The 48171-nt window shown below is 53.2% G+C and carries 48 protein-coding genes and 1 pseudogene; 40 read left to right on the forward strand and 9 right to left on the reverse strand.

Going from position 1 to position 48171, the window contains the following annotated elements; all coding sequences use genetic code 11:
• Window positions 1-66: 66 nt before the first annotated feature.
• The 3 genes from ADICEAN_RS05345 (at window position 67) to ADICEAN_RS05355 (ending at window position 2754) form a co-directional block, all read left to right on the forward strand.
• The gene (locus tag ADICEAN_RS05345; RefSeq protein WP_009194520.1) at window positions 67-768 is read left to right on the forward strand and encodes an acylneuraminate cytidylyltransferase family protein; all 702 of its coding nucleotides are present in this window, start codon (window positions 67-69) and stop codon (window positions 766-768) included.
• A gap of 73 nt (window positions 769-841) precedes the next feature.
• Window positions 842-1708 (forward strand): class I SAM-dependent methyltransferase, encoded by an 867-nt coding sequence (locus ADICEAN_RS05350; RefSeq protein ID WP_201766016.1) that lies wholly within the window; start codon window positions 842-844, stop codon window positions 1706-1708.
• A gap of 56 nt (window positions 1709-1764) precedes the next feature.
• On the forward strand, window positions 1765-2754 hold the full coding sequence (locus tag ADICEAN_RS05355) for an NAD-dependent 4,6-dehydratase LegB (RefSeq protein WP_009194522.1): 990 nt from the start codon (window positions 1765-1767) through the stop codon (window positions 2752-2754).
• Between the two features lie 58 nt (window positions 2755-2812).
• Here the strand turns inward: ADICEAN_RS05355 and ADICEAN_RS05360 are convergent, their stop codons facing one another.
• Window positions 2813-3121 (reverse strand): hypothetical protein, encoded by a 309-nt coding sequence (locus ADICEAN_RS05360; RefSeq protein WP_009194523.1) that lies wholly within the window; start codon window positions 3119-3121, stop codon window positions 2813-2815.
• 160 nt (window positions 3122-3281) lie between these two features.
• Between ADICEAN_RS05360 and ADICEAN_RS05365 the strand changes: the two genes are divergently transcribed.
• The 17 genes from ADICEAN_RS05365 to ADICEAN_RS05435 all read left to right on the forward strand — a co-directional run bounded on the left by ADICEAN_RS05365 (window position 3282) and on the right by ADICEAN_RS05435 (window position 19200).
• The gene (locus ADICEAN_RS05365) at window positions 3282-4109 is read left to right on the forward strand and encodes an ABC transporter permease (protein WP_009194524.1); all 828 of its coding nucleotides are present in this window, start codon (window positions 3282-3284) and stop codon (window positions 4107-4109) included.
• 2 nt (window positions 4110-4111) lie between these two features.
• Window positions 4112-5338, forward strand: a complete 1227-nt coding sequence (locus tag ADICEAN_RS05370; RefSeq protein ID WP_009194525.1) for an ABC transporter ATP-binding protein — start codon at window positions 4112-4114, stop codon at window positions 5336-5338.
• The gene (locus tag ADICEAN_RS20960; RefSeq protein WP_009194526.1) at window positions 5325-5981 is read left to right on the forward strand and encodes an FkbM family methyltransferase; all 657 of its coding nucleotides are present in this window, start codon (window positions 5325-5327) and stop codon (window positions 5979-5981) included. The genes ADICEAN_RS05370 and ADICEAN_RS20960 overlap by 14 nt, the downstream gene beginning before the upstream one ends.
• Before the next feature lie 26 nt (window positions 5982-6007).
• Window positions 6008-6370: a hypothetical protein gene (locus ADICEAN_RS22275; RefSeq protein WP_152426322.1), complete on the forward strand. Its 363-nt coding sequence runs from the start codon at window positions 6008-6010 to the stop codon at window positions 6368-6370.
• On the forward strand, window positions 6333-6629 hold the full coding sequence (locus ADICEAN_RS23840; protein ID WP_394330744.1) for a glycosyltransferase family 10 domain-containing protein: 297 nt from the start codon (window positions 6333-6335) through the stop codon (window positions 6627-6629). The genes ADICEAN_RS22275 and ADICEAN_RS23840 overlap by 38 nt, the downstream gene beginning before the upstream one ends.
• Window positions 6630-6637: 8 nt before the next feature.
• Window positions 6638-6964, forward strand: a complete 327-nt coding sequence (locus ADICEAN_RS05380; RefSeq protein WP_040396320.1) for a hypothetical protein — start codon at window positions 6638-6640, stop codon at window positions 6962-6964.
• 13 nt (window positions 6965-6977) lie between these two features.
• On the forward strand, window positions 6978-7922 hold the full coding sequence (locus ADICEAN_RS20965) for a glycosyltransferase family 2 protein (protein WP_009194527.1): 945 nt from the start codon (window positions 6978-6980) through the stop codon (window positions 7920-7922).
• Between the two features lie 218 nt (window positions 7923-8140).
• Window positions 8141-8773, forward strand: coding sequence for a hypothetical protein (locus ADICEAN_RS05390; protein ID WP_009194528.1), 633 nt, complete (start codon window positions 8141-8143; stop codon window positions 8771-8773).
• A gap of 57 nt (window positions 8774-8830) precedes the next feature.
• Window positions 8831-9748, forward strand: a complete 918-nt coding sequence (locus ADICEAN_RS05395) for a hypothetical protein (RefSeq protein WP_009194529.1) — start codon at window positions 8831-8833, stop codon at window positions 9746-9748.
• Window positions 9745-10551, forward strand: a complete 807-nt coding sequence (locus ADICEAN_RS05400) for a glycosyltransferase family 2 protein (protein WP_009194530.1) — start codon at window positions 9745-9747, stop codon at window positions 10549-10551. Before ADICEAN_RS05395 ends, ADICEAN_RS05400 begins: the two co-directional genes overlap by 4 nt.
• A gap of 14 nt (window positions 10552-10565) precedes the next feature.
• A complete protein-coding gene (locus tag ADICEAN_RS21715) occupies window positions 10566-11441 on the forward strand; it encodes a glycosyltransferase family 2 protein (protein WP_161622664.1) in 876 nt (291 codons plus the stop codon).
• Window positions 11442-11444: 3 nt separating this feature from the next.
• Window positions 11445-12572 (forward strand): glycosyltransferase family 4 protein, encoded by a 1128-nt coding sequence (locus ADICEAN_RS05410; protein WP_009194532.1) that lies wholly within the window; start codon window positions 11445-11447, stop codon window positions 12570-12572.
• Window positions 12573-12595: 23 nt separating this feature from the next.
• The gene (locus ADICEAN_RS05415; RefSeq protein WP_009194533.1) at window positions 12596-13489 is read left to right on the forward strand and encodes a glycosyltransferase family 2 protein; all 894 of its coding nucleotides are present in this window, start codon (window positions 12596-12598) and stop codon (window positions 13487-13489) included.
• A complete protein-coding gene (locus tag ADICEAN_RS05420) occupies window positions 13486-14946 on the forward strand; it encodes a lipopolysaccharide biosynthesis protein (protein ID WP_009194534.1) in 1461 nt (486 codons plus the stop codon). Before ADICEAN_RS05415 ends, ADICEAN_RS05420 begins: the two co-directional genes overlap by 4 nt.
• Before the next feature lie 110 nt (window positions 14947-15056).
• Window positions 15057-16112 carry a glycosyltransferase gene (locus ADICEAN_RS05425; RefSeq protein WP_009194535.1) on the forward strand — a complete coding sequence of 352 codons (1056 nt, stop codon included), beginning with the start codon at window positions 15057-15059 and terminating at the stop codon, window positions 16110-16112.
• Between the two features lie 3 nt (window positions 16113-16115).
• Window positions 16116-17969, forward strand: a complete 1854-nt coding sequence (asnB, locus tag ADICEAN_RS05430) for an asparagine synthase (glutamine-hydrolyzing) (protein ID WP_009194536.1) — start codon at window positions 16116-16118, stop codon at window positions 17967-17969.
• Entirely contained in the window at window positions 17956-19200 is a 1245-nt protein-coding gene (locus ADICEAN_RS05435) for a glycosyltransferase (RefSeq protein ID WP_009194537.1), read from the forward strand. Before asnB ends, ADICEAN_RS05435 begins: the two co-directional genes overlap by 14 nt.
• Window positions 19201-19219: 19 nt before the next feature.
• Here the strand turns inward: ADICEAN_RS05435 and ADICEAN_RS05440 are convergent, their stop codons facing one another.
• Both ADICEAN_RS05440 and ADICEAN_RS05445 read right to left on the reverse strand, forming a co-directional pair.
• A complete protein-coding gene (locus ADICEAN_RS05440) occupies window positions 19220-20098 on the reverse strand; it encodes an FkbM family methyltransferase (protein WP_009194538.1) in 879 nt (292 codons plus the stop codon).
• Between the two features lie 24 nt (window positions 20099-20122).
• On the reverse strand, window positions 20123-21217 hold the full coding sequence (locus ADICEAN_RS05445) for a DegT/DnrJ/EryC1/StrS family aminotransferase (RefSeq protein WP_009194539.1): 1095 nt from the start codon (window positions 21215-21217) through the stop codon (window positions 20123-20125).
• A gap of 411 nt (window positions 21218-21628) precedes the next feature.
• Between ADICEAN_RS05445 and ADICEAN_RS05450 the strand changes: the two genes are divergently transcribed.
• The 7 genes from ADICEAN_RS05450 (at window position 21629) to ADICEAN_RS05480 (ending at window position 29764) form a co-directional block, all read left to right on the forward strand.
• Entirely contained in the window at window positions 21629-22099 is a 471-nt protein-coding gene (locus ADICEAN_RS05450) for an Lrp/AsnC family transcriptional regulator (RefSeq protein WP_009194540.1), read from the forward strand.
• A gap of 139 nt (window positions 22100-22238) precedes the next feature.
• On the forward strand, window positions 22239-22967 hold the full coding sequence (locus ADICEAN_RS05455) for a glycosyltransferase family 2 protein (protein ID WP_009194541.1): 729 nt from the start codon (window positions 22239-22241) through the stop codon (window positions 22965-22967).
• Window positions 22968-22998: 31 nt separating this feature from the next.
• On the forward strand, window positions 22999-24330 hold the full coding sequence (locus tag ADICEAN_RS05460; protein WP_051068798.1) for an ArnT family glycosyltransferase: 1332 nt from the start codon (window positions 22999-23001) through the stop codon (window positions 24328-24330).
• Between the two features lie 132 nt (window positions 24331-24462).
• Entirely contained in the window at window positions 24463-24957 is a 495-nt protein-coding gene (locus ADICEAN_RS05465) for a phosphoribosyltransferase family protein (RefSeq protein ID WP_009194543.1), read from the forward strand.
• A 409-nt stretch (window positions 24958-25366) separates the two neighbouring features.
• Complete coding sequence (locus ADICEAN_RS05470) at window positions 25367-26428, forward strand: sensor histidine kinase (RefSeq protein ID WP_009194545.1); 1062 nt, start codon at window positions 25367-25369, stop codon at window positions 26426-26428.
• 94 nt (window positions 26429-26522) lie between these two features.
• A complete protein-coding gene (gene panB, locus ADICEAN_RS05475; protein ID WP_009194546.1) occupies window positions 26523-27341 on the forward strand; it encodes a 3-methyl-2-oxobutanoate hydroxymethyltransferase in 819 nt (272 codons plus the stop codon).
• 197 nt (window positions 27342-27538) lie between these two features.
• The gene (locus ADICEAN_RS05480; RefSeq protein ID WP_009194547.1) at window positions 27539-29764 is read left to right on the forward strand and encodes an NADP-dependent isocitrate dehydrogenase; all 2226 of its coding nucleotides are present in this window, start codon (window positions 27539-27541) and stop codon (window positions 29762-29764) included.
• 465 nt (window positions 29765-30229) lie between these two features.
• Here the strand turns inward: ADICEAN_RS05480 and ADICEAN_RS05485 are convergent, their stop codons facing one another.
• Window positions 30230-30604 carry an endonuclease domain-containing protein gene (locus ADICEAN_RS05485; protein ID WP_009194550.1) on the reverse strand — a complete coding sequence of 125 codons (375 nt, stop codon included), beginning with the start codon at window positions 30602-30604 and terminating at the stop codon, window positions 30230-30232.
• A gap of 657 nt (window positions 30605-31261) precedes the next feature.
• Here ADICEAN_RS05485 and ADICEAN_RS05490 point away from each other — a divergent pair.
• The 8 genes from ADICEAN_RS05490 (at window position 31262) to ADICEAN_RS05525 (ending at window position 38086) form a co-directional block, all read left to right on the forward strand.
• Window positions 31262-31729 carry a hypothetical protein gene (locus tag ADICEAN_RS05490; RefSeq protein ID WP_040396324.1) on the forward strand — a complete coding sequence of 156 codons (468 nt, stop codon included), beginning with the start codon at window positions 31262-31264 and terminating at the stop codon, window positions 31727-31729.
• A gap of 62 nt (window positions 31730-31791) precedes the next feature.
• On the forward strand, window positions 31792-32277 hold the full coding sequence (locus tag ADICEAN_RS05495) for an NADH-quinone oxidoreductase subunit A (RefSeq protein WP_040396326.1): 486 nt from the start codon (window positions 31792-31794) through the stop codon (window positions 32275-32277).
• Window positions 32278-32376: 99 nt separating this feature from the next.
• Window positions 32377-32907, forward strand: coding sequence for an NADH-quinone oxidoreductase subunit NuoB (nuoB, locus tag ADICEAN_RS05500; RefSeq protein WP_009194553.1), 531 nt, complete (start codon window positions 32377-32379; stop codon window positions 32905-32907).
• Complete coding sequence (locus tag ADICEAN_RS05505; protein WP_009194554.1) at window positions 32904-33434, forward strand: NADH-quinone oxidoreductase subunit C; 531 nt, start codon at window positions 32904-32906, stop codon at window positions 33432-33434. Before nuoB ends, ADICEAN_RS05505 begins: the two co-directional genes overlap by 4 nt.
• Window positions 33435-33825: 391 nt before the next feature.
• Window positions 33826-34161, forward strand: coding sequence for a hypothetical protein (locus tag ADICEAN_RS05510; RefSeq protein ID WP_009194555.1), 336 nt, complete (start codon window positions 33826-33828; stop codon window positions 34159-34161).
• Window positions 34162-34246: 85 nt separating this feature from the next.
• The gene (locus ADICEAN_RS05515) at window positions 34247-34855 is read left to right on the forward strand and encodes a zinc ribbon domain-containing protein (RefSeq protein ID WP_009194556.1); all 609 of its coding nucleotides are present in this window, start codon (window positions 34247-34249) and stop codon (window positions 34853-34855) included.
• Between the two features lie 339 nt (window positions 34856-35194).
• The gene (locus ADICEAN_RS05520) at window positions 35195-36412 is read left to right on the forward strand and encodes an NADH-quinone oxidoreductase subunit D (protein WP_040396333.1); all 1218 of its coding nucleotides are present in this window, start codon (window positions 35195-35197) and stop codon (window positions 36410-36412) included.
• A 135-nt stretch (window positions 36413-36547) separates the two neighbouring features.
• Window positions 36548-38086, forward strand: a complete 1539-nt coding sequence (locus ADICEAN_RS05525) for a bifunctional ADP-dependent NAD(P)H-hydrate dehydratase/NAD(P)H-hydrate epimerase (protein WP_009194558.1) — start codon at window positions 36548-36550, stop codon at window positions 38084-38086.
• Here ADICEAN_RS05525 and ADICEAN_RS05530 read toward each other — a convergent pair.
• Window positions 38067-39377 carry a M28 family metallopeptidase gene (locus ADICEAN_RS05530; protein WP_009194559.1) on the reverse strand — a complete coding sequence of 437 codons (1311 nt, stop codon included), beginning with the start codon at window positions 39375-39377 and terminating at the stop codon, window positions 38067-38069. The two genes, ADICEAN_RS05525 and ADICEAN_RS05530, sit on opposite strands and share 20 nt — an antisense overlap.
• A gap of 77 nt (window positions 39378-39454) precedes the next feature.
• On the reverse strand, window positions 39455-40333 hold the full coding sequence (locus ADICEAN_RS05535) for an ion transporter (protein ID WP_009194560.1): 879 nt from the start codon (window positions 40331-40333) through the stop codon (window positions 39455-39457).
• Window positions 40334-40920: 587 nt separating this feature from the next.
• Here ADICEAN_RS05535 and ADICEAN_RS05540 point away from each other — a divergent pair.
• A complete protein-coding gene (locus ADICEAN_RS05540; RefSeq protein WP_009194561.1) occupies window positions 40921-41688 on the forward strand; it encodes a helix-turn-helix domain-containing protein in 768 nt (255 codons plus the stop codon).
• A gap of 93 nt (window positions 41689-41781) precedes the next feature.
• Entirely contained in the window at window positions 41782-43458 is a 1677-nt protein-coding gene (locus ADICEAN_RS05545) for a VRR-NUC domain-containing protein (protein ID WP_009194562.1), read from the forward strand.
• A gap of 132 nt (window positions 43459-43590) precedes the next feature.
• On the opposite strand, the gene ADICEAN_RS05550 is transcribed toward ADICEAN_RS05545, so the two are convergent.
• From ADICEAN_RS05550 to ADICEAN_RS05560, 3 genes are all read right to left on the reverse strand, one after another.
• Window positions 43591-44280: a head GIN domain-containing protein gene (locus ADICEAN_RS05550; RefSeq protein WP_009194563.1), complete on the reverse strand. Its 690-nt coding sequence runs from the start codon at window positions 44278-44280 to the stop codon at window positions 43591-43593.
• A 161-nt stretch (window positions 44281-44441) separates the two neighbouring features.
• A complete protein-coding gene (locus tag ADICEAN_RS05555; protein WP_009194564.1) occupies window positions 44442-44945 on the reverse strand; it encodes an Mpo1 family 2-hydroxy fatty acid dioxygenase in 504 nt (167 codons plus the stop codon).
• Between the two features lie 11 nt (window positions 44946-44956).
• Complete coding sequence (locus ADICEAN_RS05560) at window positions 44957-45487, reverse strand: DUF4442 domain-containing protein (RefSeq protein WP_009194565.1); 531 nt, start codon at window positions 45485-45487, stop codon at window positions 44957-44959.
• A 124-nt stretch (window positions 45488-45611) separates the two neighbouring features.
• On the opposite strand from ADICEAN_RS05560, the gene ADICEAN_RS05565 reads away from it, so the two are divergent.
• The 3 genes and pseudogenes from ADICEAN_RS05565 to ADICEAN_RS05575 form a co-directional block, all read left to right on the forward strand.
• On the forward strand, window positions 45612-46748 hold the full coding sequence (locus ADICEAN_RS05565) for an NAD(P)/FAD-dependent oxidoreductase (protein ID WP_009194566.1): 1137 nt from the start codon (window positions 45612-45614) through the stop codon (window positions 46746-46748).
• Window positions 46749-46818: 70 nt separating this feature from the next.
• Window positions 46819-47187, forward strand: a complete 369-nt coding sequence (locus ADICEAN_RS05570; protein WP_009194567.1) for a phage holin family protein — start codon at window positions 46819-46821, stop codon at window positions 47185-47187.
• A 216-nt stretch (window positions 47188-47403) separates the two neighbouring features.
• Window positions 47404-48171 (forward strand): annotated as a pseudogene (locus tag ADICEAN_RS05575) (Na+/H+ antiporter NhaC family protein); the annotation flags it as partial.

The raw sequence follows: 48171 nt of genomic DNA on the forward strand, positions 1-48171 counted from the left end.
AATGGCATGAAGCAGCAGGCCAAATTCAGACCAACCGCCACCCCATAACAACCTTACCCGACAAAAATGAAAACACTCTACCTCATCCCCGCCCGGGGGGGGTCCAAGGGCATCCCCGGCAAGAACCTGAAGCCCTTTTTCGGCAAGCCGCTGATCGGATATGCAATCGAAACGGCCCTGGCCTGCTCCGGGAGCCCGGCGGATATTTGCCTTTCAACGGATGATGCGGCCATTGCGGAAGTAGGGGAAAAGTGGGGGCTCGAGGTGCCTTTTCTGCGCCCGGCCGAGCTGGCCACCGACGAGGCCGGTACCTATCCTGTGCTGCTGCATGCCCTGGAGCAGATGGAGCAGCTGCGGGGCTGCCACTATGAAGTGTTGGTGCTGCTGCAGCCCACCTCGCCTTTCCGCACTGCCCGGCATGTTCAGGAAGCCCTGGCCCTGTATGGGCCCGGTTTGGACGGAGTCGTATCGGTGCAGGAGGCCGAAAGCAACCCCTATTTCACCCTTTTTGAAGAAACTAGCGAAGGCTGGCTCCAGAAAAGTAAAAAAGGTATCTTTGTCCGGCGGCAGGACTGCCCCAGGGTCTGGGAGCTCAACGGAGCGGTCTATGTGCTCAAGGCCGAGTCCCTCCGGAAGTATCAGAGCCTGGCCGAGTTCCAAAAGCTGCGTCCCTATGAAATGAGCCGCCTGGAATCCGCCGACCTGGATACCCCTCTGGACTGGAAATGGGCCAAGCTGCTGGTGCAGGAAGGGCTGGTAAGCCTTTAATTGTTCGTTTGCTTTAGATATGAAAGAAATGCATGCCCTGAGATATTACTTCGAGGACATAGCCCGCTGTGCCATGTGTGGGGATGAAACCAGTGGTCATAAAGTGCTGGGGCAGCGCATGAATAAGTCGCAGGGGCTCAACCCGAAAGCAAATTCCGGCATTACTACCTCGGTTCTGCAGTGCACCAACTGCAAACTCATCTACAGCAATCCTCAGCCCATACCCTTCGATATCCAGGACCATTACGGAGTGCCTCCGGAAGCTTATTGGAAAGAAGAGTATTTTACCCACCATCCGGAGTATTTTGCTTCTGAGATTGCGATTGCCAAACGCTTGCTTCCCGAGCAGCAGGGACTCAAAGCCCTTGATATTGGTGCCGGATTGGGCAAATGCATGCTTTCGCTTCAGAATGCCGGCTTCGATGTCTGGGGGTTGGAACCCTCCATCCCCTTTCGGGAAAAAGCCATTGACAAGATGGGCATCCGTGCAGAAAGGCTTTCTCAGGGCATGATGGAAGAGCTGGACTATCCGGCTTCCTTTTTCGATTTCATCACTTTTGGCGCAGTGCTGGAGCATCTTTACCAGCCGGCAGCCAGCATCGAGCGGGCGCTTGGCTGGCTGAAGCCGGGCGGCATCATTCAGATAGAAGTGCCATCTTCAGAACATTTTATGCCCAGCCTGCTCAATTTCTATTACCGGCTCAAAGGAACCAACTATGTGACAAATCTCAGTCCCATGCATGAGCCTTTTCATCTCTACGAATTCAGCCTGCGCTCTTTTCAGGAGCTAGCCAAAAAACTTCCTTTCGAGATTGCATTCCACGAGTATCATGTGTGCGATATCTTCCACATCCCCAAAGTCCTGCACCCGCTCTTCAGCTGGTATATGGCCAAAACCAATAAAGGAATGCAGCTATCGGTTTGGCTGCGAAAGAAATAAGCACAGGGGGTTGCACACAGATACAAGCGTAAAGAGAATGACCAGTTGCCGCTAAAATGAAAAAAACAGTACTCGTCACCGGCGCCGATGGCTTTATTGGCAGCCACCTCACCGAATACCTGGTCGCCCAGGGCTATAAAGTACGTGCCTTCGTCTACTACAACTCCTTCAACTCCCGGGGCTGGCTGGATACGATCGACGAGAAGGTAAAAGCCGAGATCGAGTTCTTTGCCGGCGATATCCGGGACCCCAATGGCGTGCGTACCGCTATGGAGGGTATCGAGGAGGTATACCACCTGGCCGCCCTCATTGCTATCCCCTATTCCTACCACTCGCCCGACAGCTATGTGGACACCAACATCAAAGGCACACTCAACGTGCTGCAGGCCGCCCGCCAGCTAAACACGCAGCGGGTGCTGGTCACCTCCACTTCGGAGGTCTATGGCACGGCCCAGTATGTGCCCATCGACGAGAAGCACCCCTTCCAGGGCCAGTCGCCCTACAGCGCTACCAAGATCGGCGCCGACCGCCTGGCCGAGTCCTTTTACCGTTCCTTCGATCTACCCGTTACCATCGTGCGGCCCTTCAATACCTACGGCCCCCGGCAATCGGCCCGGGCCATCATCCCCACCATCATCAGCCAGCTGCTGGCCGGGGTGGAGGAGATCAGGCTGGGCGATCTGCGGCCCACGCGGGACCTGGTGTATGTTCAGGATACCGTACGGGGCTTTCATGCCATTGCCAAGTCAGCCAAAACGATTGGAGAGGAGATCAATATCGCCACCCAGCAGGAGATCTCCATGGGCGAGCTGGCACAACAGCTTATTCAGCTCATCAACCCCCAGGCCCGCATTGTGCAGGAGCAGGAGCGGCTGAGGCCCGAAAAGAGTGAGGTATTTCGCCTGCTGGGGGCCAATGAAAAAATCAAGCAGCTAACGGGCTGGCAGCCGGAGTGGGGGTTGGAGAAGGGGTTGGAGGAAACGGTGGGCTGGTTTCGGGAAAAGGGGAAGGGGAGTGGATACCGGGCCGATCAGTTTGTGGTGTAAAAAGACTGGCTTTTCAATTTGTTAAGGGCTGGTCCCCCAGGAGGTCTTATTATGCCTCCTAAAAAGTAAGCTTGCTGATCCGCTCCTTGTATTCTTCCTCCGAAATCAGGCCTGAGGTCTTCAAGAGCTGCAGCTTCTGGGCTTCTTCCAGCTGCTTGTCGGGCAGGGGCATAGCCACATCCTCCTGCGGTTTGTAAAAAAGCAACATGAGCAGGCCTATGGCAGGGGTCGCCAGCAAACAAATCAAAAAGGTAAGCCGTACATGCCCGCCCCGCTCTCCAATAGCCGATGCAATCAGCCAGCAGCCCAGGAGATAAAGCCCAAAAAATAGGAGCATAAAGCCGGTGTCCAGTAAAAATGCATGCATAGGAGCAATGAATTAATGTAGTTATAAAGATAATTAATTGTTTTTAAAATACTATTTATTGCCTGCTATTTGTAAAGTGTTTCTCTCATCTGGGCTGTGTGATATATTAAGGATAAAGTAGTAAATTTGAGATTCGAGGATACTGCTTCTTAAATTTGCTATGCAAAGAACTGTTGTTGATGCCGGAAAGGGGAAGCTCTCGCTGAACCTGCGGGAGCTGCTGCATTACAGGGACTTATTCTGGGTACTGGCCTACCGTGATCTGCGGGTACGCTATGCGCAGACCTTTCTGGGCCTGTTCTGGGCCTTTATTCAACCGGCCGCTACGCTACTTATCTTTACCGTGGTTTTTGGCATGGCTGTGCAGGTAGATACGGGAGGTATACCTTATCCTGTATTTGCCATTGCGGGCATGTCGGCCTGGGCCTACTTTGCCTTTGTGCTCAATCAGTCGGGCAATTCCATCATTGGCGCCCAGGAAATGGTGAAAAAGATCTATTTTCCCCGCCTGGTGATCCCCCTTTCCAAGGCGGTTGTAGGCTTTGTGGACTTTGTTGTTGCCCTCCTGTTTATGGCCGTGCTGATGCTGATCTATGGGGTGACGCCTTCAGTCAACATTGTTTATTTGCCCTTCTTTATCCTGCTTACCATCATATCGGCGCTGGCCGTAGGCATTTGGCTCAGTGCCCTTACCATCCGCTACCGCGACTTTCAGCATGTGGTGCCCTTTTTGGTACAGTTTGGCCTCTATGCTACCCCCATTGCCTATCCGGCCAAGACCATCATTGCCAGCCTGCCTGAGTGGGCAGTTGTTCTCTATTACCTTAACCCCATGGCAGGGGTAGTGGAGGGCTTTCGTTGGTCGGTCCTGGGAGTAGATGCCCTTTCAGTCTATTCATATATCTCGTTTGGCCTGATCGCTCTGCTTTTTGTGAGTGCGCTCTTTTATTTCAGAAAAGTTGAACGGGTAATGGCCGACATTGTCTAAACATGAGTGATATAGCCATACGTGTAGAAAACCTGGGGAAGCGCTACCAGATAGGCCAGGCGAAGAGCGGCGACCTACGGAGCAGTTTCTCCGGCTGGATTAACAGGCTCACCGGAAATAGGAATGGCCCGCTGGAGGCGCAGACAGAAAAGGAATTCTGGGCGCTCAGGGACATTAATTTTGAGATCAGGCGGGGAGAGGCCGTCGGCATCATTGGCCGAAACGGAGCGGGCAAGAGTACCTTATTGAAAATCCTCAGCCGCATTACCGAGCCTACCACCGGGCGCTATGAGATTAATGGCCGGGTGTCCTCTCTGCTGGAAGTGGGTACCGGTTTTCATCCGGAATTAAGCGGCCGGGAAAACATTTATTTGAACGGCACAATCCTGGGCATGAAGCGGCGGGAGGTAAAAGCCAAATTCGATGAGATAGTAGCTTTTAGCGGAGTAGAGAAATTTATAGATACTCCGGTAAAGCACTATAGCTCGGGGATGAAGGTGAGGTTGGCCTTTTCTGTAGCAGCGCACTTGGAACCAGAGATCTTGATTATTGATGAAGTGCTGGCCGTGGGGGATGCTGAATTTCAGAGAAAATGTCTTGGGAAGATGGATGAAGTGAGTAGGGAAGAGGGGAGAACCATTGTTTTTGTTAGCCATAATATGAACGCTGTTCAAAATATTTGTTCCAAAGGGGTGTTTTTGCATAATGGTTTGATTGAATATAAAGGAACAGCATTAGAAACCATTACAAATTACCTTAAAAAAGATTCAAATATTAGCTATAATAACAAATTCAATTATCAGCTGAATGAGTATTGCTCGTTAAATAAATTTACTTTTAGCGATGAAAATGTAGAGTTATTTGGGAATATACTCTTTAATATAGTTTTAGAAAGTAAAGTAATTAATCCTATTTCTAGCGTAGCTCTTCTTTTTTATAATCAATACCAAGAAAGAATTGCCATTATTGACCTTAGAGATAGTCGATTACACAAAATAACTACTGATGGAAGTCTTGTTAATATTTCAGGAGAAATAGAGAGTGTGCCATTTGTTGAAGGAGAATATAGTATTGGTTTATATATAGCATCTAATTTGTGCGTAGGTAACTTTACAGATTTACTAAAAATACATATAGTTGGTGCAAAAAGCTCAATGGCTCCATATCCAGTCAATGTAAGAGGAATTGTAGAATTGAAATCAAAGTTTGAAGTAGATGACAAAGCATAAATTTTATTCTCAATACGGACAAGATCAATACATATACCAGAAATTTTTCAAAGGTCAAGAATCTGGATTTTTTATTGAGATTGGAGCTAATGATGGCATAACTTATAGTAATACTTATTTCTTTGAGAAAGAATGTGGATGGAATGGATTATGTATTGAACCACACCCCTCGGCTTATGCTAAGTTGGAACAAAATAGGAATTGTTTAACTATGAACATCTGTGTTTCGAATAAGGTAGGCATAAACGAATTTTTAAAAATTGAAGGTTATGCTGAGATGCTAAGTGGGCTGAATGAAAAATATGACGACGCACATATTGAGCGAATAAATAATAGCATCCAAATTCACGGAGGAAAAAAAGATATTATAGAAATTCCATGTAAACGCCTTGATCAAATTTTGGATGAAAACAATATATCGAAAGTAGATTTTTGTTCGATTGATACAGAAGGCGGTGAATTAGAAATAATTGAATCTGCTGATTTACATTATCGAGATATAAATGTATTTACTATTGAGAATAATTATTTTGGGGATGATCTGAAAAAGATGATGGCTAAATATGGTTATAAACAAGTAAATAAGCTTGTCTGTGATGAAATATATGTGAGAAAGAGAAAAAGATTCTGGTTCTTTATTTGATCAGTTAGTGGCTAGGAAATATCAATATGAGAGTTTTGGTAGTAAAGAGTTGGGGGTATCCTAATATTAAGCAGCAGACTCCATTAGGTGATGGGATATGGCGAGATATGGAGTTTATTTTTGTAAATAAGAATGATGAAATACCTGATTTGGAATATGATTACCTAGTAGTATTAAGTTTTCCAGTAAGAGATCTAGCATTAAATATTAACAAGAAAAATACTCTTTTATTAACACAAGAACCTCCATATGATGCATTCATGTGGTTTGAAGAAAGATTTAAGTGTTTCAATACGGTATTAACTCAATTTCCCGTAACAAGTAGTAATATAATCTCAAGCCATCCCCTGTGTGCCTTGGTGGGTAGGGAAAGATTATTCATATCTTAAGTCTTTGAATTACAAGGATGTTTTTAAAACCGATAGTATCTCATGGATTACTAGTAATAAAAGATTTGTTCCAGGGCATGATAAGCGGTTGAATTTTTTAGAGTACTTAAGAAATAGGTTAACTTTTGACCTATATGGTAAGGGGTTTAAATCTATTGACACCAAGTGGGATGGATTGGTTAATTATGAGTACTCAATTGCAGTTGAAAATGGGGTATTTGGAAATTATTGGACTGAGAAGGTAGCGGATTGTTTTTGAGTTTTACAATGCCGATTTATTATGGGTGTCCTAATCTGGCAGATTATTTTCCTAAAGAAGCATATATAGAAATAGATATAGAAAAACCTGATGAGGCATTAAGTATTATTTTAGAAGCAGTAGCAAATAAGAGATGGAAAAAAAATATAGATGCTATTGTACACGCTCGAGAATTACTCCTTGAGGAATATCAGTTCTTTCCGTTTTTGTCAAACTATATTAAAAAAAATAAATCTAATGGGCCTAAAGAACTATATTCAGTTAAAGCTTTACACTGGCCAGCTAATACTATCAAACAATCTTTTGTAAGAAGAATTTTAAACAAATTCATGTGATAGACACTATATTATGAGTGTTCAGCCTTTAGTTTCTATTCTTATACCTGTATATAACACGGAGATGTTTGTTGAAGATGCAATCAGATCTGTCTTAAACCAAACATTCAGGAACTTTGAACTTATTATACTGGATGATGCATCTACAGATAAAACATATGAGATATGTAATTTGTATGCCAATAGTGACCCAAGAATTAAACTTTATAGGAATAATGTGAATATTGGCATGATGCCAAATTGGAATAAAGGGCTAAAATTCTGCTCTGGGTTATATTTTGCAAAATTAGATGCTGATGATGTCTGGGAGCCCACAGTTTTAGAGCATTGTATAAGGATTTTAGATAGTGAGAAGAATGTAGGAGTTGTTACTGGTAATTATATTCTTATTAATGAAAAAAATGTACCAATAAACGTTCTCTTGGACAAAGCTCCAGCCTTTGCACTTAACAATGCTTTTAGATGCATAGATTTGGTTAAGCTTGGGCCAGATGGTATATTTCAATATAATATATTAAAGCAGGGCATTGGGTTGATCCGTAAAGAATTAATAGACAGGTATGGTGAATTTTCTCTTCATGATTCCGGAGACATTGAAATGTGGTATAGATTAGGGTGCCATTGCGAAATCTTTCATATTGATACTCTTTTTCTAAAACATAGGAAATGGCAAGGGAACTTCACAAAAACTGAAGTGGTTGAGAAAAATAAGTTTGAAAAAAATTTGTTTGAATTAAGACTCTTAATCTTCAGTTATTATAAGGAGCAAGGGGAACTAGATTCTTTTTTGCTTAAAAAGTTCTTGAATAGAAGTAAATTACTCTATAACTGGCACTTGCAATATAAATATAGATCTGAATATAAACCATTCCACTCGTTGTATGTATTGATCGAGAGTTTGATGCTAGATTATAAAAGTACAATTCGATTGATTTATGACAGGGTGAAAACGATGTGAGTTACTTTTAATATTAGTCTTCCCTTTGTCATTCACAGGTAATGCAGCATATACATGCAGTACTAAAAAAGAAGAAAAAATACCCTGAAATACATTTAAGTCAGTCTTATATGGAGTTGATTTTTTATACTATTTTACTCGTAAGCATCTTAGACCAGAACCTAGCATAGAATGAAGTCTGTTCTTTTTATCACATTTATTTAGTAAATTCTTGGAAAATGATAACTAAGGAATTACTTCAGGAAGTGCCTCAAGATGAAATTGTTATTAATGTTTCCTTTGACTTGAGAAAATTATACTTGATCCCTTTTGCTTATATTTATCTAAAAATAAATTATCCTAAAATTGTTAAAATCTTTATAACTCAGAACAATTCTAATTACGGTGAAATTTTAGGACTTGAAAAATTTAGAAGTAGAATTGATTTGTCAAGATATAATGTGCTTACATATATACATAGTAAAGGTGTGACAAAGCCTAATTCAAAGCCTGTTAGTGATTGGAGAGCGCTCATGCGATATTTTATTATGCATAAATATGATGATGCTATAAAGGTTTTTGCAAGGGGCTATGAATTATATGGAGTAAATTTGTTTAGGGAAGATGAAAATCCAGCCAATAAAAATATGTACGCTTTTAGGCATTCTAAATATATTTATAGAGGTAATTTTATTATTCTAAATCTTGATAAACTTAGAAGCAAGCTTTGTACTGTTACAATTGATAGGGATTACTATTCTGTGGAAGGCTTATGGGGAAAGCTGACCACTATTGATAAAGCTTACAACGCTCATTCTTCAAGTATCAGTCATTATAATTATGAATATCCTTCGGAAAAATATATTTTGTAGATAATTTTAGCTTTTGAATCCTTAGTATTATCTCCTTTGTGTAAAGCTTATTATGTAATGTCTGATTCGTTAATAATAAAAGTTGGGTTTTGTGTTGCTTATGACTGGGAGTTATTAAAAACTTCACTGCCCTTGGTCTATCCTTATGCTGACAGGATTTGTTTGTCCTTAGATAAGGATCGTAAATCTTGGGCCGGGAATCATTTTGAGTTTAATGAGCACAAATTCAATGGTTTTTTAAAGGAGATTGATAAGGATAATAAAATCTTGCTTATTGAAAAAGACTTTTCTGATACCTGCAGGACTACAAGAGAAAATTGTAATCTTCAAAGAACTGCAATGGCTGAAGCACTTGGTACGGGAGGCTGGCATATCCAAATCGATGCTGATGAATATTTTTTAGATTTTGAGAATTTTGTTAACTACTTAAAAAAACTTCACCCATGTCCTACGGGTAAAGAGAAGCCGTTTAATGTTCTGGCAAATTATGTGCCTTTGATAAAACAGGTGAATGGTGGTTTTTTATATGTTGATTTTCTGAATAGTATTCCCGAATCAGCCCCTTTTGCTACGACAAGTCCCAAGTATGAGAGGGCAAGACATAACGGTTACTTCAATATGATTTCACCCTTTTATGTTGTCCATGAGACTTGGGCACGAAATGAGGATGATTTATGGTTTAAAATCAATAACTGGGGGCATTCTTCTGAGGAGCTGCATGAAGTAAAAAAAAGGAAAAGTTATTTTGATTTATGGAAAGCGCTAGATGAAAATAACTACTTCTATGTGAGGAATTTTCATCCTGCAGTTCCTGTTGCTTGGCCAGCCTTGGATTTTCAAATGGGTACAACTGCTGCAGAGTTTATTGATAATTTTAAGGTTCCTAAATTTCCTGTATCTGATTTTCAGATTAGTCTTAGAAATAGTAGGAATATTGCTAGGCTTAAAATGCTCTATTATAAAATGAAGTCATGAGCATTGCTATCTCAATAATTGTTGTAAACTATAATACTTATAAGCTTACCAGCGCCTGTATTTACAGCATACTAGAACATACTAAGGGAGTAGATTATGAAGTAGTTCTGGTAGATAATAATTCTACCGAGTGTGAACCTGAGCAATTTCTTTTAGATTTTCCCTCTGTCAGATTAATTAAAACAAAAGCTAATTTAGGATTTGCCAAAGGAAATAACCTGGGTATTAAATATGCGAAGGGTGAGGTAATACTACTCGTTAATAGTGATGCCGAATTAACTAATAATGCCGTTAAGATTCTGGCGGACTATCTCACTGCACATACTGATGTGGGAGTTGTAACTGGGAAGTTACGTTATCCAGATGGTAGGCTTCAGCATAACTGTCAGCGTTTCCCAAACTGGAAAGTATCGCTTTTTGAACTCCTGAGACTTCAGAAGGTTTTTAGAAGGTGGGGACAGCGGTGTCTGTTAGGCCCGTTCTTTAGCTATGATCGGTTGCAGGAGGTGGATTGGGTTTGGGGAACGGTTTTTATGTTCAGGAAATCCGATCTGGAAAACTTTCCCAATCAGCAATTACCAGATGATTTCTTTATGTATGGCGAGGACATCCAGTGGTGCATGGAGTTTCGAAAGCGAAACAGGAAAGTTGTTTTTGTGCCACAGGCTGAGATCCTTCACCATATGGGAGGCAGCAGCGCAAATAGCAAAAAATTGATTTTACAGAATACCGACTTGTTTCTACAAAAGTATTATCATCCCCTACACCTTAGAGTGCTGCGGGTTCTCAACAGTCTTCTCTAGCTGTGAAGATATCTGTGATCATACCCACTTTCAATGGCGCACACAAAATACTGACTGTGCTCCATGCGCTTGAGCGCCAAAGCTATCAATGTTTTGAAACGATAATTGTGGTGGACGGATCGACTGACCATACGGTTGCATTGCTGGAAACTGCCAGTGTTGCTCTATCTCCATTTCGGATAGTTGTGCAGGAGAATAAGGGAAGGGCCGCCGTTCGCAATCGGGGAGCCCGGGAGGCAAACGGAGAGTTACTGATCTTTTTTGACGATGATATGCGGCCGGAACCAGATTGTGTCAAGCAACATCTGCTCCATCATGAGCAAGTACCCAATAGCATTGGGGTGGGCATAACGCCTGAAGATCCTGCTCGCTGTATAACAGACGTTCACAGGTATAAGGCTCATCTTTCCTATAAATGGACACGCCCGCTGGTAAATGTTCAGGGCCCCTTGCCTGAACCCCTGGTGTTTTTAGCGGCTGCTAATTTTTCGGTACCAAATAAGCTCTTTCTTGAGTTAGGAGGCTTTAATGAACAGTTGCGCGATGCCGAAGATCAGGATCTAGCCTTGCGGGCAGTGCAGGCGAATGTACCCGTTTATTTCTTAGAGCAGGCTCTGAGCTGGCATGATGATTTCTTTACCCTGGGGCGCTTTATTTACCGCCAAAGAGAATACCAGGCAAACCATAGGCTGCTGGCTCAACTCAATCCAGCATATGCACCACCACCTGCTACAACGCCAGGCAAGGGAAAGCAGGCCCTGCTGGCGCTATTCCGTCACCCCTGGTGGATAAAGGCTATCGACGGTGCAAACCCCTTTAGCCTGCTGCCAAAAAAGCTTCGCTACAAGCTGTATGATGTGGTGGTGTATGCCAATACCCTAAAGTCCTGAGCCGTGGAGAAGCCGGGACTGGTCTATATTATCTCGAATATTGATAAGGCGCTGGCCTTTGAGTGGCTGGCCTGCTCGGAGGCGCTTCGCAGCAGCTATGCCCTACAGTTCATCTTACTGGGTCCCGCGCCTGGCTATCTGCATACGTTTCTTTGCCGGAACCACATCCCTGTGCTCTATCTCCCCTACAAGGGGAAAGGGGCCCTTCCGGTAGTGATCTGGACAATATGGCGGTACCTCAGAAAACAGCGCCCACATATAGTCCACACCCATTTATTCGATGCCAACCTCGCTGGTCTGCTGGCTGCCAGACTCGCCGGCGTTCCCAAACGCATCTATACCCGCCATCATGCTACCCTTCATCATGTCTATTTTCCACGGGCGGTATACTACGATAAAGCGATCAACCGCCTAGCCACCGCTATTGTAGCCATCAGTGGAAACGTAGCGGAGGTGCTGGAGAAACAGGAGGGGGTGTCTCCGGAGAAGCTGCGCCTGATCCATCATGGGTTTAAGCTGGATCAGCTTTCAGCCCCGGATCACCAACGGCTGGAGGCCGTTCGTAGCCGGCACCAGATTCCGTTAACAGCTTCTCCTGTAATAGGTGTAATTGCCCGCTATACCCATTGGAAAGGAATTCAGCACATTATTCCGGCTTTTCAGAAATTGCGAAGCCTATATCCGGAGGCACATCTCCTGCTGGCCAATGCCAAAGGAGATGGGGCTGGCGCCATAAAAGCCCAACTGGCCCAATTGCCCGCTCATGCCTATACCGAGATTGCATTTGAAAAGGATATTCCGGCCCTGTATGGCCTGCTGGATGTGTATGTGCATACCCCTATCGATGCCCATTCCGAAGCCTTTGGCCAAACCTATGTAGAGGCCCTGGCTGTAGGGGTGCCTTCGGTTTTTACGCTGTCCGGGGTAGCTCCGGAGTTTATTCGCCATGAACACAATGCGCTGGTGGTGCCCTTTCAGGATACCGAGGCTATCTATCATGCGCTTGTGCGGCTGCTGGCTGATGCGGCCCTGCGGCAAAAGTTAGTGACGGCAGGCCGGGCAAGTGTGCAGGAATTCTTTACTTTTGAACAGATGGAAGAAAAGCTGCTGGCGCTCTATGCCGGTGGCTGATCCCTATTCCCGCTGTATACACTATGCCGGAGCTGCTGTTTTCCATTGTGATTCCCACCTATAACCGGGCTTCCACGCTCGGCGATACGCTGCGGAGCCTACAGGGGCAGACCTACCCCCACTTTGAGGTGCTGGTAGTAGACGATGGCAGCACCGATGCAAGCGCCCAGGTGGTGGCCCCCTTTCTAACAGATGCCCGCTTCCGCTACCTGCCTAAACAAAATGAAGAAAGGGCCATAGCCCGCAACTGGGGCATTGCCCAGGCCAAAGGGAGATTCATTACCTTTCTGGATTCCGACGACGGCTATTACCCCCGTTGCCTGCAGGAAGCAGTAAATTTTCTGCAGCAGCGCCCCAAGGCAGTCTTCTTTCACCTAGGCTATGAGATAAAGGATACAGCGGGGCGGCTCCTGTATCGCTCCCTGCACAAGGGCGAGCAGCTGAATGAGCAACTGCTGAGCGGTAATTTCCTGAGCTGCATTGGGGTATTCTGCCGGCGGGAGATCCTGGAGCAGGATCGTTTTAACGAATCGCCTGCCCTGATCGGCTCCGAAGACTATGAGCTCTGGCTGCGCCTGGCCGCCAAATACCCCCTCTATTACCATCCGGCCATCGGCGCGTATATGCTGCAGCATGCCCAGCGCTCGGTACTGCGGATCGATAAGTCCCGCTTTGGCGCCCGCATGGAGGCGCTGCTGGAACTGGTAAGCACAGAGCCTGCCATTCAGCAGGCCTTTCAGCAAAAGGGGGTGCAGCGATTTCGCCTGCACACCTACCTCTACTGGAGCCTGCACCTGGCCATGGGCGGCTACAAAAGGGAGGCCCTCCGGAAATTGATCTGGGCGCTGAAAAAAGAGCCTGGGCTTGTGGCGAGTCGGAAATTTTTGGGGATTGCCAAAACACTGATACGTTCATGAGCCTCCGGACCGAAGGGAGATCCAGTGTTTTCTGGGCCAGCATCGATAAGTTCGGGGCCCAGTTCTTCCAGTTTGCCTTTTCGGTGGTGCTGGCGCGCATTCTTACTCCGGAGGAGTTTGGCCTGGTGGGCATCCTGATGGCGGTGATTGCCATCCTGCGTCCTTTTATGGAAGGGGGCTTGGATGCGGCCCTGATCCAGCGCAAACGGGTATCGGTGCGCGACCTCTCCTCGGTCTTTTGGGCCAACCTGCTCTTTTCCCTGCTGCTCACCGGACTGCTCTGGCTCCTGGCCCCCTGGCTGAGCAGCTGGTATGGAGATGCCCGCCTGACAGACCCCCTGCGCGTGCTCTCCCTCATGCTGGTGGGCGAGGCGCTGGCGCTAATCCAGTATGTATGCCTCTACCGGCAGCTGGCCTTTAAAAAACTGGCGCTGGTTACGGGCAGCAGCGTGCTGATCTCGGGCGCCCTGGGGGTGTACCTGGCCCTGCTGGGCTTTAGCTACTGGAGCCTGGTGGGGCGGCAGCTGGCCTACTCGGCCGTAAGCACCGGCCTGCTCTGGGTCCTGATCCGGGCCGATATTCGCCTGCAGCTCTCGCCCGCGCGGGTGCTGCACCACCTGAAGTTCGGCTATACGCTGATGCTGAGCGGGCTGCTCAACAAAGGGGTAGTGCAGCTCTACCCCCTGCTGATCGGCAAGCTCTACTCCCCGGCCCAGCTGGCCTACTACTCCCGGGCCCATGCCACCAAAGACATTCCCATTGTTTCCATCGGGGCCATTTTCAGCCGGGTGTTTTTTCCTATCTTTTCCAAAATGCAGGACGATGCCGGGCGCCTGCAGGGGGCCCTGCTGGAAGTGGGGCACATCCTGCATTTTTCGGTGGTCTGGATCCTGCTGCTGCTGGCCCTGGCCGCCGAAGAGATTGTGCTGCTGCTCTTTACCGAAAAGTGGATTGCCGTGGCGCCCTACCTGCAGCTGGTGGTGCTGGTGGGCCTGTTCCTGCCGGGCTACTCCCTGAATGGCTATGTGCTGGTGGCCCGGGGCCAGCCGCAGCGAATGCTGCAGCAGGAGCTGATCAACAAGGGGCTGGCCGTGTCGCTGCTGGCAGCTACGGTCTGGCTGGGCATTGGCGCCATTATCCTGGGCCATGCGCTGGTGTCCCTGTTTTCTTTTGTGCTGAGTGCCTGGTATGTGCAGCAGAGTCTGGGCCTTTCCCTGGGCCGGCAGCTGGGGTTGTTTTTGCGCTACAGCCTGAGCGGAGGGGCCTGCTGGGGTCTGCTCGCCTACCTGCTGCCGCCCGTAGAGGGGCTGTGGGCCGCTTTTGGCGCTAAACTTGTACTGGGTAGCGGCCTTTACCTTTTTATTGTTACTTTTATAGCCAGAGCGCCCGCGCTGCCCCTGCTGTGGACGCACCTTGCACAGTTTTTAACAAAACAACCGGCTGGCAGCCGGCCCTGAGGGGAGCTGCCAGCCCCATTTGCTTTTTGATTAGACCCTATGCTGAACGCCCCCTGTCGAGTACCGCTACCGGCTATGCTCCTGTCAACACCCCCAGACCCCCTGCAGGCATGAGAATACTGTTTGTGATCGATACCCTTGCTATGGGGGGCGCCGAGCGGCTGGTGGTGGATACCGTGGCCGAGCTGAGCCGGCGCGGGCATCGCTGCCGCATTATTACGCTACAGCAGGAAGGAGTGCTGGTAGCGGAGGCCCGGCAATACTGTGCCGTAGACTGCCTCAACATTAGCGGGGCTGCCAGCCTGCTGAGTGCCCTGCCCCGCTACCGCCGGCTGGTGAAGCGCTTTGCCCCACAGGTGGTGCATGCGCACCTGATCAATTCCTCGCTCTTTTCTCGTTTAGGACGCAGCGGGGGCTACCGCCTGGTGAATACCTACCACAGCTTTCATTACTACAACGCGCACGAGTACTACTCCAAATGGCGCCATAAGCTGGACAGGGCCACCATCCACCAGCCCGATGTGCTGATCTCGGTTTCCCCCTCGGTCTACGACAATATGGTGAGCACCCTGGGCCGGACCAGGGGGCATGTAGTGCTGCACAATTTTGCTTCCCGCAAGTTTTGCTACAGCTATACGCCTAAGGAGGAGGGATGCCTGAAGCTGCTGAACGTCAGCAACCTGCGCCTGCCCAAGAACCACGGCTTTGTGATCAATTTTCTGCATGCCCGTCCGCAGCTGCCGGTGCAGGTAGAGGTGGCCGGCGAGGGGGCTGATCGCCCGCAGCTGGAGCGGATGATTGCCGAAAAGGGCCTGCGCTCCATCCGGCTGCTGGGCCTGCAGACGGTCGATTCCAATTTTCACAACCGCTACGATGCCTTTTTTATGTCGTCGCTGCACGAGGGCATGCCCGTGGCGCTGATCGAGGCCCTGAGCAGCGGCCTGCCGGCCATACTGCCCGACCTGCCCATGCTGCGGCAAACGGCCGGCGAGGCGGCCTATTATTACAGTACTGCCGACGAGCTGGAGGAGATCCTGAACAGGCTGTGCGGGAATAAGGAGCTGCTGCTCCAGAAATCGGCCCTGGCCCGCGAAGTGGCCAAACAGTATTCGCTTGACCGGCATGTGGATTGCCTGCTGAAGCTGTACGAGGAGGGGAGGGGGTAGCCTATGTGCGGACTGGTCGGATTTATCTCATTTGACAAGCGGGAGCAACTGCAGCAGCACCCGCCCGGGGCATTGGCCTGCATCCGCCACCGGGGCCCTGATGCCCGGGGCGAGTTTGCCGAAGGACCCGTCTGGCTGGGGCATGCGCGCCTGAGCATCCTGGACCCTACAGCGGCTGCTAACCAGCCCATGCAGTCGCGCTGCGGCCGCTGGGTGCTCATCTACAACGGGGAGCTTTACAATTTTAAGGAACTGGCCAGCCAGCTGGACGTACCGCTGCAGACCCAGTCCGATACCGAAGTGCTGCTGGAAGGCATTGCCCGCCGGGGAATGGACTTTGTGAAGCAGTGCCGGGGCATGTTTGCCTTTGCGCTCTACGACCGCCAGCAGCAGGTGCTGCACCTGTGCCGGGACCAGCTGGGCATTAAGCCCCTCTTTATTGCCCAAACGGGCAAAACACTGCTGTTTGCCTCGGAGCTGAAAGCCATTACGGGCATGGCCGCCGGGCTGATGGACCTGAGCCTGAACCTGGAATCGATCAAAAAATTTCTGCACCTGGGCTACATACCCCGCCCGGCCACTATTTATCGGGAAGTGGAGAAAATGGCACAGGGCAGCCTGCTGCAGTTTTCGGCGGCGGGCCTTCAGCGGCAAACCTACTGGCGGCTGGAAGATGTGGTGCGGGCAGAGGTGTCGGCCTCCTCCGAAGGGGAGGCGAAGCAGGCGCTAAAGGGTCTGCTGCAGTGCGCCATCGGCAGCCAGATGATCTCGGATGTGCCTTTTGGCAGCCTGCTGAGCGGAGGTATTGATTCCAGCCTGGTAACGGCCGTGGCCCAGTCGGTATCGGCCAGCCCGGTCAATACCTTTTCGGTAGGGCTTGAAAACAAACAGGCCGATGAAAGCCGGTATGCCGCGGAGATTGCCCGCACCCTGGGAACGCAGCACCATACGCTGATGGTGAGCCCCAAGGAGTGCCTGGACATTGTGGAAGAGCTGCTGGGCCTCTATGATGAGCCCTATGCCGACTCCTCGGCTTTTCCCACCTACCTGGTGGCGCGCTTTGCCTCCCGGCATGTGAAAATGGTGCTGGCCGGCGATGGGGGCGATGAGCTCTTTATGGGCTACGGCATGTATACCTGGGCCAGCCGCCTGGCGCACCCGGCCATTCGCCATACCAAAGCGCTCTGGCCCCCCTTGCTGAAGCGCATGAGCCCCACCTACCAGCGGGCGGCAACCTTATTTGAGCCGGTAGCGGCGCAGGATCTGCCGGCGCATATCTTTTCGCAGGAGCAGTACTTTTTTACAGCTGCCGAAATTGAGGCCCTGGTGGACCTGCCGGGCTCCTCGGCCCTGCCCTATACCAACGCACTGGCACGCAGCCTGAGCCCGGCCGAGCAGCAGGCCTTCTTCGATCTGCAGTATTACCTGCCCGACGACCTGCTGGTAAAGGTGGACCGGGCCTCCATGGCCAATTCGCTGGAGGTGCGGCCGCCGCTGCTGGACCTGCGGCTGCTGGAGTTTGCCGTAAACCTGCCCGAAGACCTGCGCAAGCGCGGGGGCACTACGAAGTACCTGCTGAAAGAGGTGCTGTATGACTATGTGCCCCGGCGCTTTTTTGACCGGCCCAAGCGGGGCTTTTCCATACCGCTGCAGCAGTGGCTCAAGGGGGAGCTGCGCTACCTGCTCAGCGATTACCTGAACCCGGAGGTGCTGAAGCGCTACCCCTTTATTGACAGCCAAAAAGTGCAGGCCTACCTGCAGGCCTACCTGGGCGGGAAAGACTACCTCTACAACCGCCTGTGGCTGCTGGTGGTGCTGGTGTACTGGCTCGAGAACCACAACCATGCAAAAACCTAAGGCTACCCTCTACATCAGCTACGATGGCATGACTGACCCCCTGGGCCAGTCACAGGTGCTGCCCTACCTCTTTGGGCTGGCTGGGGCAGGCTACAGCATCATACTTGTGAGTGCCGAAAAAGAAGAGAATTTCCGCCAGCACCAAGCCAGCATTGCCGCCCTGATCCGGGAAAAGGGAGGGGAAAGGCTGCAATGGGAGCCGCTGCGCTACCACAAACGCCCTCCCGTGCTCTCTACCCTCTGGGACATCGGGGCCATGTACCGGCAGGTGCAGCGCTTGCTGAAACGCTATGATGTGCAGTTGCTCCACTGCCGCAGCTACATCAGCGCGCTCATCGGTCTGCGAGTAAAACGCCGCTTTGGCATCCCCTTCCTGTTCGATATGCGGGGCTTCTGGGTGGAAGAGCGGGTAGAAGGAGGGCTGTGGAAGCTGGAGAACCCCCTCTACCGGCAGGTGTACCGTTTTTTCAAGCAGAAGGAGCGGGAGTTCTTTAAAGAAGCCGCCGCGGTGGTGTCCCTGACCGAGGCGGGTAAAGCGATCATCCGGGAAAATAGGTGGACGAGTGCCCCCATTGAAGTGATTCCCTGCTGTGCCGACCTGGATTTTTTTTCGTACGAACGGGTTTCGGAGACGGACAAAGCAGCGGCCAGGCAAACACTTGGGGTGCAGGCTGGGGACAGGATTGTCAGCTACCTGGGCAGCCTGGGTACCTGGTACATGCTGGACGAAATGCTGGACTTTTTTGCCGTGCTGCTGGCAGCACATCCCCGCTACACCTTCCTGTTTATCACCAAAGACGATCCCCGGCAGGTATACAGCGCTGCCCGCCAGAAGGGAATTGATCCTACGAAAATTAAAGTAGTAGCGGCAAGCCGCCAGGAGGTGCCGGTGCTGGCCTGCCTGAGTGATTTCTCGGTCTTTTTTATCCGGCCCAGTTTTTCCAAGCAGGCCTCCTCGCCCACCAAGCATGCCGAACTGCTGGGCCTGGGCATTCCCGTCTTCTGCAATGCCGGGGTAGGGGATACAGATGCCGTAACCAGGGCGGTGCATCCAGGCCTGCTGATTCCAGCACTGGATAGTGAGACCTTTTCACAGTCAATTGCCCGGCTGCCGGAAATTTTAGCCATGCCTAGAGAGTCTCTGCGACTGGTAGCGCAGGAGCAGTATTCTCTTACAGAGGGAGTAGAGAAGTATAAAACACTCTATCATGCTCTTCTGAAAAGAATATAAGGCTCTCGGAAGGATGCTATTATAGCAGCTTGAGCATACTGGCAGTAGCATGATCGCAACATAAAAAATTGTAGTAATCGCTTTTGCCGATTTGGTTCACCTGCCTGATGCCCTTGTTCTCATCGATATTGAAGTATAAATAAGGTAAGTCTTTTAGGAGGGTGTTTAGCTGATCAGCCACTTCTTCCGTCAGTACTTCGATGAGTAGGGTGGGCTGAAACTTCTGTAGATAATGCTCCATTCCCTTAAGAACCTCCGGTTCGTGGGTCTCCACGTCAACTTTGATCAGATCAATTGAATCCAATCCATTTTCCTCGATGAAGCTTGCCAGCTTGATGGTCCTGATCCTGGTTTCAATGGTGCTGGTAGTAGGGGCATTCAGGTTTTTATTGACGGTTACCGAGTACACGTGCTCACTGGGCAGGTCATAAATAATGGCTTCTCCGTCAGCATCAGAAACTGCTTTTTCTAGGCATAGGATGTCGTAACCGTTAAGGGTGTTGTTCGCAACCAGTTTTTCGTATACCCTTTTTACAGGCTCAAAGGCATATATGCGCGAATGTGGGTTCACAGTTTTGGCGATCAGGGCATAAATACCGGTGTTTGCGCCAATATCCAGAATAGTAGTAGCATTCTGGCAAAGTGCTACCCAAATCCCCAGCGATTCCTTCTCCCACCCCCCTTGTATGCCGCTCCAAAAGAGCTCATTTTCGATCTGGTAGCCGTAGTGGCGCATCAGGAAAGAATGGTCTTTATCAATAGGCACCTTAAATACTCCCTGAAAATGTAGGTGCTGATATAGCGAAGGATGAGGTTTCCAGAATTTTCGGATGATATGAAATAACTGTTTTTTGAAGGGGAGCTGGCGGTATATGCTTCGAAGTATGGGCTTGATCATGGCACTGGGCAAGGGGAGCTCCCTTTAGGTAAGAAATTCTATGATGGTTTCGGCAATATAAACAATCTCCTGTTTAGTTAGCTCCGGGTACAGCGGCAGCGATAGAAGATCCTGCTGATAGCCCGCCGCCACTGGATACTCTTCGGGTGTGTGCCTCAAGTGAGCATAGGCAGGCAGCAGCGGCAGGAGGGAGGGGTAGTGCAGGGCTGTGCCGATCCCTTTGCTTTCAAGATAGGCCTTAAGGGCATCTCGCTGCCGGCTGCGCACCACATAAAGATGATAGGTATGGGTGCATCCCTCCCGCACAGGCGGCAGCTGCAGGCCGCTACCGGCCAACAGCTCGCTATAGCGCTGGCTGAGGCGGATGCGGGATTCGGTCCAGCGTGGGAGGTGCGGGAGCTTGGTCAGCAAAATGGCGGCCTGCAGCGTATCCATGCGGCTGTTAATGCCCTCTATCTGGTGCGTCTTTACTCCCCCCATATTGGCAAACAGCCGGCACTTTTCAGCCAGCGCCGCATCATTGGTGAGAATGCAGCCGGCATCACCCAGAGCCCCCAGGTTTTTGGTAGGATAGAAGCTGAAAGCGGCCGCATGGCCCATGGTGCCGCACAGCTGGCCCTTGTAGCGGCTCAGGTGGGCCTGCGCACAGTCTTCCAGCACCAGCAGCTGGTGGCGGCGGGCAATCTCCAGAATCGGGTCCATATCGGCCGGCTGGCCGTAGAGGTGTACGGGGATAAGGGCCCGGGTGCGAGGGGTGATAAGGGCTTCCAGCCGGGCGGGATCAAGCGTATAATAGCCAGGCTCGCAATCGGCAAAGACAGGGGTGGCGCCGCACTGGCTGATGCAGGAGGCCGAGGAGATCCAGCTCAGGGCCGGGGTGATCACCTCATCGCCCGGGCCAATGCCCAGCATCTTCAGGCTGATGTAAAGCGCATCGGTACCATTGGCTACCGGAATGCAGTGACGTACCCCATGCAGGCGCGCAAAGGCCTCGCTGAATTCCTCCAGCCACCTGCCCCCGATAAACTGCCCCCCTTCCAGCACTTGCCGGATTGCGCGGTCGATCTCAGCCTGGATGCTAAGGTACTGGGCGTGCAGGTCGACAAAAGGAATATGCATACGGAAGCATTAAGCGAGCCAGAACAAAAAATCATTAACCCCCACGGCAAAACTCCACATGCTGCAGGGGTGCCGGAGCAATATACTAGCCCCAACACAGTTTCTATAAAGAATCTACCCAAAATAAAACAGCATACCCCTGACTTTCCCAGCACCCCAAGCCCCAAAGGGGCGGCATACCCCCAGCATAGGGTGCAGCCCTATGCTACAATCCCTATGCTACCTTCCAATGCTACCAGCTAATGATAAACTGATTCTGGCGGCCAGCTCCCCCTCTCTGCAGGAGAGGGGGCTGGGGGGTGAGGTCCCCAAACCATCTTCTGTTATCCTGGAATTAACAAAATTAAAACAAAATATTCTTTAGCAGATTACCGAAATAACACTAATTTTGCCCCGTTAACACCCAAACCTATGAACTATAAGCTCGACCAGATCGACCGCAAGATCCTGGAGATACTACAAAATAACGCTAAGATCACCAATGCCCAGCTCTCCAAGGAGGTAGGCCTGTCGCCGGCCCCCACCCTGGAGCGGGTAAAAAAGCTGGAGCAAACCGGCATTATCCAAAGCTACCATGCCAAGCTGGACCCCGCCAAAATAGGCCTGGGCGTGTCTACCTTTGTGCATGTGGGCCTGAAGGGGCACAACAAGGAGAACATCGAAATCTTTTTGAACGCCATCCGCGAGATCGACGAGATCATTGAGTGTCACCACGTTACGGGCACCGGCGACTTTGTGCTGCGGGTGATTGCCAAGGACATCACCTCCTACCAGCGCCTGATGCTGGAAAAGGTAAGCGAGATCTCCGTAGTGGACAACCTGCAGTCGATGGTGATCCTCTCTACCTTTAAAGAAAAGAAAAGCATGCCGCTGCCTCTCTAAGGCAGTGCGGACGCAGTGCGAAATTTGCTCCTGGAGTCTTTGCTTTACGGCAAAGACTTTTTTTATTTTAGCTTCCCGAATCTGCGCACAGGGCTGGCTGCCGAAGGCCAGGCCTTTATCCCTCTCTACGGACACCTGCATGAGCCCGATCCAGAAACTCTCCATCATAATGCCTGCCTACAATGAAGGGCAAAGCATACACCTGATCCTGGAGAAAATAAAAGGGGTGCAGCTGCAGGCGGGGATTAATAAAGAAGTGATCATTGTAAACGACGCCTCTACGGATAATACGGAAGCGGCCGTGCTGCAGTATAGGGAGGCAAACCCGGAGCTGAACATTCTGTATATATGCCAGCCGGAAAACAGGGGGAAAGGGGCTGCCCTGCATGCGGGAATCGCCCGGGCAACAGGCGAATACCTGATCATTCAGGATGCCGACCTGGAATATGACCCGCAGGAGTACAACGACCTGCTGCAGCCGGTGCTGAAGGGAATGGCGGATGTGGTCTATGGCTCCCGTTTTATGGGAAGTAACCCGCACCGCATCCTGTTCTTCTGGCATACACTGGGCAATAACTTTCTTACCTTTATCTCCAACATGTTCACCAACCTGAACCTGACGGACATGGAAACCTGCTACAAGCTGTTCCGCACCGAGCTGATCCAGGGCCTGGTGCTGCGGGAAAAACGCTTTGGTTTTGAGCCGGAGGTTACGGCAAAGATGGCCCGCATTCCGGGCATCCGGATTTACGAAGTAGGCATTTCCTATTACGGCAGAACCTATGCAGAAGGGAAAAAGATTGGCTGGCAGGATGGGGTGCGCGCCCTCTACTGCATCCTGAAATATGGGCTGCTGAGAATTAAATAACAACAGAAGCTAATAACCGCCCTACATGCACATGAGCAGAAAATGGTTTCCCAACACCCCTCTGGGCGCTTTTACTCCTTTTTTGCTGCTCTACCTGTGCCTGGTGCTCTACCTGCATACCGATACCATGTATGGGGATGAGGCCAGGTATTGGGAGTTTGCCCAGAATTTACTGCAGGGCTTCTATTCACCGCCGGCACCCGATATCAACCTGTGGAATGGTCCAGGCTATCCGCTGTTTCTGCTCCCCTTTGCGGTGCTGGGGCTTCCCCTGCTGGCTATTACCCTGGCCAATGCGGTTCTCTACTGGGCATCGGTACTGCTACTCTACCATAGCCTGTTAGGGTATGTGTCCCGGCGGACTGCCCTGCTGCTTTCGCTCTTCTGGGCAGGCTACTATATTGCCTTTCAGGAACTGCCCAGCCTGCTGTCGGAGCCGCTTACGCTGTTTTTGGTAACGGCCATTGCCTATTGCTGGTCCAGGGCCTTTCGGGAGGCGAGTACCCGGTGGATGGTGGTGGCCGGGCTGCTGCTGGGCTGGCTCACCCTCACCAAGATCATCTTCGGCTATGTGGTGCTGGTGTTGCTGGCTGGTAGTGTGCTCTATGCAGGCATCAGCAGGACAGCCAATGCCCGGCGCCTCGCCTACTGCTTTGGCGTAGCTTTTCTGCTGTGTGTACCCTACCTGCTTTATACCTATTCGCTTACGGGCCGGGTCTTGTACTGGGGGAACTCCGGGGGGATGAGCCTGTACTGGATGAGCACACCGGTAGAGGGGGAGTACGGCGACTGGAACAACGAGACTTTTACCGCCAACTGTGGCCTGCCCAACATGCCCTGCAGCGCCCCCTTACTGGCAGTTCACCACCAGGCAGACATAGCGTATGTTTCTCAATTTGTAGGGGTGGCCAAGGATGATGCCTATAAAAGGATTGCAATCGACAACATCAAAGCGCATCCCGTAAAGTATGTGCGCAACTGGCTGGCCAATATCGGCAGGCTGCTGTTTGGCATTCCGGCCAGCTACTTCTATCAGCGGGAAGCCACACTGGCGCGCATTCTCCCCAATGGGGTGCTGCTAACCTTCATGCTTATTGCGGCCGTACCCACCATCCGTAGCTGGCGACGGGTGGCGCTGGAGATTCGGATACTGGTCCTGCTTTTGCTGCTCTACCTGGGGGCAAGCTCTCTGCTAAGTGCCTATCCCCGCCAGTTCTATGTGGTAGTGCCCATGCTGCTGCTTTGGATTGGCTATGTGCTGGAGCGCAGCTTGCGGATAAGCCTGCAGATTGGGAGTGCTGGGGAAGCTGGCTGTGCCAAACCGCCGGCAACAGGAAAAGAATGCAACCTTACGTTTCTATAAATACTTTATTTAATTTGCCGGCAGGGAGTTTGAATTCGTATGAACCCCATTCCTGGCGCGCAAGGGATGTTCTTTTGCTGACAGGATAGGTATCACTTCGTATGCATTAACCTCCACACTCAACATCATCCTATGGCCCCCATCCTCACCCAAGACCAGATCCGGCAGAAAGTACGGCGCATTGCCTTTGAGATCTACGAGAATAATTTTGACGAGCAGGAGCTCTGGCTGGTGGGTATCCAGGGGCAGGGCTGGCGCCTGGCCCAGATGCTGCAGGAGGTGCTGCAGGAGATCAGCCCCCTGAAGGTGAGCCTTATCCGTCTGGAGCTCAACAAGCAGGCCCCCCTCCAAACCGATATCGTGCTGCATGGCGCCCCCGACTCGCTGCAGGACAAAACCATTATCCTCACCGACGATGTGCTGAATACCGGCCGCACGCTGGCCTACAGCCTCAAGCCCTTTCTGCACCAGCGCATCCGCCGCCTGGAGATTGCCGTGCTGGTAAACCGCAGCCATACCACCTTTCCGGTGCAGGCCAAGTACACCGGCTACCAGCTGGCCACCACCCTCTCGGAGCATATTGATGTGCAGCTGGAAACGAGCCAGATGGCGGTGTTTCTGCGCTAATGTCGCCGGATAGTGCCTACCAATTTCCCCTTGCCGATGAGCTGTTTGTCTCAGCCACTGCACTGCATTTCTTAAAGCAGTACTTTAAGGAGTAGGGGCTAACTGCTTGTTTGGCAAAATTTTGTTTTTATATTTGAGCAGTAACCGGGCCTTTTGGGACCGGTGCCTGATAGACTGCAGCTAAATATTACATTGCAATATCCTGAGGTTTTTTTATGCTGAAGGAGCCGCAGAATTGCCGTACTTTTAGCTGTTTGTGTGCAGGCACGCCTGCGCCCCGCCCGCCTGTCCTGCCTGCCCGCTACTGCAAAGCAGCCGGGAGGCGGGGGGGCGGCCGGCAAACAGGCAGACCCTAAGGCGTAACGTAACCGGCCCCGGCCGGTATTCCTACCGATAAACGGAGCAACCAATGGCTGATCATGTGTTGATGCAGAGTGAAGACAAATACCGCAACCTCTTTGAGAATTCACTGGTTGCCATGCTGCGGGCCGATATCCGCAGCGGAGCGATCCTGGAAGCAAACGCCAGGGTCCGGGAACTGCTTGGCCTGGAAGAAGAGCAGCAGGCCGTGCTGTCGGATTTCTTCATCAACCCCGAGCAGCGGGAAGAAGCCCTGCAGCTGCTGCGCAACCGGCAACTGGTCGAGAACCAGGAGCTGGAGGTGCGCACCGGCGATGGCCGCCTGCTCTGGATCTCCTTCTCGGCCTGCTACTACCCCCAGGAGGGCATGCTGGAGTGTGTGCTCAAGGACATTACCCAAACCAAGCAAACCCTGCTGGAGCTGCAAAAGGTAAACTTTGAGCTGGATAACTTCGTCTACCACGCCTCCCACGACCTGCGCTCCCCCTTGCGCTCCATTCTGGGCCTGATCAACATTCTGCGCATTGAAGATAATGAAAAGGCCAGGGCCAATTGTGTGGACATGATCGAGGGCAGCATCAAGCGGCTGGACAACCTGGTGCAGGACCTGCTGAGCATGAGCCGCAACAACCGGGTAAATGATGCACAGGCCAATGTGAGCCTGATGAACGAGATCAACTATTCCTTTGCTAATTTCTACCACGTAGCCGATACCAAAAACCTCAACATCGTAACCCAGGTATACCAGCCGGTGGCCTTTATTTCCGACATTACCCGGGTGCGCATCATCCTCAACAACCTCATCTCCAACGCCATCAAGTACCGCAGCTACGAGCGCGACTGTTCCTTTATTCACATCGATGCCCGGGTAAGCCCACAGGAGGCCATTTTTACCATTGAAGACAATGGCGAGGGCATTCCCGAAACCAAGCTGCCCCATGTGTTTGACATGTTTGTGCGCGCCTCGGAAAGCAGCGACGGCTCCGGCCTGGGCCTCTACATTGTCAAGAATGTGCTGGAGAAGCTGCACGGCACCATTGAGCTGGAATCCCAGGAAAATGTGGGCACCAAATTCACGGTACGCCTGCCCAACGGCCTGCACCTGCTCTAGTTCCCCTTCCCCCCGGGCTGTATCATTCGCGCCGGATCGTTTGGATTTGCCAAACCGTCCGGCTTTATTTGTGTAGCTACTTGATAGACCTTACATGTCCGTACACAAGTCAACCATCCGCAAGGTAACCACGCACCAGCTGCAGGAAATGAAAAGCCGGGGCGAGAAGATCTCCATGCTCACCGCCTACGATTATTCCATGGCCCGCATTCTGGATGCTGCCGGCATTGATGTGCTGCTGGTGGGCGATTCGGCCTCCAATGTGATGGCCGGCAACGAAACCACCCTGCCCATAACGCTGGACCATATGATCTGGCATGCCAGCAGCGTGGTAAAGGCGGTGCAGCGGGCGCTGGTGGTGGTGGATATCCCCTTTGGCAGCTACCAGGCCAACAGCACCGAAGCGCTCAAGTCGGCCATCCGCATCATGAAGGAAAGCGGCGCCCATGCCGTAAAGGTAGAGGGGGGGCGGGAGATTCAGGAATCGGTGATCCGCATCCTGAGCGCCGGCGTGCCGGTGATGGGCCATCTGGGCCTTACGCCGCAGTCCATCTATAAGTTTGGCACCTACAGCGTACGGGCCAAGGAGCAGGCCGAGGCCGAGCGCCTCATTGAAGATGCCATTATGCTGGAGGAGTGCGGCTGCTTTGCCCTGGTGCTGGAGAAAATTCCGGCGGCCCTGGCCGAGTCGGTCGCCCAGAAGATCAAAATACCGGTGATTGGCATAGGGGCAGGGGGGCAGGTAGACGGACAGGTGCTGGTGGTGCACGACATGCTGGGCATCACCCAGGATTTCAAGCCCCGCTTTCTGCGGCAGTACGCCGATCTGAACAGCATCATCACCGATGCCGTAAGCCGCTACATTGCCGATGTGAAGGCCCGGGAGTTTCCCAATGAGAGGGAGAGTTATTAGGAGAAATAAAAACATCCTTAACCACCCCGCGGCTGCGGTGTCCGGAGGGCGGGGTGGTTAAAACTACTCTACTCTTATTGTTGGTGTTTTCACCAACAATTTTGCCCCCTCCCTGTAGAAGTTCTTACTCACCAAAAGGAAGAGGTACGGAACTGCAGGCAGACCTAAAACCTAAAACCAAAAACTTTTTCAAATAGATGACAAACGCATCCAAGATCATTTACACCATAACCGATGAGGCGCCGGCACTGGCGACCTACTCGCTACTGCCCATCATCCAGGCCTTTGCCAAACCGGCCGGCATTGCGGTAGAAACCCGGGATATTTCCCTGGCGGGCCGCATCCTGGCCGCTTTTCCGGAACGGCTCTCGGCCGGGCAGCAGCAGGCAGATGACCTGGCCTACCTGGGCGAGCTGGCCAAAACCCCCCAGGCCAACATCATCAAGCTGCCCAACATCAGCGCTTCCATTCCCCAGCTGACGGCTGCCATCAAAGAACTGCAGGGCCAGGGCTACCCCATTCCCGACTATCCGGCTGATCCGCAGAACGAGGAGCAGAAGGACATAAAAGCCCGCTATGCCAAAGTGCTGGGCAGTGCCGTAAACCCGGTGCTGCGGGAGGGCAACTCCGACCGGCGGGTAGCAGCCCCCGTGAAGGAATATGCCAAAAAGAACCCCCATAAAATGGGTAAGTGGAGCCCGGATTCCAAATCGCACGTGGCGCACATGCAGGAGGGCGACTTCTACGGAAGCGAAAAATCGGTGGTGGTAGAGCAGGCCGGCAATGTGAAGATCGAGTTTGTTGGCGCCGACGGCAGTACCAAAACGCTGAAAGAAAAGACCAGCCTGACCGCAGGCGAGGTGATCGATGCCGCCGTGATGCGCCGCAAAGCCCTGCGCGCCTTTCTGGAAAAGGAGATTGCCGATGCCAAAGCCCAGGGGGTGCTGCTCTCCCTGCACCTGAAGGCCACCATGATGAAGGTTTCCGACCCCATTATGTTTGGCCATGCCGTAACGGTATTCTTCAAGGAGGTATTTGAAAAGCATGCGGCCCTGCTAAAAGAAGCAGGCGTAGACCCCAACAATGGCCTGGGCGACCTCTATGCCAAAATAAAGAGCCTTCCCCAGGAGCAGCAGGCGCAGATCGAAGCCGATATTCAGGCTGTGTATAAGAACCGCCCCGAGCTGGCCATGGTGAACTCCGACAAGGGCATTACCAACCTGCACGTACCCAGCGATGTGATCATTGATGCCTCCATGCCGGCCGCCATCCGCGACTCGGGCAAGATGTGGGGTCCCGATGGCAAGCTGCACGATACCAAAGCCATTATTCCCGACCGCAGCTATGCGGGCATTTACCAGGAGGTGATCCAGTTTCACAAGGAGCACGGCGCCTTTGATGTAACCACCATGGGCACCGTGCCCAACATAGGCCTGATGGCCCAGAAGGCGGAAGAATACGGCTCGCACGACAAAACCTTTGAGATGAGTGCCGCCGGCACCGTACGGGTGGTGGATGCCTCCGGCAAGGTGCTGCTGGAGCAGGCCGTAGAGGAGGGGGATATCTTCCGCATGTGCCAGACCAAAGACCTGCCCATACAGGACTGGGTAAAGCTGGCCGTAACCCGCGCCCGCATTACCAACACCCCGGCCATTTTCTGGCTGGATGAGAACCGGGCCCACGATGCCAACCTCATTAAAAAGGTAGAGCGCTACCTGCAGGACCACAATACCGAGGGGCTGGAGATCCGGATCATGTCGCCGGTAAAGGCCATGCGCTACACCTGCGAGCGGGCCCGGGCCGGCAAGGACACCATTTCCGTAACCGGTAATGTGCTGCGGGATTACCTCACCGACCTGTTTCCCATCCTGGAGCTGGGCACCAGTGCCAAAATGCTCTCCATTGTGCCCCTGCTGGATGGCGGCGGCTTGTTTGAGACGGGGGCCGGCGGCTCGGCGCCCAAGCATGTGCAGCAGTTTGTAGAAGAGAACTACCTGCGCTGGGATTCCCTGGGCGAGTTTCTGGCCCTGGCCGTTTCACTGGAAGACATGGCCCAGAAGACCGGCAACGAGAAGGCCCAGGTGCTGGCCGAAGCCCTGGATGCGGCCAATGGCAAATTCCTGGAAAACGACAAATCGCCTGCCCGCAAGGTAGGGGAGATCGACAACCGCGGCAGCCACTTCTACCTGGCGCTCTACTGGGCACAGGCGCTGGCCGCTCAGAGCAAGAACAGGGAGCTGCAGGAGAAATTCTCCGGCCTGGCCAAAGCGCTAACGGAAAATGAAGGCAGGATCGTAGAGGAGCTGATTGCCGTACAAGGCCAGCCGGTCGACATTGGCGGCTACTACCACCCCAATGCCGAAAAGACTGAAAAAGCCATGCGCCCCAGCCAAACGCTGAACCGCCTGCTGGCAAGTGTGTAAGCTGTAGCTTTATAAGAGTAAGAAGCCACCTGGAATGCAGTTTTCAGGTGGTTTTTTTTGTTCCGATGTTTCTGAGGAATTGAAGTGGAATGTTGAACAAGCAAGGGGAAGAGGGTTGAATTTTTCAATAGTCTTTGACAGTAATGGACTCGCCGCAGCATCAGATCCGCCGCAACACCCACCCCCAGCCCCTCCGAGGAGGGGATTATCGTACCCTTACTAACCACAACTGGTTCGCCTGAACAGAACGGGATATATAGACAATCTTTTCTGATATCATAAATCGGCACTATGCCAAACGAAATCCCCTCCTCGGAGGGGTTGGGGGTGGGTGTTGCGGCGGATCTGATGCTGCGATGGTTGCTTTGCTACGTTGAGGTGGAAATTCCCGTGGAGATATAGAAAACGGCATCACTTCTTAAAGTCCGTTACTGAGTATCTACTATAACCTCCTCTATATCCTACTCATCTATTCTCTAAAATCCACCCCTCAATCGCCCGCAGCACATTTTGCATATCCCGCTTCACCTCCAGATCGTGAAAACGCAAAAAACGGACTCCATAGCTTTCTAATTTCTGCTGCCTGCTCCCATCGGCCCGAAGGACTTCTACATGGTCATGGCTGCTGCCGTCTATTTCAATGGCCAACCGCAGTTCTTTACAGTAAAAGTCAACAATGTAGGAGTCCAGCGGCTTTTGCCGGTCAAAGTCAAAACCGAGCATTTTCTTCTGCTTGAGCTCGTTCCAGAGCAGCACCTCCGATAAGGTCATGTTCTTGCGCAGGGAATGGGCAAGGGCTTTTAACCTGGGATCGTAGGGGATGATTTCTCGTCTGGCCATAGCACGGGGACTTGCTATACGTAGCGGCTTTTTGGGGCATTGGGTTGCGGTGGGATTGGGAAAATTGCCCTCTTTATTGAAAACAAATCAAATTAAAGGCAACTCTTTTCTACTGTAGCGGCGGCCCCCCAGCAGAGACGTACCCCACCACAGCGGCGGACCCACCCCTACGCCCCTCCCAGGAGGGGATTTCGTTTGGCATAGACCCAGTTCATGATACCAGAAAGTATTGTCCATTTTATTGCTTTGATCAGGTGAACCAGTAGTGGTGGGTAAGGGTACGATAATCCCCTCCTCGGAGGGGCGTAGGGGTGGGTCCTGCGGTGGGTCAGCCCCTGCGGTTAGTATGTCGTTGTTGGGGGCATTCCCTACGTTGGGACTGAAACTACTCTATAGTAATAATAGCAATTGTTAAGAACAGCAACGACAAGCTTATGGCCAAAGGAGTAGCGCTTTTAAGAATAAGCTGATATCTTGAGGGCCATGATCAGAGCGATACTAGTTATATGCCCCCTTATAGTCCTAATTGCCTGTGGGGGAAGCGATCCCTCCACCGAAGGGGCTGCTCCTGTGCTGGAGAGAACCACTGGCACTGACACCACGGAAATCCTACAGCCAAGCCCAGTAGCACCCCCTCAAACCAAACAGGATACCCTCATGCTCGAGGGCATGGCCGAGCCGGTGGAGCTGCGGCTGTACCAGGCACCGGAGGGCTGGCCGCTGCAGGTGCATACCTATCTGCCACCCGGCATTGAGGCGGATGCCGTCAGCTCGGGCGAAGGAGAGGCTATCCGCTTCCGGATGGGGGAGGCGCTGCTTTCCTTCGTGCTGCTGCCCGAGGCGGTAAAGCGCTCAGCCGCGCAGGCCCGTGCCCGCAGCCTGTTTGGCAAAACCAATGTGCAGTCCTGCCGCAGCAGCTACCCCTGGCAGTGGGAGTGCCTCTATGCAGCCAATGCTAAAGGCAGGGTAACGCGGGTGCTGATCGGCGAGCAGCAGGGCCGGCAGTTTTACTTTCTGCTGGACTATCCGGCCGAGTATGGTGATGGCTTCGGACCCCGCGCGGCTATGATCCTGCGGGAGTGGAGGTTTAACAAGCCGGCGGCACCGCAGCAAAGCCCTCAATAATTTCTATCTTTGTTTAAAACCAGAGAATCTTGCTTACACCTGCCATATCAAGCTTTGGAGAAATGCTGCTCTACCTGATCGGAGGGCTGGTGTTTGTGCTGGGTGCGCTGGCAACGGCCTGGCTGATCCGCCCCGCCCGGCCTAATGTGGAGAAGCTGAGTACCTACGAATCGGGCGAGGAACCCTCGGGCAGCGCCTGGGGACAGTTCAATGTGCGTTTCTACATCATTGCGCTGGTATTTATTCTCTTTGATGTGGAGCTGGTCTTTTTGTTTCCCTGGGCCACTGTGTTTGGCCGCAGGGAGCTGATTGCCGAATCGGGCGGGCTCTGGGGCTGGTTTGCCCTGGCCGAGATGGCGCTTTTTGTAGGCATACTGGCGCTGGGGCTGGCCTGGGCCTGGGCCCGGGGACTGCTGGAATGGGTGAGGCCTGCTCCGGAAGTAAGACAAATAGAATCGCCGGTGCCGGAAAAGCTGTATCAGAAGGTCAACGCGCAGGTGGCCTCTTTCTCTAGTACGTCGCCTAAAGAAAAACGAAGCGTGGTTTAAAAAAGAGGGTTCCGATAAGTGCTACAGTACCTTAGCAACCAAAACCCCTTTTCTACACGTAAGTCTCCTATCTCACTACTCACTACCAACTACTACGCAATGGGCTTACTCGATCAACAGTTCAATCAGGGAGGCATACTCATCAGCCGGGTAGATGAGCTGGTCAACTGGGCCCGGCTCAGCAGCCTCTGGCCCATGGGCTTTGGCATTGCCTGCTGCGCCATCGAGATGATGGGCGCCTATGCGTCTCAGTATGACCTGGACCGCATTGGGGTGTTTCCCCGTCCCAGCCCGCGCCAGAGCGATGTGATGATTGTAGCCGGTACGGTTACCTTTAAAATGGCCGACCGCCTGCGCCGCCTCTACGAGCAGATGCCCGAGCCCCGCTATGTGATCTCCATGGGCAGCTGCTCCAACTGCGGTGGTCCCTACTGGCAATGGGGCTACCATGTGGTGAAGGGGGTAGACCGCATTGTGCCGGTAGATGTGTACGTGCCAGGCTGTCCACCCCGCCCGGAATCGCTCATTGGGGGCATCCTGAAGCTGCAGGAAAAAATTCGCCGGGAAAGCCTGATGACGCCCGTAGCGCTCGAGCGCCTCATTGCCAAAAAGAAAGGACAACCCGCATGAGCACAACGTCCGCTCCTATAGACCAGCTCCATGCCCGCCTGCTGGAGCGCTTTGGCCCCGAAGTGATCCTGGGCACCGACCTTAGCTGCAGCCCTGCGGCCCTGCTGGTAGCGCCGGCGGCCATTGAAGGGGTATGCCGGCAGTTGTATGAAGATGAGCAAAGCTACTTTGACCTGCTCAGCTGCATTACCGGCCTGGATGGTGGACCGGAAGCGGGTACCCTGGAGGTGATCTACAGCCTGTATTCCATCCCCTACCATACCCACCTGAGCCTGAAGGTGGTGCTGCCCCGCAATGGAGAAGGGGAGCCCCTGCCCGAGCTGGCCAGCGTAAGCAGCATCTGGCAAACGGCCAACTGGCATGAGCGGGAAGTTTTTGACCTGCTGGGCATTCGCTTTAGCGGCCACCCCGACCTGCGCCGCATTTTACTGCCGGCCGACTGGCAGGGACACCCCCTGCGAAAGGATTACAAAGAGCAGGAGTACTACCACGGCATCTGGGTACGCTATGAAAATGAACGTCTCTGAGAAATCTGTAGGATGTAAGGAAGTCGGGAGAAAATAGACTTTCCGGGAGAATAGTGCATTGGTGTTACCACCTGCCGGTCCTCCTGCCTCAGGCAAGCTAGCCCAGGACATCTCCAGAAAAAGGACTTGAGGGGGTGCAATGGGGGAGGGCCTGTACACAAGCTGGCATAGAAGGGAAGGGGTGATGAGCCCAGCAGCAGGCGGACAGAACAAAGGAATGCTGGCAAATGCGGAGGAGAAGGCGTAAGATATTCTGATATAGCGTGTTATTTTAATCGCTTCTCCTGCAGAAAATTTTTTTATTACACTACACAAAATATTATTTGGCAAGCAGCGAACTTTGGGTATCCATTTGGCGTACATGTGGACGTGCCAATTCAAACTGCCAACTATGTTTTTCTACGGAATCGAAGCCACTCCTCTGGGCTTGTATCAGGCCGAGCGGGTATGCTGCTCCAGGTGCGGAGCAAAAGATACCATCAGCATGAAGGTGTTTGCCAAGTATTTTCATGTTTCCCGTATCCCGAGCTTTCCCCTGGGCAAGATCGGGGTGGCCGTATGCCGGGACTGCCACTACGCCGTAAACGATGAAGGCTTTCAGCACCACCAGCAATATAAAGCGGCCTTTCAGCAGCTGCGGGCCAAAACAAGCGTGCCCTACTGGTCGTATGCCGGATCGGCCATCAGCGGTAGCATTCTCATCATCGCCTTAATGACAGCCTTATAAGCAGTTTATTCATAGTGAAGCCAGCCTGCCGCTTACCTCCGGCAGGCTGGCTTTTCTCTTTCTCTCTACCCTTTACCCAATCCCTATGATCTTTTACGGAACCAAAGCTACGCCCGTAGGGGTGTACAAGGCCGAGCGCCTCAAGTGCCAGAATTGCGGCGAAGACAACAAAGTACAGTTTGAGGTCTACGCCCGCTATTTCCACCTGTACTGGATCCCTACCTTTCCGCTGGGCAAGGTGGCGGTGTCTACCTGCCAGCATTGCAAGCATGCGCTGGACCACAAGCAGTTTGGGGCCGATCAGCAGTACCAGTACGCCTACGAGCGGGTGAAAGGGCAAACCTCCACCCCCAAATGGCATTTTGCCGGCCTGCTGCTGATCTGCAGCCTGCTCACCTGGGGGGTGATCAGCAACATACAGTCGGGCGAGGAGCAACAGGGCTACATTGCCCAGCCACAGGCCGGCGATGTGTATGATGTAAAATCGGCCGATGGCTATTATTCCACCCTGCGCGTTAGCGCCATTGAGGGGGATGTTCTGCACCTGCAGGTAAACGAATATGCCGTAAATAAAGCCTCGGCTACCCACACCATTGACAAGGCCGAAAACTATAGCGAGGAGTTCATGGAAATGACCCAGGCCGAAATTGCCGAGATGTTTGAAAAAGGCGAGATCACCCGGGTGAAACGCTGAGGGGATCCCTCCATTTTCCTTAAAGTAAGGTGAATTATAGATTTAGCATCTGATCGATAGTTACAATAACGTACAAAATCCCCCTTGGCGAAGGGGGTAGGGGGATCGACAATTAATAGTTTGAGGCTTTATAAATTCATTGTGAACATGAGCGAAAATATTCATACTAAATGAAGCCTTTGATCTCATACGTACTCCAATCCCCCTTACCCCCTTCACCAAGGGGGATTCGTATCGCATAGTAACTTCCAAGTTTAATAATCTATCATTCAAGTTAAGATATGAAAAGCCGTTGCCAACGGCTTTTTTTTATGCCGGATGCTGTATCTTAGCCCTGCTATGGCCAATCCCGTTCAGTACCAGTACCACCCCTCGCACTTTCAGCAGTCGGAGCCCACCAAGTACAAGGCGGCCGAACTGCCGCCGGGCCATATGCTCATCAACCTGGGCCCGCAGCACCCCTCTACCCATGGGGTACTGCGCCTGGAGGTGATCACCGATGGCGAGCTGGTGGTGGATGTGGTGCCGCACCTGGGCTACCTGCACCGCTGTTTCGAAAAACATGCCGAAAACCTCACCTACCAGCAGAGCATTCCCTTTGTGGACCGGCTGGATTATGTGGCGGCCATGAACAGCGAGCATGTCTGGTGCATGGGGGTAGAGAAGATGCTGGGCATTACCAATACCCTGCATCCTCGGGTAGAGTACATCCGCGTGCTGGTGGCCGAGCTTAACCGCATTGCCTCCCACTTTGTGGCCGTGGGTACCTATGCCATGGACATAGGCGCCGTAACCCCCTTTTTGTGGCTGATGCGGGACCGGGAGCATATCCTGCGGCTGCTGGAATGGGTCTGCGGGGCCCGCATGCTCTACAACTATATCTGGATTGGGGGTCTGTATTATGATCTGCCCGTGGGCTTTGAGGAGCGCTGTGCCGAATTCCTGGCCTACCTAAAGCCCAAACTGCGGGAGCTGGAAGAGCTGGTGATGGGCAACAGCATCTTTGTGGAGCGTACGGCTGGCGTAGGGGTGCTGCCGCTGGATCTGGCCATCAACCGCGGGGTGACCGGCCCCATGCTGCGGGCCTCCGGCCTGGCCTACGACCTGCGCCGTATAGACGGCTACAGCGTATACCCCCAGCTGGAGTTTGACGTGCCCATTGGCAGGGGACTAATGGGACAGACCGGCGACTGCTGGGACCGCAGCTGGGTGCGGGTGCAGGAGTGCTACCAGTCCCTGCATATTGCCGAGCAGTGCCTGCAGCGCCTCACCACCGACCTGAAGCGCACCCGCGATTTTGACCCCCGGGCGGCAGTGCCCAAAAAGGTGCGCCCCCCCAAAGGCGACTACTACATCCGCGGCGAAACCCCCCGGGGTGAGCTGGGCTTCTTTTTCCGGGCCGATGGCCGCTCCGATATTCCCTACCGCTGCAAAGCCCGCAGCACCTGCTTTGTAAACCTGAGCGTACTGCCCGAGATCAGCAAAGGGGTACTCATTGCCGACCTGATCGCCATTATCGGCTCCATTGATTTTATCCTGGGCGAAGTAGACCGCTAAGTACTGCTAGTAGGCTGCCCGAGGGGGGGAAGGCAGGCGACTGCTAACCAAAAAAGCAAACAGAAGGGGAGGATTTTCGCTTGTCTGTAAAAGAGAGCTGTTGCACTGGTAGATCACCAATACCCCTTTTTCACTGTGTCAATCAAGATCTTAACTGCCGCCCAGATCCGGGAAGCCGATCGGAGAACTATCGAAGAAGAAAATATCAGCTCGCTGGAGCTGATGGAACGGGCGTCGGCTGCCTTTGTGCGGGCCTTTGTGAAGCGGTATACCGAGAAGCGTCCGGTCTACATCTTTTGTGGAACCGGCAATAATGGCGGTGACGGCCTGGCCATTGCCCGCCTGCTGCTGAGCCAGCAGTTCAGTGTGCAGGTGTATATACTTGGTGATCGGGAGGGGGCCACAGCAGATTTTAAGGCCAATGCCGAAAAGCTGGAGCGCTACCACCGCCCCGTATCACTGCAGAAGCGGGAAGATTTTCCGGACATTCCGGCCAATGCCCTGCTGATCGATGCGCTGTTTGGCTCGGGCCTTAGCCGGCCCATTACGGGGCAGTGGGCCGAGCTGGTGCAGTACCTTAACCAAAGCGGTGCCGAAGTGGTATCGGTAGATGTGCCCAGCGGCATGTACCTGGACAAGCCCCAGGACCAGGGGAGCCCCATGATTTGTGCCGACCTGGTCATTACCTTTCAGCTGCCCAAGCTGGCCTTTCTGCTGCCCGAAAGCGGGAGGCATATTCTGGGCTGGAAGATGGTGCCCATAGGGCTGAGTGAATCCTACCTGGCCTCAGTGGCAACTCCCTATTGTTTTATAACCACCGATACCATAGCGGCCATCTACAAAAAGCGGAGCAAATGGTCGCATAAAGGAGATTTTGGTAAGATCCTGCTGATGGCGGGCAGTAAGGGCAAGATGGGCGCCGTGGTGCTGAGCGCCCGGGCCTGTATGCGGGCTGGGGCCGGCCTGCTGACCGTCTATGCGCCGGGCTGTGGCTACACCATTCTGCAAACGGCCGTGCCCGAAGCCATGGTGCAGCTAGATCCGCATGAGGAGGAGCTCAGCGCCGCCCCCCCGCTGGAGGGCTACGATGTGCTGGGGGCCGGGCCGGGCATGGGCAGCTCGCAGACTACCTATGTGGCATTTAAAGAGGTGTTGAGCCGGGCGGAGGTTCCGCTAGTGCTGGATGCCGATGCCCTGAACCTGCTGGCAAAGCACAAGGAGCTGCTGGCGCTGCTGCCGCCCAACACCATTCTCACCCCGCACCCCAAAGAGTTTGAGCGCCTGGTAGGCCCCTGGCAAAGCGGCTTTGAGCGCCTGGAGAAGCAGCGCGAATTTTGCCGGCGCTGGGGGGTGGTGCTGGTGCTCAAAGGGGCCCACAGCAGCATCTGCAATGGGGATGGCACCGTGTATTTCAACAGCACCGGCAATGCGGGCATGGCAACGGGCGGCACAGGCGATGTGCTCACCGGTGTGCTGGCCGCCCTCCTGGGGCAGGGCTATGGGGCGTTTGATGCGGCCGTGCTGGGTGTATTTTTGCATGGCCTGGCGGCCGATCTGGCAGCCCGGGAGCTGGGGCTGGAGTCGATCATTGCCTCAGATCTGGTGGACTACCTGCCCGGGGCCTATCGGAAAATTGCCGATCCTACCTTTTCGATCAGCGACCGAGTGTTTTAGTAAAAGCCGTTAGCAGGCGGTGCAGCTCCTCAAATTTGGTAAGGGGGAGCGTCTCGCTGCGGTCATAAATATCATGGTAGGCCTGTATGCCCCCCAGCGTATAGATAAAGAAGGAGGGAACCCCCTGCTCATAAAAGGGGCAATGGTCGCTGTTGCAGGCTTCGCCGCGGGACGATACCTGCTTGAAGAACCCCTTTTCACCATTCAGGGCCTGTAGCTGGGCAAACTCTTCGGTAAAGATCTTGCCATTTACCACCATGATCCCCTCATCGCCGGTGCCGGTAATGTCCAGGTTAATCAGAAAGCGGATGTCCTGCAGGGGCACCAGCGGATTGTTTACATAGTGCAGGGAGCCCAGCAGGCCTACTTCTTCGGCCCCAAAGGCCAGGAATAGAAGGTCCTGATCGGGCCGGTTGGCCGGTAGGGCATAGTGCCGGGCCAGGCTCAGCAGCATGGCGATGCCGCTGGCATTGTCATTGGCGCCGGGAAAGTAAGCGCCCTTGCCCAGGCGGCCCAGGTGATCGTAGTGTGCGCTGAAGACCAGCACGCCGCTGCCGGGTTTCTTGCCGGGCAGCAGGCCGGCCACATTCTGGGTGTTGAGGTTGCGGATGAGCTTGCTCTCGATCTTGAGCTCCAGGGTCTGGAAGCTGGCCGGAGCCGAGGCTTTGGCAATTACCAGCTGGGGCCGCTCACAGGTTTGCTGCGATACATGCCAGCTGAGCTTGTCATCGGTCAGCACAAGGCTGGCCACCGAGGGGTTGTTCTTAAAGCTGCGCAAAAAGGCCAGCACTTCTTCCAGGCGCTGCTTTTCTTCCTTGCTGCTAGTGGCAAACAGGGTTTTGTCGATGAGCAGCACTTTGCCCCGGGCCTCCTGCAGGGAGGAGAGCAGCTGCTGCGGGTCCTGGATGGCTTCTGCCGACAGGTGCATTACGGGATAGCGGCCGCTCAGGCTGCGGGAGCAGGGCATCACCAGAAAATCCTGGCCGGCCTGCAGGGCTTTCTCGCCCAGGCGCAGGCTCACCTCTTCGGGAAAGGTATTGACCGAGATGGAAAACTCCTGGAAGTAGCCGTTGCCAAATGATTTCAGTCCAATTCGCTGGTATTCGCCGGCTATGTAGCGGGCGGCCTTCAGGTGCCCATCGGCCACGTAGCCGCGGCCATGCATGCCGGGAGCACTTAGGGTGTCCAGTACCTTGCGGGCATAGGGAAGAACCGATTGGGCAGTACCGGAGAGGGCAATAACACTAAAAAGCACACTCAGCAGACAGCTGATGGGGACAGAAATACGCACGACTGGAAAGGGAGATGGGGCTGCAAAAATCCTTTCCTAAAAATAGGGCTTTTGGGGCAGGGCTGCCAGGAAAATGTTCAACTTTTTTTTAAACTTTCCGGGGCCTGCGCAGGCAAGTCAGGACGGTGGAGCTCCAGCCCGCAAAAGCGGCAAAAATGGGCGTCTTCCGGGTGGTCTTCCGGCCTGCAGCGAGTGCAGCGTACCATGCGGGGCGGCCTGGAGGGCCCTTCCCGCTCGGCCCGCGTAAGCTCGGCCGAGACAATGCCGGTGGGAACGGCAATAATGCCATAGCCGAGCAGCATCAGGATGGTGGCCATGAACTTACCGGCGGGGGTAAGGGGGGTGATGTCGCCAAAGCCTACCGTGGTAATGGTCACAATGGCCCAGTAAATGCTGGTAGGAATATCGGTATACCCATTTTCAGGGCCTTCAATCATGTACATGATGGCCCCAACTATGATTACCACAACAAGCACCGCCCCAATAAACACAATGATCTTGTACACGCTGCGCCGCAGGGCCACCTGCAGTGTCTGGGCTTCTCCCAGGTAGCGGGTGAGCTTTAGCACCCGGAAGATCCGCAGCAGCCGCAAGCCCCGGATCACCAAAAGAAAGCGGGCACCGCTATAGACCAGATTGAGGTAGGTAGGCAGGATGGCCAGCAGGTCTACCAGCCCATAGAAACTGAAAATATAGTGCAGGGGGCGCTGGCTGCTAAAGATCCGTGCCACATATTCAATGGTAAAACAAATGGTGAAAAACCATTCAATTAGCATAAGCTCCTGGCCATAATCTGCCCGGATAGCCGCCACACTTTCAAGGATAACGGTAAGGATACTAAGCAGGATGAGCACCAGCAGAATTACATCAAACGCTCTTCCGGCAGGGGTGTGAGTACCAAAGATGACGATCCGAAGCGATTGTTTAAGAGCAGTGAGCCTACTTTTTCTAGTCATGCAGGTGTAATCCGTTTAGGGTAGCCATTCTTGTTCTGTGCGCCTAATCAGAACAGAAAAGAACTGGGGTAAATTAGCATATTATCTGCCCCCCCGCAACCAAAGGCATGGTTTGATAGGGGGTCTTTTAGTAATTTGTGTTGGTAATCCTGTTACGATCAGCTTTTTTAACTAGCCCTGAGTGGAAGCATGAAAGCCAGGCCTGAGCCGGATTTTTCCCTTAAATGGAGCTATCTGTTGAGAAAAGTGCAGATTTTACCAGCAGTCTGCTATACCTCATAGGGGAGCCGTCAGCTGTATTGGGGCATTGCTCCACCTGCTTTTAAGGTACAGACGGCTGGTAATTCCTGAATTTTTTAAGTGATCCTGTAGTGAATAATGCGTAAAAGTGAGAGGGGGTGCATTAAAATATGGTTAAAATCACCAAAATTGTGCACTATTGTTGTGCCGAAAGTGCAGATTTTCGATAAAGGTGTAGAAAAATATTCAGCATTGTTTGTTAATATTGGGGCGTATTCTTTTTTTTGTTCAAGTAGTACTCTTTTTTACAGTTCCTACATCTTTTTACTTCTAACCACCCCGCACGAATGAACAACAATTCCTACGATCTCTCAAAGGTTAATGATCGTATTCAGTACTTTCAGGATGAGATTTTGAAGGTAACCGCTAACAAGTTTGCAAAAGAAGTAGGCATTGCCTACGGCACTCTGCGCAATCTGTATAGCGAAGATAAAAAGCCACGCAAAAGCACCATTACCAAAATTCTGGGCGCCTATGATGGTTTTGTAAATCCCAGCTGGCTGCAGTCCGGCAAAGGAAAACCCACCCTTTCCGCCACCCAGGAACATCCTGCTTTTCAGGCCATGACCAGCGGCGAGTACTGGCCAAAAGTGGGCAAGCAGATCCGCAAGCAGATCCGCAAGTCGGATAAAACCCCTGAGCAGATTGCCCAGGCCACCGGCTATACCATCTATCGCCTGAACAAAACACTGGGGGGCAAGCAGGCGCCCACGCCTCAGTTTATGTCGCTGCTGCTCTCAGAACTGGGCATAACCGTAGACCAGCTGGCCGAGGTGGCCGGTGTGCCGGTACCCCAAAAAGAAAAAGCGGCCAAAGCGGCCCCGGCCGAAGAAAGCAGCGCTGCTGCTCAGGAGCAGGAAACAGCCGCTCAGCCCCAGGCCGAGCCCGCCGAAGCCGCCCAGAGCGTACAGGCCGTACAAACCCTCCCCATGCAGCCGCAGGCCCAGCCTGCCGGGCATGATGGCGAGTCGGTACAGGAGCTTCGCATGAAGATCGATTTCCTGACCAACCGCATCAACTACCTGGAGGAGCGCATGAGCCGCCTGGCCCGCTAAGCTTCCTGGGGAACGCACCCTATCTCCCTATACAGCAGCAGGATGCCCCATCCTGCTGCTTTTTTTTGCCCCTTTTTTGCTAACTTTACTAGCATGAAGGGATGGACTGCGCCGCCGGCTATTGAATTACCCCCCCGGTATTATCTGGATAACTTTTACGCGCTGCTGGAATTTGTAGAGGCCAAGTACGGGCAGCTGCTGCTGGCATCTGAAAGGGAGTTTCTGGCCCGTTTTGAGGCCCTGAGTGAGGAGGCGCGCTGCCTGTTTTTGCGGCTGGCCAACCGCAAGGGCCAGTGTTTTCGGTTAAGTAAGCTGAGCTATCCGGAAATTGGGGATCTGCAGCCACCCCTGCAGGAACTGCTGCAGGGCGGTTTCTGCCTGCGCTTTTGCCCCGAGCACCGCGCCGAGTTGCCCCTGGTGGTGGCGGTATTTACCCGGCAGGAACTCTGCCAGCTCTGGAAGCTCCTATGCCCGGGCGTACGGGGACTGAGTGCCCTTAAAAAAGAAGCGCTGGCCGACCGCCTGCTGCAGGAGGTAGACCATGACGAGCTCTGCCAGGCCATTGCAGCCAGCGATACGGTAGTGCTGCAGTGCTACCTGCAGGAGTATGAACTGTTGAAGTTTCTGTTCTTTGGTCACCTGGGCGGCGAAATGTCGGAATTTGTGATCCGGGACCTGGGCCTGGTGCAGTATGAGTCCCTGGCGCTGGAGAAGCTGGTGGCCAAGTTCAGCAGCCGGCAGGAGGTGGACGATAAGTTCTGGATCTCCAGCGTGTACCAGCAATTCCGGGAGCTGCGCGAGGCGCCCGTGGCCGAAGTGCTCTACAGCTGGTACGGGCAGCAGGCACACCGCGGCAGCCAGCTGGGTGCTGAGGCGCGACCCACCTTTGACCGGCTCACCCTTAAGCTGGCCCGCCTGCTGGAGCGCCAGCAGCAGCCCCACTGGGCGCTGGAGGTGTACCGCCACAGCCCGCAGCCCCCCTCCCGGGAGCGGCAGGTACGCCTGCTGCACAAGGCCGGCGAGCAGCAACAGGCCCTGGAGCTCTGCCACCAGATGAGCACCCACCCCCTCAATGCCGAAGAAGCTATCTTTGCCCAGGACTATTGCCAGAAACTGGAGCGGAAAAAAGCCGTACGCAGCACTACCCAGCACCTGAAGGAGGCCGATACGGTGCACATTCCGCGGGAGTACCGGTATGCTGTAGAGAAGGGGGTGATCCGCCACTTTAGCGAGCAGGGCTATGAGGCGCTCTTTAGCGAAAATTACCTCTTCCAGAGCCTGTTTGGCCTGCTTTACTGGGATATTATTTTTGATCAGGATGTGCCCGTCTACCACAGCCCCCTGCAACGCTTTCCGTCCGATCTGTACCTGCCCCAGTTCCTGGACCGGCGGCAGGCGCAGCTGCAGGCCCGCAGCCAGGTGCTCAGCACCTCCAAAAGGTTGCTCAAACAGGTACGCACCACCTACGACAGCAAATGGGGACTGGGCAATCCGCTGGTGGGCTGGCATGAAAATACCCTGCCCCTGCTGGAGGCCGCCTGCCGGCGTATACCCGCCGCGGCCCTGCACCAGGTGCTGCTGGCCATGGCCCGCAACCTGAAAGAATACGGCAGGGGCTTTCCGGACCTGTTTCTCTGGACCAAAAAAGAGTATCGTTTTGTAGAGGTGAAATCCCCCACCGATGCCCTCTCACCCCAACAGCTGTACTGGCTCCGCTTTTTTAAGGAGGCCGGCATACGGGCGGAGGTACTGCGGGTGGCCTGGGTCTGAATAAGCAGTGGCACCCACGGCAGGATGCGGGAGGGGAAAGAAGTGCGCTGCAAAAAAAACTGCACCCCCTGATCAGAATCGGAGGGTGCAGTCTATAGATGCAGGTATCGCTGAAGAAGTGCCTTTGAGGGCTTATCCTCTTTTCACCACTTTGCCACTACCGCTGGTGCGGGCATTTACCGTAGTGGGGTTGCCGGTATAGCGAATGTTGCCGCTGCCGCTGATGCGGGCATCAATGCTTTTATCTACATGTACATTGCAGCTGCCGCTGCCGCTTATGTGGGCTTCTACCTGCTGGGCTGCCAGCTTATCGGCTCTAACACTGCCGCTGCCGCTGATGTGGGTTTCCAGGGTATCGGTAATGCCGCTGAGAGTAATGCTGCCCGAACCCGATACATGGGTGCTCAGGTGATCGCTGGCCACCCGGAGCTCAACCCGGCCCGAACCGCTTACGGCAATGCGCATGCGATCACTGTGAAACTGGTCCTGGCTTACCAGCTTGCCGGAGCCGCTCACCGATACTCCCTCCAGCGAGGGCATGCTGATGTGCACAACCAGCTTGTTATCGCTATTCCAGTTCCAGAAGCTCCAGTTGTTGTCTTTGCGGTGTATGCGCAGCTCGCCCCCTTTTACAGTGGTCTGGATCTCGTCCAGATCCTCGCCCTCCAGCACTACTTTAAAGGGGCCTTTGCTCAGGCGCACATCGGCCGGCACGGCTATAGAAAGTTTGGTGAAGCTGGATACGGAACGGTTCTGAGAGCCTTGGGCCGATAGGGTAAAGCTCACAAAAAGGGTAAGTACAATGGTTAAAAGTGCTTTCATACTAGTAGGGTTATCTGCCTGTTAGATGCAGCCCGCAGGCGGCTGGTTGCACCGGTGCAGGAAATAAATGACAAAAAATGCAGGTGCCCTTCCTAAAAGGCAGGGTGTCAGGGGTATAGGCAGGTTGTTTTTTGGCTTCTTTGGCTTGGGCTGTCCGGGCCTCAGTACCCGATCCCTGCTTTTTTAAACAGAAAGTGCATGAGCCAGGCCGGACCAATGAGCAGAAACTGTACATCTTTAAGAAAGCTGGGCTTCTTGCCTTCGATCTTATGCCCCCAGAACTGTCCGATCCAGGCCACTACAAAAATAAGCAGGGCAATGAGCCAGAGCGGGGCAATGCCGGAGCGCTCCAGCCCCCAGGCGCCCAGCAGGCAGAGCACCGAAAACAACAGCATGCCCACAAACAGAGGGGGTGACAGGGCCAGGTAGTACATCAGCGTAATCAGCAATAGGAGTGTGGCCCAATTGGCAAAGGGAGCAAGGGGACCTGAGAAGAGATCAGCAAGGGGGCCTGCCTCGCCGGCAGGCGGGCCTGCCGGAATGGACCACAGCAGGCACACAAGGCTGAAAAAGATAAGCGGTACGCAAATCCAGTGAATGGTTTTGTTGGTGGCGTTCTGATGGCTCTGGCCATATTCGCTCAGCAGGGCATCAATTTTTCGCATGGCAAGGGAAGTTAAGCGGCTTTTTCGAGTTGGGCTTTACCGGTCTTTACATTGGCCCAGGGCTTGATCTGCCAAAACACACGGGCCGTGGTGAGGTGGTTGCCCTGCCGGTCGTGGATCTCGATCTGGCAGGGAATGGTAACGGAATCACTAGTTTTCAGGGGCAGCAGAATGGACTGCTGGATAAACTCGGGAGGCATGCGCCAGGTAGCCACCGCATCCATCTTGCCCTGGTAAAAGTACTGGATCTCCAGGTTTTTAAGGATGATGCGGTATTCTTTGGGGCTTAGGCCGGTCAGCAGCATTACCCCGGTAGAATACTCCGAGAGGGTAGCCAGGGCACAGGCATGCAGACCCCCAATGTGGTTCTTGTTTTTGCGGATGTAGGGCAGGAGGGTTTTGATGTGTGTATCGCTCAGCTCAAGGATGCGAAACTTGTGCGGCAGGTTAAAGGGGATAATGCGGCTCAGTACCTGGTTGAGCAGCCAGAGGTAAAAGGGGGATTTCTTCGCTTTATTGAGCAAAACAACCGGATCATTCATAGCTGGCATAGGCTGGGTAAAGGGGTGTAAGCAGCGCGTAGCCTTAATATAGGATTTTTTTCTGGTTGGCGAATAAAGCAGCCCCCTCAAAATGTGTTTTGGGCAGAAGCTGTATCTTTAGGGCATGCTTAGTTTTTGGGAATCGGAACGCTTTGTGCGGGCCGAGTATATAATCATAGGCGGAGGCATTACGGGCCTCTCCACCGCCATAGAGCTAAAGGAAAGCCGTCCCTCAGCCCGGGTACTGGTGCTGGAGCGGGGCGTGTTTCCCTCTGGCGCCAGCACGCGCAATGCCGGCTTTGCCTGCTTTGGCAGCCTTACCGAACTGTTGGTAGACCGCCAGGCCATGGGCGATGCTGCCGCCCTGCAGCTGGTAGAGGAGCGCTGGCTGGGCTTGCAGAAGCTGCGCCGCCGCCTGGGCGATGCCGCCATGGGCTATTACCAGTGGGGCGGCTATGAGCTGATCCGCCGGCAGGAGCTGGGCTGCCTGGAGCAGCTGCAGGGGGTTAACGACTGGCTGAAACCCCTGTTTGGCAAAGCGCTTTTTCAGGAGCGGAAGGACCTGCTGCAGCCTTTTGGCTTTGCCCGGGAGCGGGTAGAAACCCTGATCTACAACCCTCTGGAAGGGCAGGTGCATACCGGCCAGATGATGCAGGCCCTGGCAGCCCTTGCCCGTGCCCGCGGGGTTGAAGTGCTCACAGGGGTGGCGGTAGATCGTCTGGAAGAAGAAGCAGGGGGGGTAGCGGTGGTGGCGCTGGACCCCGTGCGGCAAAGCGAGCTGCGCTTTTTTGCTGAAAAGGTGGCGGTCTGTACCAATGCCTTTGCCCGGCAGCTGCTGCCGGGGCTGGACCTGCAGCCTGGCAGGGGACAGGTGCTGGTAACCGAGCCGCTGGATGTGCTGCCCTTTAAAGGGGTCTTTCACCTGGAGGAGGGCTACTACTATTTTCGCAACATTGGCCGGCGCCTGATGCTGGGCGGGGGGCGCAACCTGGATTTTACAACTGAAACCACCACCCAGCTGCAGCTAAACGAGCAGATCCAGCAGGCGCTGGACCAGCTGCTACAGGAGGTGATCCTGCCCGGGCGGCGGGTGCCGGTAGCTCAGCGCTGGTCGGGCATTATGGCGTTTGGCCCGATTAAACAACCCCTAATGCAGCTAAAGGGTGAGCGCATGGCCATAGGGGTGCGCCTGGGCGGCATGGGAGTGGCCATTGGCAGCCGGTTGGGCCAGCGCCTGGCTGCCGGTTTGTTGAAGAATTGAAGGGCGCCTGCCTAAACATCCGGTACAGGATTGCGGTTAAAGATGAAATTTTAACCAAAAACGTAGAACCATGATCAAACTATTAGTACACCTGCTGGTGGATGCACTGGTGCTTATTCTGGCCGCAAAGGCCATGAGCTCCGTGTATGTGCGCAGTTTTGGAACCGCCATCTGGGTAGCGGTGCTGATCGGTATCTTCAGCTTCCTGATTGGCTGGCTGCTGACACTGGTGCTGAACCTGGCCACCCTGGGTATTTTCTATTTTACAGGTCTTGGGTTTATCATACGCATTATCGTCAATGCCATTATCATTGAGATTGTCGATAAGGTGAGCAAGGGCTTTAATACCAAGGGCTTTATGCCTTCGCTGATCCTGGCCATCCTCATAGCGCTGGTTGGGTCTATACTGGATTACTTCCTTTTTGCCAGCGAGGTGTAGCCTGCCCGATACCCCTTATTTGCCCACAGCAGGCCGGGACTGGAAACAGTACCCGGCCTGCTTTTTTGGGGGCGGACAGGGCAATGCAGCGGGGGTAGATCGTGTACTACGGGGAATGGGGGAGTGGGCCTGCCTGCTATTTAAGCAGAAAGATTTTCGGCATTGCGGCTAATACCTGTATATTAGAGGCTTTGGAAGTCTAGTTTTAGCTCTATAATGCAAGAGACCCTACGCAAGCCCAGCCTTACCGAAGCGCTGATCCCCATTGTATTTTTGATTTGCCTGCTCGCTTTTAATGTATTTGTGTTTGGCGATGGCGCACTGGATGGATCCAATCAGGTGGTCTTGCTGCTATCGGCTGCGGTGGCGGGGATCATAGGTCTGCGCGTAGGGGCCAGCTGGGAGCGCATGCAAGAGGGTATTGTGCAAAGCATCAGCTCGGCCATGTCGGCCATTCTGATCCTGCTGCTGATTGGTTCGCTGGCAGGTACCTGGTTGCTGAGCGGCATTGTGCCGGCCATGATCTACTACGGGCTGGAAGTGCTCAATCCTACCATCTTTTTATTTGCGGCCTGTTTTGTAAGTGCGGTGGTCTCCATTGCTACGGGCTCTTCCTGGTCTACCATCGCCACCATTGGCATTGCCCTGCTGGGCATTGGTAAAACGCTGGGCCTGTCGGAGGGCCTGATCGGGGGTGCTATTATCTCGGGTGCCTATTTTGGGGATAAGATGTCGCCCCTGAGCGATACCACCAACCTGGCCCCGGCCATGGCGGGTACCGACCTGTTTACCCACATCCGGCACATGCTCTGGACCACGGTGCCCTCCATCATCATTACCCTGATCATTTTTCTGATCATAGGCCTTACCCATGACGGCCAGGGCTCGGTAGACAATGTACTGGCGGTGCAGGATAGCATCAGCAGCATTTACCATTACGGGCTGGCTTTTTCTGGTGCCCGTGGCGGTCATTGTCATGATTGT

Origin of the sequence: Cesiribacter andamanensis AMV16 (assembly GCF_000348925.1) — a bacterium.
In the GTDB taxonomy this organism is placed as follows: Bacteria; Bacteroidota; Bacteroidia; order Cytophagales; family Cyclobacteriaceae; genus Cesiribacter; species Cesiribacter andamanensis.

Bases quoted from the DNA above. Each gene is read 5' to 3' on its own strand.
- ADICEAN_RS05345 (WP_009194520.1), top strand. From the start codon at position 67: ATGAAAACACTCTACCTCATCCCCGCCCGGGGGGGGTCCAAGGGCATC.
- ADICEAN_RS05350 (WP_201766016.1), top strand. From the start codon at position 842: ATGTGTGGGGATGAAACCAGTGGTCATAAAGTGCTGGGGCAGCGCATG.
- ADICEAN_RS05355 (WP_009194522.1), top strand. From the start codon at position 1,765: ATGAAAAAAACAGTACTCGTCACCGGCGCCGATGGCTTTATTGGCAGC.
- ADICEAN_RS05360 (WP_009194523.1), bottom strand. From the start codon at position 3,121: ATGCATGCATTTTTACTGGACACCGGCTTTATGCTCCTATTTTTTGGG.
- ADICEAN_RS05365 (WP_009194524.1), top strand. From the start codon at position 3,282: ATGCAAAGAACTGTTGTTGATGCCGGAAAGGGGAAGCTCTCGCTGAAC.
- ADICEAN_RS05370 (WP_009194525.1), top strand. From the start codon at position 4,112: ATGAGTGATATAGCCATACGTGTAGAAAACCTGGGGAAGCGCTACCAG.
- ADICEAN_RS20960 (WP_009194526.1), top strand. From the start codon at position 5,325: ATGACAAAGCATAAATTTTATTCTCAATACGGACAAGATCAATACATA.
- ADICEAN_RS22275 (WP_152426322.1), top strand. From the start codon at position 6,008: ATGAGAGTTTTGGTAGTAAAGAGTTGGGGGTATCCTAATATTAAGCAG.
- ADICEAN_RS05380 (WP_040396320.1), top strand. From the start codon at position 6,638: ATGCCGATTTATTATGGGTGTCCTAATCTGGCAGATTATTTTCCTAAA.
- ADICEAN_RS20965 (WP_009194527.1), top strand. From the start codon at position 6,978: ATGAGTGTTCAGCCTTTAGTTTCTATTCTTATACCTGTATATAACACG.
- ADICEAN_RS05390 (WP_009194528.1), top strand. From the start codon at position 8,141: ATGATAACTAAGGAATTACTTCAGGAAGTGCCTCAAGATGAAATTGTT.
- ADICEAN_RS05395 (WP_009194529.1), top strand. From the start codon at position 8,831: ATGTCTGATTCGTTAATAATAAAAGTTGGGTTTTGTGTTGCTTATGAC.
- ADICEAN_RS05400 (WP_009194530.1), top strand. From the start codon at position 9,745: ATGAGCATTGCTATCTCAATAATTGTTGTAAACTATAATACTTATAAG.
- ADICEAN_RS05415 (WP_009194533.1), top strand. From the start codon at position 12,596: ATGCCGGAGCTGCTGTTTTCCATTGTGATTCCCACCTATAACCGGGCT.
- ADICEAN_RS05420 (WP_009194534.1), top strand. From the start codon at position 13,486: ATGAGCCTCCGGACCGAAGGGAGATCCAGTGTTTTCTGGGCCAGCATC.
- ADICEAN_RS05425 (WP_009194535.1), top strand. From the start codon at position 15,057: ATGAGAATACTGTTTGTGATCGATACCCTTGCTATGGGGGGCGCCGAG.
- asnB (WP_009194536.1), top strand. From the start codon at position 16,116: ATGTGCGGACTGGTCGGATTTATCTCATTTGACAAGCGGGAGCAACTG.
- ADICEAN_RS05435 (WP_009194537.1), top strand. From the start codon at position 17,956: ATGCAAAAACCTAAGGCTACCCTCTACATCAGCTACGATGGCATGACT.
- ADICEAN_RS05440 (WP_009194538.1), bottom strand. From the start codon at position 20,098: ATGATCAAGCCCATACTTCGAAGCATATACCGCCAGCTCCCCTTCAAA.
- ADICEAN_RS05445 (WP_009194539.1), bottom strand. From the start codon at position 21,217: ATGCATATTCCTTTTGTCGACCTGCACGCCCAGTACCTTAGCATCCAG.
- ADICEAN_RS05450 (WP_009194540.1), top strand. From the start codon at position 21,629: ATGAACTATAAGCTCGACCAGATCGACCGCAAGATCCTGGAGATACTA.
- ADICEAN_RS05455 (WP_009194541.1), top strand. From the start codon at position 22,239: ATGAGCCCGATCCAGAAACTCTCCATCATAATGCCTGCCTACAATGAA.
- ADICEAN_RS05460 (WP_051068798.1), top strand. From the start codon at position 22,999: ATGAGCAGAAAATGGTTTCCCAACACCCCTCTGGGCGCTTTTACTCCT.
- ADICEAN_RS05465 (WP_009194543.1), top strand. From the start codon at position 24,463: ATGGCCCCCATCCTCACCCAAGACCAGATCCGGCAGAAAGTACGGCGC.
- ADICEAN_RS05470 (WP_009194545.1), top strand. From the start codon at position 25,367: ATGGCTGATCATGTGTTGATGCAGAGTGAAGACAAATACCGCAACCTC.
- panB (WP_009194546.1), top strand. From the start codon at position 26,523: ATGTCCGTACACAAGTCAACCATCCGCAAGGTAACCACGCACCAGCTG.
- ADICEAN_RS05480 (WP_009194547.1), top strand. From the start codon at position 27,539: ATGACAAACGCATCCAAGATCATTTACACCATAACCGATGAGGCGCCG.
- ADICEAN_RS05485 (WP_009194550.1), bottom strand. From the start codon at position 30,604: ATGGCCAGACGAGAAATCATCCCCTACGATCCCAGGTTAAAAGCCCTT.
- ADICEAN_RS05490 (WP_040396324.1), top strand. From the start codon at position 31,262: ATGCTCGAGGGCATGGCCGAGCCGGTGGAGCTGCGGCTGTACCAGGCA.
- ADICEAN_RS05495 (WP_040396326.1), top strand. From the start codon at position 31,792: ATGCTGCTCTACCTGATCGGAGGGCTGGTGTTTGTGCTGGGTGCGCTG.
- nuoB (WP_009194553.1), top strand. From the start codon at position 32,377: ATGGGCTTACTCGATCAACAGTTCAATCAGGGAGGCATACTCATCAGC.
- ADICEAN_RS05505 (WP_009194554.1), top strand. From the start codon at position 32,904: ATGAGCACAACGTCCGCTCCTATAGACCAGCTCCATGCCCGCCTGCTG.
- ADICEAN_RS05510 (WP_009194555.1), top strand. From the start codon at position 33,826: ATGTTTTTCTACGGAATCGAAGCCACTCCTCTGGGCTTGTATCAGGCC.
- ADICEAN_RS05515 (WP_009194556.1), top strand. From the start codon at position 34,247: ATGATCTTTTACGGAACCAAAGCTACGCCCGTAGGGGTGTACAAGGCC.
- ADICEAN_RS05520 (WP_040396333.1), top strand. From the start codon at position 35,195: ATGGCCAATCCCGTTCAGTACCAGTACCACCCCTCGCACTTTCAGCAG.
- ADICEAN_RS05535 (WP_009194560.1), bottom strand. From the start codon at position 40,333: ATGACTAGAAAAAGTAGGCTCACTGCTCTTAAACAATCGCTTCGGATC.
- ADICEAN_RS05540 (WP_009194561.1), top strand. From the start codon at position 40,921: ATGAACAACAATTCCTACGATCTCTCAAAGGTTAATGATCGTATTCAG.
- ADICEAN_RS05545 (WP_009194562.1), top strand. From the start codon at position 41,782: ATGAAGGGATGGACTGCGCCGCCGGCTATTGAATTACCCCCCCGGTAT.
- ADICEAN_RS05550 (WP_009194563.1), bottom strand. From the start codon at position 44,280: ATGAAAGCACTTTTAACCATTGTACTTACCCTTTTTGTGAGCTTTACC.
- ADICEAN_RS05555 (WP_009194564.1), bottom strand. From the start codon at position 44,945: ATGCGAAAAATTGATGCCCTGCTGAGCGAATATGGCCAGAGCCATCAG.
- ADICEAN_RS05560 (WP_009194565.1), bottom strand. From the start codon at position 45,487: ATGAATGATCCGGTTGTTTTGCTCAATAAAGCGAAGAAATCCCCCTTT.
- ADICEAN_RS05565 (WP_009194566.1), top strand. From the start codon at position 45,612: ATGCTTAGTTTTTGGGAATCGGAACGCTTTGTGCGGGCCGAGTATATA.
- ADICEAN_RS05570 (WP_009194567.1), top strand. From the start codon at position 46,819: ATGATCAAACTATTAGTACACCTGCTGGTGGATGCACTGGTGCTTATT.